We start from the raw sequence: 56725 nt of genomic DNA on the forward strand, positions 1-56725 counted from the left end.
GGCACCGCAGCTCAAGGCCGCTGGCGTCTGCGCCGACTTGCTTCTTGCCCTTGGGCACGCCGAACAACGCACGGCACTCAGGGCCATACAGCGAACCGGAGGAGGGCACCTGTGCCATGTTGGGCGAGGAGTGCGTCATGCGGCCGGTGACTGCGCCGTTCTGATTCACTCGACCGTGGATACGGCCGTCCGCCTTCACTGCCTTGAACCATGCCTGCTTACCTTCGCTGAGCTGACCTAGCCGTTTCTCTACGGTCAGGTATTCGATCAGCAGGGGCACCTCGGGGTACTTCAGGCCCTCCAGCGTGGTCTCATCCATCTTGACCGTGCCGGCGTCAGTGAACTCCGTGGGCTTCCAGCCATAGAGCGCAGTAAGGCGGTCAGCGATGTGCGCGCGTGATCCGGGGTTGAAGGTGACGGTCTTCCACTTCTGGAAGGGGACGCCGACCTCGTAGCCTTTCGTCTTGTTGGCACGCTTCGGGATGATGATGCCGGCCTTGGCCTGCCACGGTGGGAACACCGCACGCAGCTTTTCGACCAGCTCAGCGCGCAAGCCGACGAGCGTCGCCTCCAGCTCCTTGCCCTTCTCTTTGTTGAACAGGAAGCCGTAAGCCTCCTGTCGCCGAAGGATCGGGGCAATGTCGTGTTCCAGGCGGATGCTGTCTTCGCTGAAGCCTTGCGCCATCAGCTTGTCGTACAGCTTGGCGGTGACGCGGATGTCCTGGACGCAGTAGTCGTCCATCTCCTGATTCCACTCCGCCCAAGGGTCGAGGCCATTGGCTTTCATCATGTCGGAGTAGTCGCCCTTCCAGACGCCCATGCGCCAGCCCCACGCTTCGAGCGAGTGCTTGCCCATGAGCTTCTTCGGGTAGATACCAGCAGTTCGCCGGCCCGCTGCAGCGTCCTTCTCGTGCTGCCTGATCCGCTTCACGTCATCGTTGAACAAGTCGGTGAACATGAGTTGGGACATGATGAGCGTGTCCCACACACGGCCCTTCGGCTCGAACCACGGGTAGACCTTCTGGATAGCAGGGATGTCGAAGCCGATGATGTTGTGCCCGCAGATGTCCGGGGCTTCCATCAGGATGCGGAGTGCAGCCTCAATGCTCAGCTTCGATCCGTGATCGTTGGCCCGGTAGGTGATGCCCTTCACGATGTCCCGCATGGCAATGCAGTGAATCGTGTCTAGCTCAGCGAGGAGGCCGTTGGTCTCGCAGTCGAATATGAGCATCGAGTGCTCAGTCGATCAGCGCTTTGACGCGGGCAGCAACGCGCTCGGCGCGGTCGGCTTCGTCGTGCGCGGCGTCGGCCATGTCCAGGAAGTCATGGGCCAGGTCGGTGTGCGACTCGGCAGCGGCGCGGTGATCCAGTGCCAGCTTCTCCAGCTTGGACACGTCCTTGTTGAAGCGGTTGGTGATTGCATCGACGGTGGCCGGCAAGACAGCGGAAACGACAGCAGCGATCAGGTTCTTGAAAAACAGGTTCATGGCAGTTCCTCGACAGTGATGGTCACGCGCACACGTCGGCCGCCCTGCGGGAATCGCAAGGCGGCATCGGTGGCCGTTGGTGGGGTTGCGTAGGGGAAACAGGCGGACGCGGCTGCGCGTAGCGGGGCGTCCTTGGGGATGTAGAAAACGTGCTCGACAACTGCGGACTCAATCAAAAGTCGTTGCTGCCTTCCCCTGGTTCATCAGGGAACATCGGGGCTTCCTCAAGCTCCTGCTCGAGCAGCCGGCCGGTCTCCACGTCGTAGCCGAGGCCGATGGTTTTGCCCGTTGCTTGGCCGGTGAAGCGATCCTTCAAGATGCGGAACGTGGTGTGCTGACGGACAGCGATGTCTTCCGCCTGCTGGTCTCGCTCCAGGCCAAACATGAAGTGACTCCAGAATCCGATGGCGCGGGAGCCTTTGAAGTGACGGATCATCACGCGACCACCTTCCTCGTGTGGCTTGCCCTCGGGCGTAGCCAGATGTGAGATGAGGTAGAAGCAGACGTTGTTGGCCTGAGCGAACGCCGCGATGTCGGCCATGATCTTCTCCAGGGCCTTGCGCTCGTCCTCCTCAGCAGCCGCCAGGGCCGTGAGGTGATCTAGCCAGAAGTGTTTGACGTTCTCTGCAGCGGCCAGGTACTTCATCTTCGCGAGCACGGTGGCCCATTCGGTACTGCCGAATGAGTCGTACATGAAGACGTTGCCGCTGGCTTCGATCTGCTCGAACGCGTCATTCAGTTCTTGTTGTTCCCACGAGCCGTCAGGCACATGGAACCGCTTGCCTGCCAGCTTGCCTGCCACACGCTTGCCGGTCTCGACAGGCGGCTGCTCCAGATAGAACAGGCCGCACTTCTCGTTGAGGGTCACAGCGGTATGGACGATCTCTTGAGTGAACAGGTCGGTCTTACCGACGCCTGTGCCGGCACCGAACGCATAGACCTCACCGTAGCGACGGCCATACGTGGCGTCAGTGAGGGTCGGCAGGAACCACGGCAGTCCACGGGTGATCGCGGCGAGCGCACGCTCCTTGATGTCCCCGAAGGTCACGATGCCATCGGGGCGAAACACCTTGGCGTTCCAGATGGCCGTGATGATCTCGCGGGCCTTGCCCGCCAGCAGCATCTCGTTCGGGTCTTTCATTGAGAGGTGGGCGATCTTGCACTTGCCTGGTGTGAACAGCAGCGCGCACTCCTGTGCGGCGGCCTGGCCCACTTCGTCCATGTCGAACAGCAGCACCACTTCCTCGAACTTCTCCAGCCATTCGAGTTCGCTGGCGATTGCCTTCCTTGCACCCTGCGCGCCGTTCGGGACGGACACGACAGGCCACTTGTTCTCTTGCACCTGGCTGACGCTCAGGCAGTCGATCTCGCCTTCAGTGACGACGATCTTGCGGCCCGGACTCCATAGGTGTTGACCGTACAGGCCAGCGCCCTTGAGTGAGCCACGCACGTTGAACTCTTTGCCGGTGTACCGGACTTTTTGCGCAACCACTTCGCCATCGCGCATGTAGTTGGCGATCTGTACTGGCTTCCCGTGGTGCTCTCCGACTGTGTAGCCGAACTTGGCACAGGTATCCTCTGACAGCCCACGCTTCGTTAGAGCCTGGGACTGTCCGTGTAGAAACTCATCGGACATGCGCTTGCTCCGTTTGGGTGTGTGGGTGCTGTCGCCTTGGCGGGTCTTGCCGCAGGAGAAGCAGTGCGTATGCCCATCGGAATAGAGGGCACACGCATCAGAGGAACCGCAGTCGTCGCAAGAGCCTTTCGAGACCAGCTCGGACTCAGCGGTTTCCACGCTGGATTGACCACATGGTCTTGCGGGTCACCAGGCCGCACTTGCGGCGCAGCGCGGACGTGACCAGAAGACGGTTGATTCGATTCGCGAGGGGTGCAGCAGCGGCCTTCTCAAATGCGATACGCATTGCGGTTGCAGCAGGGGTCATGCAGATTCCTTCAGGCGGTTGATGAGTTTTTCCACAGCGCAGCGGCAGTAGCCGAGTTCGTGCATCGTTTCTTCGATGTGCTCGACGGTCAGACGCAGGCACTTCGCGCGCGGCGGGTGGATGGGGCCGGCGTAACGCTTCTGCGTTGCGCTCAGGGAGTAGCGGATGTAACGCTGACCAGTGGCGTCTCGCGCCTCGGTCTTGATGACCTCGTATCCCGCCGCAACGATCTCGTCGATGCGCGAGGCAAGGCGTCGGATGCGGTACACGCCTTCGGCTTGCCATGAGGTGATGTGTGCTTCGGCACGGAGGTGTGCGAGCACGGTCTTTGATTGCGGCGGGAGGTTCATCAGGGTTCCTTGAGGAGTTCTTTGAGAGAGAGGAGGGGCGGCTCATGGCCGAACACCAACGGCACGCCGTAGACCGAAGCCATGCGCTTCAGTCGATCCATCTGCATCACAGTGAAAATCCCCTTCGTCTCCAGAAACTCGGTCAGTCCGCCGATAAGGCAGACCTGGAGAGAGCTGGAGGCATGGGCGGGCGCAGCAGCACCACGCAAGCTTTCGTCACGTCCTTTTTCCACGGTGCCGTCCCGTCGAATGACGTAGTGAACGGCGATCTCGGAGTAACCCTGGCGGCGGTGTGCGCTCGTCAGTTCCACCACGCCGATGTCGGCAGATGGAGCGGTCATAGAACATGTGACGAAGATGCGCTCGATGGTGTCGAGGGCTTTGATCTTCACAACGAATAAATGCTTAGGGAGGTGTAGGCGGCTTCGCCTGGAGTGGCGAATCGCTTGGTCGTGACCAGGTGGACAATCTGATTGTCGTCAGCCCAATAGCCGCCGATCTTCGTGATGATGTCGAGGGCCGCTTTTGCGGTGTTATCGACATCCATGCGGGGGAAGAACAGCTTGGACGTGCGGGCCTTCGTGCAGACGGCCGTGGTCACAACGAGGAGCGGGAGGTTCTTGTCGAGCCAGAGGTTGCCTTGGGGGATGACCTTGATTGCAGCGTCGATCCACTGCTTGTACGGCTTTGCGATGTAGGTGCCCCACTTGGTAACGCGGGGGCGGGATGCGGGTAGAGGTTCGAGTGGGATGACGATGGTGGCGAGATGTCCCGCCACCACTGCTTCCGGCTTCATGCCCGGTGTCAGGAACTTAGAAGTCCCCGCTGCCGCCATTCTCGCCCTCGTCGCTACCCGACTCGTCGGCGTCGAACGAGCCATATGCCGATGCTTCGTTGTCGGCCTCGTAGCCGCCTTCGTCTTCGCCGAAGCCGCAGCCTGCAGCGGTCACGCTGCCGAACGTCACCAGCTCCAGCAGCTTCACGCCGACAAGCTTCGGTGACAGGTAGAACTTCTTGGCGCTCGGCACGCCGCCGCCGCCCAACTCACAGGCAACGCGGAGAACCGAACCGCCACCGATGGTCGGAGGGTTCTTGATTTCCTTGCCCTTGCTGTCGAAGATCGTGGGCTTGCGCGTCCACGGCTTGTTGGTCTTCTTGCTAACGCCGCTCGCCTTCATCTTGAAGTTGATCGTGATGCGGCCGGTTTCTTCGCCTTCCTTGTCCAGCTCCTCGGTGAACACCGGGGCAACCTCGAACTTCTTGTGAGCCGGCTTCTCAGCCTTGAACTCCTCGAACAGTTCGTCGCGGACTTTCTCCAGCGTGGTGATGAGTTTCTGCACTTCGGGCAGGTTCGGATCGAACGCCAGTCGTGCGGTGTACTCGCCTTCGGGCTTGAACTTCGTGTCCGGGGCGTTGAGGTTCGGCCATACGGCCACGCCCTTTGGGGTGTTGAGAATCGGGTATTTCTTCTGTGCCATTCAGTCTTCCGGGTAGGGGTTTGAGATTGCAGTCAGCACGGCGGTGTCGATGCCGGCCGTGTGGAGATTGCGCAGGGTCGTTCGGGACAGGGAGTCGGTTTCATCCAGCTCCCGATAGGCGTCCCGTAGGAGTTCGGTGGGGGTCATCACGGATATTTCTTCTTGATCTCGCCTTCGACGTAGAGCGCCACGGCAGAGAAGTAGTCCTGGTTGTTGAAGCGGGCATCCGCCTCCATTCGCCCGACCACGCTGAGGAGTTCGCGAGGGTCGATGTCGAGGACTTCGGCTGTCACTTTCAGCGCGGCGGCCAGTGCGAGAACCTGGCGGGCCGGATGGAGGTCTTGCAGAGCACTCACGACCTCAAAGGCCCCCTGAGCCGCAGCTTCAGGGGACGACGAGAGAACGCGGTCGCGAACGGTTGACGCGATGCTCAAGAAAAGCGCGCCATCAGGCCGAGGTTCGTATCGATGCGGCCATAGTTGATGCCGGACATCGGACGAGGCCACGAGTGGCGCAGCAGGTGCTTGTACGCGCGCCACTTGATTGCGCGCTTGATCTCGCCGGTGACGGTGAGGATCAGTTGCAGATCGTTGGTGCGCGTGGCGGCTACTGCCATGCGCTGCATACGCTTCGAGTAGAACGGAGAGAGGGTGCGAGCCTTAGCCATGTTTGCGGTTCCAGAGGTTGCGAAAGGAGTTGCCGATGCGGCGGAATGCGCTGTAGATCAGTGAGCCAATCCACAGGCCGGCGAGAGCGCCGAGCGACAGAACGAGGAGGGAGAGGCCGATGACATCTCCAGGAGTCCAGACCAGCACCGGCTCAGCCCTCAACCAGATCGCGGCAGGCCGCGCGGAAGTCCGCGAGGGTTCCGTGGGTTGCTGGGTTGTAGATGGCGAGCACCACGCCGTAGCGGTCGGTAGCCGTGTGGGTCTGCAACATCGCGTTGTATTGAATGCTCATGCGAATCCTCAATGGTTGATTTGTGTCAAGTGTCTAGGCAAAGAAATAGAGGGACTGCTCCACCAGGGAGAGGTCCAAGTTGCCGTTAGGCGGAAGCTCGGGAAGTTCTATGGCTACCTCAGCGGGAAGCTGAGCGGCCAGCTCGTTGCGGAAGTCGGTGAGGACTTCACGGGAATACTGCTCGTTGAATGCAGCTCTCAGCGAGGCCGCCAGCACGTCGGTGTCCGCCGCGTGGGTACCGTATGAATCGTGGATCATGGCGAAGTCCGCAATGCCATTCTCAAGGGCGGTGCAGACGGTGAGCATCAGGTGAGCCGCGTCACAGGAGTGGATGAAGTTCGGCGAGATGCCGAGCGCCTGTCTGCGTGAATCGAGTTTTGTTCCTTCTACGCTGGTTGTTATACGTACCGACCGACCGCCGATGTGAGTCTCCACGCGGGTTCCAAGTGATTCTCGGTACTCTTGAAGGACCGGGAATCCGGCTGGCGTCGTCCAGCTCACAGGCATGTCGCCTTTCGCTGCAACCTTCGCCGACGACTTCAGCCAGTCCATCGCCACGCGTGCAGCGATCACGACCTGACCGATGGCATCCCACAGGACGCCAGCGAGATATGAAGCTTCTTCGTGAGCGCCCTTGTCGCGGGCGTTGCCCATCTTCTCCATGAGCTGCCCACGCATACCGGCTTTGGTTACGCCATACGGCAGAGTCATCACCGGGCGCTTCACGATGTCTCTCGTGAGCAGGTCGTCCCATCTAGCCGCCATCGGGTCGCCGGCTTCGGCTTCCTTCTTAATGCGCTCGGCGGCCACCTTCATTACCTGCGTATAGATGTCAGCGGGTTTCTCCTGCGGGATCAGGTTGGTTGCCTTGCCGCCCACGGGATCGCGCAACATGGCGCTGAAGTTCTGCAGGCCATTGCATGACCCGTCGAGGGCGATGGGGAGGTGCGACACGAACTCTGTGCCAGTCATTACATAGCCGGCCCACTCGAAGCAGGCGGCCAGCGCCGACCACGGGGAATCGGCTTCAGTCCAGAAGCGTTGCCCGTCGAGCGGCTGGAGAGCGGAGTCGAGAATCTGCTCCTGGTGATCATTCACCCACTGGATGCGCTCAGCGAACGGCACCTTGTCCACCCCGAACAGGTTGGCTACGTGAATCGCCAGCCAGCGGGCACCACTGGAGCCAAGGGGTTTCCCCTTGGCGAACGTCAGCAGAGCCTTTGCCTGGTCATCGCCCTGGGGATTCAGGGTGCCTGGTACAGGATAGACGCGGCCCCGGAAGTCCAGGGAGTGAGGGAAATAGATAGCCTCCTCGGGTGCGAAGCGGGCGGCGAGGGCGATCTTCTGCGCTGCCGAGACGCGCTGTGACGTAGAGCGGGCGTTCTCCTCATATATGTCAGCGCGCTTGCGCTTCCAAGCCTTGAACTCCTCGGGTTGCTCTACCTTATATGTGTCCATGTCGAACGACGGGAGACCCGGCAGCTCGATAAGGTCACGGCAGGGCAGGCCAGCGATACCGCCGCCAGCGTCCCACGCGTCTCGCATGACAGTGAGAACGGACGTGTTCACCTTCCAAGCTGTTGACTGGATCGCGTTGATCGACTGATACACGGCCGGCATGTCCACGTTGCCCAGTTCGCGCAGGTAGGACTTGTTCCGTGTGCGAACCAGCGACACCAGGCCGCCAGCGTCAGTCAGGTAGCCGCCACCCTTGGAGGAAACCCAGGGGTTCGGGGGCACCAGCATGGGCATGCGGATGGGGCTGAAGTGGGCCGCCGCATCGTGAGCGTTCTCAAGCCAGTCGAGAACCTGTTGGGTGCCGCGTAGGAGGATGCGCTCCCGCTCGCGGCCGTGGGATGAATCATTGAACAGGACGGCAAAGCCGGTGGACTCAATGAACAGCTCGACCATCTTCATGCCGAAGTGGATGCCGTCATTGCCGGAGAATCCGAACTGTTCCAGCTCGACTCTGCGGGTTGCCGCTTCCATTACGTTGCGGGAGTGGCGCTGTGACGTGCTCTTTTTGAGGACGCCTTGGAGGTGCTTGTATAGACCAGGGGAGACCTCGCGGAATCGCGAGTAGTTGATGGAGTCCTCAATCGTCGCGGCAATGGTTTCGGCTACCGCCTGCACACGGGTGTCTCTGTTCGAGATCGCGTTTAGGCAGTGTCGGACTGTGATGTAGGCCAGCTCAGCGGATGGGAACTTCTCAGCCCAGCGCACAGAGGTGTGCTTTTTACCGGGCTTACCGTTTCGAGCCTCAGCCACGAAGGTGTCGATGGCTTCAGCGAGCGGGGGGATGCTGTCGTTAATCAGGCGACGACCGGGGCCGGTGTCTGCCTCGTCTTGGCGACCGTGCTCTTTCTGATAGCGGTCGATGCCAAGGGTCAGGGATTCTTCTTCGAGGGCAAGCTGTCTGTCGCGGAGGGACGTGGTGTGCTGCACGGTATCCATGCGGGTCTCCTAGAAACGAAAAAAGGCCCCGGTTAGGGGGCCTTGAGGTGGTCGATGAGTTGTTGGTGGCTTAGGCGGCGAGGAGCGCCTGTCGGCGTAGCCGATCGATTAGCAGCAGCCCCTTGCCGGTGACGTGCGGCCAGCGGTGGACGTTGCCGTTAGCGATCACATGAGACTTAGTGGTGAATTGCCCGTCGTCGATGTAACGCTGGTAGGGCATGACGGACTTGCCCTGACGGAATAGGACCTTCTTCTCGATGAGGAACTTCATCAGACGCTGATCGCTGAAGCCGAACTGCTTGCCGGCTTCCCGGATACAGATGGTGCGTTCGTCAGCCATTGTTGCGTCGGCGTAAGCGACCAACGGACGCTCTGCCTCAATCTGCTTCTCCAGTACCTCGTTTCGCTCGGCCACTTGAAGGGCCATGCGGAACATCTGGACGTAGTTGACCTCAGATGGGACGACCATCTGGCCGCCCACAGAGGTTGTTTGCCGGGATGCCTTGAAGCCACGGTAGACTTCCAGCTTGAATGCGGGGCTGATCCAGGCTGCGTAGTCCATCACTATGTCCTCGTGAACATAGGTACCACCGTAGCGGCCCTTGCTCATCTCGATGGGCTTAATCCTCACATCTGAGGATTTAGAAATCTCGGTGGAGAGTGCTGCTGTTGTTTCTAGCCGCAGGTAGTTGGCTGGCTGGTGCCGCCTGTCTTCCCCCGCAGCTTTGTGAAGGTCGTTCAGGCAGTACCGCCCCTCCATATCTTTGCGGATCGGAGTGGCGAGGATCATCATGGCAACGGTTCTGCTGGCAGCGGTGGCGTGGGTGGTGATCTGGTTCATGGTCGTCTCCTTGGGCACATAAAGAAGCCCCGGAACCGTGAGGCGCCGAGGCTGGAATTGAAGGCGGGGAAGGGACACACTGGTGCCCTAGAAGTGCTCATAAAGAGTCTTTAGGTTCTCTCTCTTGGATCGTCTCCCCTAGGCTGGTTGTTTTACCCCTGTGGTACCTGGCGATGGCACCTTGAAAGGCGCCGAAGACAGCCAATTGGCAGCGAAATCGTCACCTGATAAGCTAAGTGGCTGATCTGTGTCTCGGTGCATCGCTTTTAGGTTCTGGCGACTAATAATCGTGGGGGTTCGAGTCCCCCCTTTCGCACCAAGCCAGATGATTTTCTTTTTTTGCCGGCGGCAATGGCTGCCATGGTGCCTGTTGCAGGCCCATAACATCAGGTTGTACCAGGAGACGTCATGCAGGTTTCGGTTGAAAACATCGGCACGCTCGAGCGCAAGCTCACGGTGAAATTTCCCGCAGAGCGGTTCGAGACGCAGGTGACTGCACGTATCGCGGAAATGGGTCGCACGGTTCGCCTCAAGGGCTTTCGTCCGGGCAAGGTGCCTACCACGGTCATCAAGCAGCGCTTCGGCGCGCAGGTGCGTGGAGAGGTTCTTTCCGACCTGATCGGCAGCACGTTGCGTGAAGCCGTGGAGCAGGAAAAGCTGCAGCCGATCGCCAATCCCTCGATCAATACGACCGGTCAGCCGGAGAACGGCGAAATCGCCTATACCGCCACCTTCGAGGTCATGCCCGAGTTTCCGGCTATCGACGTGTCCGGGCTGGAGATCAATCGTCCCGTCGCCGAGGTGACCGACGCCGATATCGACAAGATGCTGGAAACCCTGCGCCAGCAGCGTCGTAGCTTCGATGAAGTCGAGCGCGCATCGGCCGAGGGTGATTTCGTGATGTTCGAGTATTCCGCGCAGGCTGGCGACTATCGTTTCCCGGCGGAAGGCATGGAGCGTGCCGGCAGCGTGTTGGGCTCGGGCAACCTGTTCAAGGCACTGGACGACGCCTTGCTTACTCGCACGGCCGATGACAGCTTCGACACCGAAATCGCCTTCCCGGATGATTTCCGCAATGAAGAACTGGCTGGCAAGACAGCAAAAGTCAGCTTCAAGATCATCAAGGTGCAGGAGCCGAAGCTGCCCGAGATCGATAGCGAATTCGCCCGGTTGTTCGGCATCGAGGACGGTGATCTGGAAGTCTTCCGCAAGGAGGTGCGCGCGAATCTCGAGCGTGAGCTGAAGGCCGCACTGATGGCGCGTTTGAAGTCCGAAGTGGCGGAAAAGCTCGCCAACACGCACGGCGAGCTGGATGTGCCCAAGCTGATGGTGCAGTCTGAGGCGCAGAACATGGCCGCCGGGAACGTTCCGCGTGGTCAGCAGCCGCCGCCGCAGTTGATCGAAGCTGCCATGCCAATCGCGCACAAGCGCGTGATCGCGGGCCTGCTGATGGGTGAAATCGCTCGCAAGCAGTCGCTGGTGATCGACCGCAAGCGCATTGCCGAGCAGCTGGCCGCGATTGCCTCCACCTACGAAGAGCCCGAGAAAGTCATTGAACTCTACAACGGCGACCCCCAATTGATGTCTGGGCTGCAGAATCGAGTGATGGAAGACCAAGTCGCGGAGTGGGTGGCAGAACATGCTAAAACTACGCAGCAGGATCTGAGTTTCGATGACGTGATGCGTCCGGCTAACGCCTGAGCCATACTAGGTCCATTCAACGGAGAGCTGCAAGCATGGCTATGGACCAGATCCAGAATCTCAATTTGATACCGATGGTCGTCGAGCAGACGGCACGCGGCGAGCGCTCCTACGACATTTACTCGCGCCTGTTGAAGGAGCGAGTGATTTTCCTGGTCGGCGAAGTCAACGACCAGGTGGCCAACCTGCTGGTCGCGCAAATGTTGTTTCTTGAGTCGGAAAACCCGGACAAGGACATCCAGTTCTATATCAACAGCCCGGGTGGTGCGGTTACCGCGGGTCTGGCGATCTATGACACGATGCAATTCATCAAGCCGAACGTCAGCACGATGTGCATCGGTCAGGCGTGCAGCATGGGTTCGTTCCTGCTGATGGCGGGTGCCAAGGGCAAGCGCTACGCGTTGCCGAATTCACGCATCATGATTCACCAGCCGTCGGGTGGCGCGCAAGGTCAGGCGACTGACATCGAGATTCAGGCACGCGAGATTCTTTACATCCGCGAGCGTTTGAATCGGCTGTATGTCGAGCATACCGGCCAGCCGATCGAGAAGATCGAATTGGACATGGAGCGCGATCGGTTCATGAACGCCGTCGATGCCAAGACTTACGGTCTGATCGATGAAGTGCTCGGCAAGCGCGCCGGCGAGACGGTCAAATCGGCCTGATTTCCACGCTGTACCTAGGTGTCTTTATTAGCGTTTCGTATCTGAATGCAGATGCGAAACGCTGTGTTATTCTCAAGACGCATCCAGATTTACCAGCGGGATCGAAAGTATGAGTGACGATCGGCAGGGCCGTTCCAGCGATAGTGGCAAGATTCTCTATTGCTCCTTCTGTGGCAAAAGTCAGCACGAAGTGCGCAAGCTGATCGCGGGTCCATCCGTGTTCATCTGCGACGAGTGCGTGGAGCTTTGCAACGACATCATCCGCGAGGAACTGGAAGAAAAGGCTGCATCCGGCCGTACCCAGTTGCCCAAGCCGCGCGAAATTCGCGAGTCACTGGATCAGTACGTGGTTGGTCAGACGCGTGCAAAGAAAGCGCTCGCTGTCGCGGTCTACAATCATTACAAGCGAATCGAGTCGCGTCAGAAGAGCGACGACATCGAGCTCGGTAAATCCAATATTCTGTTGATCGGTCCGACCGGTTCGGGCAAGACGCTGCTGGCTGAAACGCTTGCGCGCCTGCTCAATGTGCCGTTCACAATCGCCGATGCCACCACGCTCACCGAGGCGGGTTATGTTGGCGAGGATGTCGAGAACATCATCCAGAAGTTGTTGCAAAAGTGCGATTACGATGTCGAGAAGGCGCAGTCGGGCATTGTGTATATCGACGAAATCGACAAGATCTCGCGCAAGAGCGAAAACCCGTCGATCACCCGGGATGTTTCCGGCGAAGGTGTGCAGCAGGCATTGCTGAAGCTGATCGAGGGCACACTCGCTTCGGTGCCACCGCAGGGTGGCCGCAAGCATCCGCAGCAGGAATTCCTGCAGGTCGACACCAAAAATATCCTGTTCATTTGCGGTGGCGCGTTTGCCGGGCTTGAAAAGGTTATTCAGCAACGCTCGGAGAACACGGGTATCGGTTTTTCGGCCGAAGTGCGCAGCAAGGAGCGCACGGAGAATCTGGGCAAGACGTTGTCCGACGTGGAACCCGCCGATCTGGTGCGTTTCGGCCTGATCCCGGAGTTTGTCGGTCGTTTGCCGGTGGTGGCGACGCTTGACGAACTGGATGAGCCTGCGCTGGTGAAGATTCTCACCGAGCCGAAGAATGCCGTCACCAAACAGTTCAAGAAGCTGTTCGAGATGGAAGAGGTGGAACTGGAGTTCCGGCCGGAAGCGCTGCAGGCGATCGCCCGCAAGGCGCTCAAGCGCAAGACCGGTGCCCGCGGCCTGCGCACCATTCTCGAGCAGGTGCTCCTGGATACCATGTATGAGCTGCCATCGCTCGAGCATGTGAGCAAGGTCGTTGTGGATGATGCTGTGATCAATGGTCAGGCCGAGCCGTACCTGATCTATCGTGGCAACCTGCAGCAACGCGTGGCGGGAGAGGGCAGCGACGCTGCCTGATTCATTCAGCCATACACTGCGCGCAGGCGGGCACTAAAAACGGCTCCGGTGAATCACCGGAGCCGTTTTGTTTTACGCAACAGTGACACCTTGAGTGGAAGCCGGTTGGCCTCCATTTGAATAACAGATGCACCCGGCGCAGTGTCGGGGCGAACCTAGATTCGACTTTCTGAGGGAACCCTCTTCGATGGCCAAGAACACCTTACCCTCCGTGCTGATGGATGCGCTGCCGGTACTGCCATTGCGAGATGTCGTGGTTTATCCGCACATGGTCATTCCATTGTTTGTTGGGCGCGACAAATCCATGCGTGCGCTGGAGCGTGCGATGGAAGGCGAGCGGCAGATTTTGCTGGTGGCGCAGAAGAGTCCGGATATCGATGATCCGGAGATATCTGACCTGCATCAGATCGGGACGCTGGCCGGCGTGTTGCAGCTACTCAAACTGCCCGATGGCACCGTCAAGGTGCTGGTCGAAGGCCAGTCACGCGTCGCGGTCGAGGATTTTCGCGAGGACGGCGGCATGCTTACCGCCCGTTCCCGTGTCATCGAGCCGGTTTACAACGCCAAGGAGCGCGAGCTCGATGTGGTTTCACGCACATTGATCTCGCTGTTTGAGCAGCTGGTCAAACAAAGCCGCAAGTTGCCGCCTGAAGTGCTCGCCAGCCTGTCGGGAATTGACGATCCGTCGCGTGTTGCCGATTCCATTGCGGCACATCTTTCCGTGCGCATGGCTGACAAGCAGAAGGTGCTGGAAACCACCGACGTTGGCGAACGCCTGGAATTGCTGATTGGGCTGGTCGATGGCGAGATGGACCTGCAGCAGGTCGAGAAACGCATCCGCGGTCGGGTCAAGTCGCAGATGGAAAAGAGCCAGCGCGAGTATTACCTCAACGAACAGATGAAGGCGATCCAGAAAGAGCTCGGCGACAGCGAGGACGGTACCAACGAAGTCGAGGAGCTTCAGAAGAAAATTGATGCTGCCGGCATGCCCAAGGCTGTGCTGTCCAAGGCCAAACAGGAATTCAACAAGCTCAAGCAGATGTCGCCGATGTCGGCTGAAGCCACCGTGGTGCGCAATTATCTGGACTGGCTGGTTGGCGTGCCGTGGAAAAAACGCAGCAAGGTTCGAAAAGATCTGCAAATGGCGCAAGAGGTGCTGGACGCCGATCACTTCGGGCTCGAAAAGGTCAAGGATCGCATCCTTGAATACCTTGCCGTGCAGCAACGTGTAACGGTGATGAAGGGGCCGATCCTCTGTTTGGTCGGTCCGCCGGGTGTGGGTAAAACATCACTCGGACAGTCGATCGCCAAGGCGACCAACCGCAAATTTGTCCGCATGAGCTTGGGTGGCGTACGCGATGAGGCCGAAATTCGCGGGCATCGTCGTACCTACATCGGTTCGATGCCGGGCCGTATTGTGCAGAACATCAATAAAGTGGGTGCCAAGAATCCGCTGTTCGTGCTGGATGAGATCGACAAGATGTCGATGGACTTCCGTGGCGATCCGTCATCGGCCCTGCTTGAAGTGCTCGATCCGGAACAGAACCATGCGTTCAACGATCATTACCTTGAGGTCGATCTCGATCTTTCCGAAGTGATGTGGATCGCCACGGCCAATTCGCTGAACATTCCCGGCCCATTGCTCGATCGCATGGAAGTGATCCGCATTCCGGGATATACCGAGGACGAGAAGCTGGGCATCGCGCTGAAATACCTGCTGCCAAAACAGCTCAAGGCCAACGGTCTGAAGCCAGAGGAACTCAGTGTCAACGGAGAAGCGTTGCGCGACATCGTGCGCTACTACACGCGCGAGTCGGGTGTACGTAATCTTGAGCGAGAGATATCCAAGATCTGCCGCAAGGTGGTCAAGGAGTTGACGCTGGGCGAGGTCAAGAGATCGAAGGTCAAGGAACTGGCCACTCAAGGTCAGATCAAGAAGGCAGTTGCTAACTCTAAGAAAGCCAAGGCTCCTGGAAAGGTCAAGGTCGATTCAGGCAATCTTGAGCATTACCTTGGCGTGCGCCGCTTTGACTTTGGCCGGAAGGAATTGCAGAACGAAGTCGGCCTCGTCACCGGGCTTGCATGGACACAGGTCGGCGGCGAGCTGCTGAGCATCGAAGCATCGGTTGTCCCCGGCAAAGGTCGGCTTGTCCATACCGGTCAGCTGGGCGATGTCATGAAGGAATCGATTCAAGCGGCCTTGTCCGTTGTGCGGGCGCGCGCCGATCAGCTTGGTATCGACCCGGAGTTCCATCAGAAGCTCGATGTACATATCCACGTGCCGGAGGGCGCGACGCCGAAAGATGGTCCGAGTGCGGGTATTGCCATGTGCACGGCACTCGTCTCGGTGCTGACCAAGGTGCCGGTGCGTTCGGAAGTGGCGATGACGGGTGAAATCACTCTGCGTGGCCGCGTGCTGCCCATTGGTGGCCTCAAGGAGAAGCTGCTTGCGGCTCATCGTGGCGGCATCACGACGGTCATCATTCCGGAGGACAACAAGAAAGATCTGGCGGACATGCCGGCCAACATCACTTCCTCGCTGGAGATTCATCCGGTACGCTGGATTGACGAGGTGTTGGATATTGCGCTGGAACGTCCGCTTCAACCGAATCAGGCCAAGGAGGAGGCGCCTGCTGCGGCTGTCGGTGAGCCACCCGAGGTGCATTCACGTACGCACTGATTCCCCCGTGTTGATGGCTGCGATGGGATCAGACTGATTTGAAGAAATGCTCCGCATTCGTGGAGCATTTTTTTGTAGATATCGGTTATTCCTGAGCAAAGTTTGGACTTGGCTCCTCGGCGTTTGTTTCGCAACCGATTTTGTCAAGTGTGTACAGGCCAAAAACGTTGGTGCAGCTTGTGTTGCGGAGTCTGGCAACGCACTGGTATAAAGGCGTTACCGCAATCCCGGCGTGACCTGTGAGCGCAGTGATGCGGGATTGCGTAACGGCGCCTAGCAAGAGTAAAGAGTTAACCATCCGTGCCGGCACCATTTCTTACCACAACTAATTTACGCCGGCCGTAAACCGAATCAAGGGAGTTTCTCAATGAATAAAACTGATCTGATCAATGCCATCGCCGAAACCGCCGAGTTGACCAAGGCCGACGCCGGCCGCGCACTCGAGGCTTTCTTTGCGACCGTGCAGAAGTCGTTGAAGAAGGGCGAGGACGTTTCGGTGGTTGGTTTTGGCACCTTCACTGTGCGCAAGCGCGCAGCACGTACTGGCCGCAATCCGCGTACTAACGAAGCGATCAAGATCAAGGCTTCGAAAGTACCCGCTTTCAAGGCTGGCAAGACCCTCAAGGATGCCCTAAACTAAGCGGCTGCTTGGTTTTGGGTGCTTAGCTCAGCGGTAGAGCGTCGCCCTTACAAGGCGGTGGTCGTAGGTTCGATCCCTACAGCACCCACCAGAAAAATGTGGAGCGGTAGTTCAGTTGGTTAGAATGCTGGCCTGTCACGCCGGAGGTCGCGGGTTCGAGTCCCGTCCGCTCCGCCACAGTTCGCAAGGGCGCCCCTGTGGCGCCTTTGTTTTTTTAGCAGTGCGCGTTTGTTGTTGGGGTGCAGTAATCAGTAGCGGTCGCTTGCGGCGGTTTTTGCGCTACTCGTGAGTCACCCGTTTTACGCGCCATCAATCACGTTGCGGGAAGATTCCAATGCTGCAGGCAATACGTAACAAGATGCATGGGTGGCCATCGGTCATTCTTCTGGGTATTTGCGTTTTGGCGATGTCGCTGTTCGGTATGGAAAGTTATTTCACCTCACACAACGACACGTTTGTCGCCAAGGTCGGCAAGCATGAAATCTCCCAGAATGATTTCCAGACGCGCGTAAATCAGCTGCGTCAGCAGGCCAGCGAGGAGCAGGGCGACCATTTCGACTCCAGCGTTTTCGAAAAGCCGGAAGCCAAGCAGCAGATTCTCGACGCCATGGTTGACCAGCAGCTTCTGCTGCAGGCCAACGACGACTGGGGCATGCGGGTATCCGATCAGGCCGTGCGCGATTACATCGCGACAGTTCCGGCTTTCCAGCTCAATAATGAGTTTGATCCGACCACCTACCGCACTTACCTTGAAAGCCAGCGCAAGACGCCGGATAGTTTCGAGAGCGACATCCGTTCGTCGCTGGCCAGTCAGCTGATTCCCGATGCGATCAACGACAGCACGATCATTACCGACACCACTACGGACCGGTTCCTGAGCTTGATCAGCCAACGTCGCGACCTGCGTTACTTCGTCTTGCCGCGGCCCCAGTTGGCCGACGATCAGGTCACCGACGCGCAGATCGACACTTATTACAAGGCGCATCAAGCCGATTACATGAATCCCGAGCAGGTCTCGGTGAAGTATCTCGAAGTCAACGGTGCCGACCTCAAGCTGGATGCAGCGCCCAGCGACGATGACCTCAAGAAACGTTATGAAGATGAAAAGCAGCGTTTCGTGCAGCCGGAACAGCGCCTCGTTTCGCACATCCTGATCAACGTGCCGGCCAATGCCACGCCGGATCAGCAGAAGGCTGCACTGGCCAAGGCCGAGAAAATCGCGGCCCAGGCAACCCCTGACAACTTCGCCAGCCTGGCCAAGCAGGATTCCGAAGATCTGGGCTCCAAAATCCAGGGCGGCGACCTGGGTTGGTTGCAGAAGGGTGTGACCAATGCACCGTTCGAAGCGGCGATGTTTGCCCTGCAGAAAAACCAGATATCCAAGCCGGTGCTGTCGCCCGATGGTTATCACATCATCTTTTTGCGGGATCTTCGCAGCGGCGAGTCCAAACCATTCAACGAAGTGCGCGATCAGCTGGTCAAGGAACTGTCGGCCGGCGGCAAGGATCGCAAGTACAACGAGGTCGCTGGCAAGCTCTCCGACAATACCTATCAGAATCCATCTTCACTTGAGCCGGCGGCAGCTGCGCTGAGTCTTCCGATCAAGACGACGGCCTTGTTTTCGCGCCAGGGTGGCAGCGATGCGCTGACAGCAAATCCCAAGTTTGTCGCTGCGGCGTTTGGCGACGATGTGCTTGTTCAGGGCAATAACTCTGGCCTGATCGATCTTGGCAACGACCATTCGGTGGTGCTGCATGTCGACAAACACGTGCCTGCCGCACTGCGTCCGCTGGCTGAGGTACGCGCTGACATACGGAAAAAAATTCTCGACGAGCGCACGGTAGCTGCCGAAAAGAAGCAGGCAGACGACATGGTCTCAAGTCTGAACAAGGGTGATGCGATGCAGACGGTTGCCACGTCGGTCCACGCCACGATCAAGACCGTGGCTGAAGCAGTTCGGACTCAGTCGCCGCAAGCCCCTGTAACCCCGACGCCAGCGCCCTTGCTCAAGCAGGCTTTCCTGATGCCGCATCCGGCGGCGGGCAAGTCGCAGTACGCTGCAGTGGATATGCAGGACGGAACCTTCGCGCTGCTGGCCGTGGATAAAGTGCAGGACGGTGATTTGTCCAAGATCCCGCCGGAAGAACACGATGCGCTGCGTCAACAGATGGCTCAGGCTTACGGTGCCGAAGCAACGCGTGAACTGATTGATCAGCTGAGAGCGAAAACCAAGATCCAGATCAACAAAGCGCAGATGTAGGTCTTTGACATGCGGCGATGAAGTTGTCATCGCGAAATAAAAAGGGGCAGCTACGGCTGCCCCTTTTTCGTTATTTACGCAGGCTCAATCGGAGCCGCTCACCTTGAGTACCTGTCCCGGCTTGAGCGCTTGCCCATGCAGATGGTTCCACTGCTGCAGCTTCTTGCTGCTTACCGAATAGCGCCGCGCGATTTGCCAAAGGCTTTCGCCACTTTTAACGGTGTGGGTTTTCCCGCGCGCGGCTGATGACGCTGAGGAATTTGTTTGCTTTGGCTGATCGTCGCTGTTGTCCGTGGAATTCAGAGGTTGGCCAGCGGTTGTCGCAGTACTGGGTTGCTGCACCAATGAATCGCGAAATTGCTGGGCATGGTTAGCCGGCAGCATCAGATACGAAACGGCGCCGGCATCCATCGTGTTGCCACGAAACGCCGCGTTGAGGTTTTTCAGCGTACTCACCGGAACACCTGCCTGGCCAGCAGCCTGAGCGATCGGCATGGAGTGGGAGATACTGACCTGCACCAGATGTTGTTCATCGGATATGGTGGGCAGGGTGACATTGAAACGACCCGGCTCACGTACCACGCAAGCCATGGCCAGCATCCGGGTCAAATGTTCTCTCGTCACGTTTTTTACGGGCAAATGCGGTATCACGGGTTCAGCGGGAGGCGTGCCAAATCTCTCCACCAATTTGGCGACGTTGAATTCGCCGGTGTTGTACGCGTAATCGACCACACGCCAGTCGTCGAATTTGTCGTGGTATTGCCTGAGCATTTTCATTACCGCGTTGGCCGATGCATCGACGTCAAGACGTGCGTCGTAGCGGCCGTCGACACGCAATCCCATCCTGTTGGCCGTAAGCGGCATGATCTGCCACATGCCGGCCGGCCGGTTCTTACGCCCCGGCAATGACTGAAAGCCACTCTCGATCCACGGCAGCAGCACGAATTCGCCGGCGACGTCATAGTGCGCGGCCACCTCTCGTACATAGGTCAATTGCGGCATCGCTTCTCGCAATTGATCTTCGAAACGCTCGGGATTTTTGGTATAGCGCTCCGCCCAGGTCAAGATGGAAGGATCGGCATCGCAATCGCTCATCGCGAAGCTGCCCCGCATTTGCTGCCAGAAGTCGACGACCTGAGGAGCGATTACTGGGGGTGACGTAACCGGCTGCGCAGTCGCCTGGGGGATCTTGATAGCCGGCTTCTGAATGGCTGGCTGGCGTAGACTTGGGGAGGGCACGCCGACACATGCGGTCAGCAGCATCGATAGCGCTGGCAATAGCGGTCGCAGCGATCTGTTTGTTACCGTCACCGGAACGCGTCCTTGGCGCCACGCAATGCTGCGAAGCGGGCAATACGATCACCGCCGACACCTCGCTGGTCACACCAGTTTGTCACTGCCTCGCTATCAACACGCAGAAACGGGTTGGTGGCTCGTTCCATAGCAAGCGAAATCGGCAATGTCGGTTTACCCTCGACACGCAGCACTGCAACTTCCTGCAGGCGTTTGTGCAACTCGGGATTCTGCGGTTCGATGGTGACGGCAAACCGCCCGTTGGTCTCGGTATATTCATGTCCGCCACAGACCTCGGTTTCACCAGGCAATGCCGACAGGCGATCCAATGAATCGAGCATCTGTTTGGGCGTGCCTTCGAACATCCGGCCGCAGCCCATACTGAACAAAGTGTCGCCGCAGAGCAGCAGGCCAGCCCCGAAGTACGCCACGTGGCTGAGCGTGTGGCCAGGGATGGCGATCACCTCAAAATGCAGTTGCGGTGATGAAAGCTCGATGCGATCACCGTCTTCGACTTGTTCGGTCGTTTCGATGATGCGTTCATCAACAGGCGCGTAGACCGGAACGTCATGTTGCCGACGCAATTCGGCGACACCGCCTATATGGTCGGGATGGTGATGCGTCAGCAGGATGGCCCGCAGCTTGAGCTGCCGGGTCGCCAGGGCATGTTCGACAACCGAGGCTTCACCGGGATCAACAACGATGGCCATTCCGTCGTCATCATGGATCAGCCAGATGTAGTTATCGGCGAGTGCCGGCAAAGGTATCAGGTGCACCACGATCTCCGGACTATTGATCGACTGCGTGACGACTCGGCGATTGAAGCGGGTCGGTTACGATGAGCGGTTATCAAATTTGTTGGCGTTATGCCTTATGTGTCATGCGGCACCGTCAGATCTCTAACTACTGGCCTCACCGCGGTATCTGTGGTGTTTTCAAAGTCCCCTTTCGGTTGGATACGCTGATTGGGCAGGTGTCAGCCGAGCGACTATAAACAGCCAGAGCCATTGACTCGTTATCCTGGTGTTAATCGGACAGCGGGTTGTTCAGCTACGCGACCGGCTTCCCACGTTAGTGATTCCACTTCAGGCGGCATCGGATTGTCATGAGCCGTTACACTCCCTCGACAGTTTGAAAACCGGATCGGCAGCATGCCTCAACGCGATCAAAGCATCTATGCCAGTGCGCCAGTGCGCCGATTGCTGGATGATCAGACCCGTGCAATGACGCCCGACTTGCAGCGTTGTGTCGGCGACTATGCCTTGCTGGTTGGCACATCGGCCGAAGACGCGTCACCACCTGCATTGCCGATGCTCGGCTGCTGGATACGGATGCAGGTAGAAGGCAATCGTTATCAAGGTGATCTGCTGGCGGCGAGCGATGAAGGCTTGCCTTTTATTGACGACGCGTTCGAGTTGGTACTTCTGCAACACGCGCTCGAGGCAACGGTGATGCCTGCTTCGCTACTGGAAGAAGCTGTTCGCGTGTTGGCGCCAGGGGGGGTGCTGGCGATAACTGGCGTGCATCCGATGAGCGCGTGGGCGCCTTGGTTTCGCTGGCGCGCTCGTGGCAAGCGTCTGACGCTGAACATGCCGCTGCGGCTCATGCATGCCTTGCAGCAGGCTGGATTTGAGATTGAGCAGGCGCGGCGTGTGGGTTGCGTTCTGCCGGCTGGCGTGAGTGCTTACACGATCAGCACGAAACTATTGGGTGGCGGCTACGTGGTCATCGCTCGCAAGCGACGGCGCGTGGTCACGCCTCTAAAAATCCGGCCGACACCGCTGAAGGTGCCGGCAAGCGGGCGGCTGTCGCCGAGTACGCGACGTAGTGCCGTAATTTGACCATGAAGAGATAAGCAGGCAACGATGAACGAAGTGGAAGCATTTACCGATGGCGCCTGTCTGGGCAATCCGGGACCGGGCGGTTGGGCTGCTCTTTTGCGCGCCAAGGGCGGTGAACGTGTCATTTCAGGCGGAGACCCTGCCACTACCAACAACCGAATGGAGCTGATGGCGGCCATCGGCGCACTGGAAGCGTTGAAGCGGCCTTGCCAGGTGCAGCTCACCACCGACTCGCGTTATGTGATGCAGGGTATCGAGGAGTGGGTGCCAAAGTGGCGCGCCAATGGTTGGCGCACCGCTGACAAGAAGCCGGTAAAGAATCAGGATTTGTGGCAGCGTTTGTCCGAAGCGGTTAGCACGCATCAGGTGCGCTGGCAGTGGGTAAAAGGCCATAACGGGCATGCCGAAAACGAACGTGTTGACCAGGCTGCGCGCGAGCAGGCCGAGTTGATGAAGGCTGATTCGATGAAGCCTGATCTGATGAAGAGCTCGGCATGAGACAGATCATTCTCGATACCGAAACCACCGGCCTTGAAGTTCGCCAAGGCCACCGCCTGATTGAAATTGCCTGCGTCGAGATGGTCGAACGCCGGCTAACCGGCCGGCACTATCAGACCTATCTCAACCCGGAGCGTCGCATTGACGAGGGCGCGCGGCAGGTCACCGGTATTGAAGACGATTTTTTGCTCGACAAGCCGCGGTTTGTCGAAGTAGTCGATGAGTTTCTTGCCTTTATCGATGGTGCCGAGCTGGTTATCCACAACGCCAGCTTTGACGTCGGGTTTCTTGACGCTGAACTCGCTGCGCTGGCAAACGGTTCGGGTTCTATCGGTGATCGCTGCAACGTGCTCGATACGCTCAAGATGGCACGCGAGCGCTACCCGGGCCAGCGCAACAGCCTCGATGCGCTGTGCAAGCGTCTGGGCGTGGATAACTCACGACGCGATCTGCACGGTGGCTTGATCGATGCCCAGTTGTTGGCCGATGTTTATCTGGCGATGACTTCGGGACAGGTGGCTTTTGATCTTGGTTTTGAAGCGGCTAGCGAACAGAAGCACACTGTTGCCTTGGCGCCCATCACGCTGCGCGCGCGACCACGCATCCTGCGCGCGGCAGGCGACGAGTTATTGCTGCACGAGCAGCGTCTGGATGCGCTGGATAAGAGTGTGGGTGGCAAGAGCATGTGGCGCCAACTGAATTGATCGCTGAATCGATCCACTCAGGAGTAGCGCACGATGACCGCCGTGATGTTGTCGTCGCCACCGCCATCCAGCGCATTCAGCAATAGCTGATCGACGCATTCCTGCGATGCGAGATCCGTACGTGCGACGATGCCGGCTATCGATGCATCGTCGATGCTCTCGGTCAGGCCGTCGCTGCACAGTACAAATCCGGTGCCCGCTTCCAGCCGACCGCGAGACATGCCGATATGCAGCTGTTCGGTGGCTGTTACGCCCAGTGCCTGGGTCAGCACGTTGCGCTGTGGGTGCTTTGACGTCTGTGAGGCATCCAGCTGGCCGGATTCGACCAATGCTTGTACCAGTGAGTGATCGTGACTGATCTGCCGCAGCTCTTGTTTCCACATATAGATGCGACTGTCGCCAACCCAGGCAACCTCGTAGCTGTCTGCGGTCACCCGCAGTGCGGCGATGGTCGTACCCATGGGCAATACCTCGAAACTGCCTCGGGTATGCGTAAGTAGCCGCTCGCCGGCACCTTGCACGGCCTCAACCAGGCTATGTCCACGGGTGATCAAGTCGACGACAGCATCCCGCACCATGGCTGATGCCACCTCGCCGTGCTGGTGACCACCCATGCCGTCGGCAACCAAAAACAGGCCTAGTGAGGCGTCCGCGTAGTAGGTGTCCTCGTTACGCAGGCGGCGCAGGCCAACGTGCGTTCCGTGTCCGAATTCGATCATGATCTGTCTTGTGCGGCGAATGGACGGAGCATGCCGGATGCCATGGTTGTTGTCACGATAGACGTGTCCGCGTATCATCCGCGGTTCGCATAAACCAGCATGCAAAACCTTTGGAGAGGTGGCAGAGTGGTCGAATGTACCTGACTCGAAATCAGGCGTGCGTGAAAGCGCACCGAGGGTTCGAATCCCTCCCTCTCCGCCAGAAAGTATAAAGAAGGGCCGCTTGCGCGGCCCTTCTTTAATTTGCAACTTATCGTTTCTTACTTGAACGCATAGGTGCCGGTCAGGCTGACCACGTCGCCGTGATCCTTGAACTTGCCGACCATCGTGCCGGCGCCCAATGCAACCGGATTGGTCAGGTTAACCGGCACGTCGCTGACGAACTGATGCTGGTAGCCGAGATCGATCGAGATACGCTGGGTTGCCTGATAGCCGACACCCAGGCCCACGATGCGGCGGGCGCCGTCGGGGATACGTGGATCGCGGCTGACGATGTTGGTTGGGGTTTCGTCGTAACCGAGGCCAGCACGCAGGGTCCACACATCGTTCAACTTGTAGTCGCCGCCGATCGAGTATGTCCACGTGTCTTTATATTTCTGTGGCAGCGCGACCAGGGTTTGGCCCTGCGAGGTCAATGCCAGGCTCTGGAAATTCGACCAATCGGTCCAGCCGACAGTGGCCGCAAGGCTGAACTGATCGTTGAACTTGTGCAGCCAGTCGGCGCTCGCAAACGCTGGTGTGTCGAGTACTGCATTGGCTGACGCGCCAGCGGGGTTCAATGTCGGAAGGCCAGCGTTCGGGAACACGACAGGGGCCAACGTGAGCAGTTGCAAGCTGGCGGCAGAGCCATACAGCTTGTAGGTGCCGCTCAACGTCTGCTGGACGCGCGAGTGGTAGCTGATGTCGACGCTGTCCTGCTGCGTGGGCTTCCATTCGAAGCCACCGAAATAGCCGAATGCAAAGCGCTTCTTGACGTTGACGTTCAACTGCACATCGCCGCTCTGCGGAGCGCCGAGGATGGGTGCGCCGAACAGGGCGGCCGCCGAACCGTATGGATCAAGCACAGTGTTGAGCTGCGCCTTGGTGCGCTGACCCTCAATACCTGCGCCGACCGAGAATTCGTCATTGACCTTGAAGCCGGCCGACATACTGACTGCGATCGACTCCAGGCTGGTTTTGGTACCGAAATAACGACCTTCCCAGGTCGGGTTGTAATTGCTGGCCAGTCCGTAGGGAACGGTGACACTGCCGCCAATAGTCAGGCGGTCATTTACCGGGAGGGCCCAGGCGATATCGGGGAACGGAATGAACTTGCCAAAGCCGTTGGGATTGCTGCCGGTGGTCGAATTGCCCTGCTGATCGCGGAACTGGCCCTGAAATTCAGCGCTGGGGCGAATGCCTGTGCCGGTGACCTGAATCAGTGGAGCATCGAAAAATGCCATTGCCGCAGGATTGTTGTAGGCCGCCGTGGGATCATCCGGGAATAGCGAACCACCTGCACCAGCGCGGGCCCAGCCGGCGGCGTTTGTGGTGGGAAGCTGGAAGGAGCCAGCCTGCACGCAGAGCGGCAGCGACAGCGCGGAAACGACAGCGAGGGCGAGACTTGCCTTGGTGCCGAAGCGGGTGAAGCCTTGCAAGGTTTGACGGTTCACGGTGGTTCTCCTGTGACGACAGCCTGAGGTGATGCCTCAGAGTGAATAGTCGTGTTGTGGGACTGTAACGATTGGGGAGTAGGCGATTTGGTCGATTTAAGAACCGGATCGCTACAAGCGTTGTCGAACTATTGTTTTTATTTAGAGGGCCAGCCTCCCTTCCTTGAGCCATTCCAGGACACCTGGTGCAGCATGAAGCTCACCGGTGGGTTCAGCGACAGCGTCTCTGCTGGCGACGGCGGTCGCATTGTCCAGTTCCAGCACCTGTTCAATTACCCGAATCTGCTCGGGACTGCCGAATGGCGCGGTGAGTATTGGCGAAATGAGTGAGATCAATCGGGCGAGTAACTCGCCGTCATTTATCGTCTCGCCCATGCTGAGGTCATCAATCAGCTTCTGCATGTCTTCGCCCGCGAGAATGCCCGACAGCGCCTTGAGCCCAAAGTGCAGGCGCAGGCCAAGTTCGTTGCGTGGCAGCTGGGGCAGGGTGCGCGAAAACGCTTCGAAAAAGCGACCGAAGATTGGCCGGTAATGTTCTTGCAGATAGCTGAGGATGAACGGTGATCGATCGCTGTAAACGCGTCCCAGCAGGCGCATGAACGACTTGCCCCCCACGCTTTCATGACTGATCCGAAAAGCGGGTATGAACAGCATGCCGAATACGGCCGCTGGACCCAGCCCGTCTGGCCACTGTTTCTCGCAATTGCTCAGCAGCTGCAGCCGTTCCAGATTGAGCCGATCCAGGCGCTGCGATAGCAGTTCTTGCATCAGCGCTTCTTTACTGCCGAAGTGATAATTGACCGCGGCGAGATTGGCATGCGCTTTCGCGGTGATCTGTCGCAGCGACATCGCCTCGTAACCGCATTCGATGAACAGCGATTCGGCCGCTTCCAGCAAGCGCTTACGCGTATCCCCGGCACCGTTGCGAAGAGTCGCAGTCAAGCGAGGTGGCCCGAAACTGGGTTGAGCGTGAGTGAAGACATCTGCTTCAAATCCAGGATTCAAACATGTGTGTGAACGTTAAATCCCCGGCTGTTTCGCAGCAAGCTGCACTGCACTAACGCAGTGAACAGGTAGTGCTAAAGCCTTATTCAGATTAGGGAATAGCAGGAGTTTGTGGCTGTGCAAGGGATGGCGCCGATACAACGCCGTGAACGCTTGCGCCTTGGTATTCAAGGGAGCGAGGTGTTCCTCGCTCTCTTGTTGCAGTGCAGCGAAAAGTCTGTTCAGTTACAGCAGAATCTTGCGCTTAGCCAGCCTTCTTTTTCGCCAGTCGCAGCCAAGTATCCACGACGGTATCTGGATTCAGCGACACCGACTCGATGCCCTGATCCATAAGCCATTCGGCGAGATCCGGGTGATCTGACGGCCCCTGACCGCAGATGCCGATGTACTTGCCTTTGGCCTTCGCGGTCTTGATTGCCATGGACAGCAATTTCTTGACCGCGGGGTCGCGTTCGTCGAACAGGCCGGCCACGATGCTGGAGTCGCGATCGAGACCGAGCGTGAGCTGGGTCAGGTCGTTGGAGCCGATCGAGAAGCCGTCGAAAATGTCGAGGAATTCATCCGCCAGCAGCGCGTTGGACGGCACTTCGCACATCATGATGATCTTCAGATCATGCTCGCCCTGTACCAGACCGTTTTTCCTCAGGACCTCGATGACCTTCGCGCCTTCACCGAGCGTGCGCACGAAGGGGATCATCACCCAGACATTGTCCAGCCCCATCACCTCGCGTACGTGCTTGACCGCTTTGCACTCCAAGCCAAAAGCATCAGCAAAACTGGGATCGACATAGCGGCTGGCGCCGCGGAAACCGATCATCGGGTTTTCTTCATCCGGTTCGTAGCGCGAACCGCCGAGCAGGTTCGCATATTCGTTCGACTTGAAGTCGGACATGCGCACGATCACCGTTTTCGGATACACCGATGCGGCAATCGTGGCGATGCCTTCGGCCAGACGATCGACATAGAAGCTCACCGGGTCGGCGTAGCCGGCGATGCGCTCGTCGATCTTGGCCTTGGTGGCGGCGTCCTGCTTGGCGTATTCCAGCAGCGCCTTCGGATGCACGCCGATATGGCTGGCGATAATCATCTCGAGCCGGGCCAGGCCGATACCTGCATTCGGCAGCATGCCGAAATCGAACGCGCGTTCCGGGTTGGCCACGTTCATCATGATTTTCAGCGGCGCCTCGGGCATGTCGCCCAGATCCGCGGTGACACGTTCGAATTTCAGGATGCCTTCGTAGATCGTGCCGGTGTCGCCCTCCGCGCAGGATACGGTGACGTCGACGCCATCGGGAATCTTGTCCAGCGCATTGCCGGTACCGACTACGGCTGGTACGCCCAGCTCGCGCGCGATGATCGCCGCGTGGCAGGTGCGGCCGCCACGGTTGGTGACGATTGCTGCGGCGCGCTTCATCACCGGCTCCCAGTCGGGATCGGTCATGTCGGCGATCAGCACGTCGCCGGGTAGCACCTTGCTCATGTCGGCCAGCGTGCGGATCACGCGCGCCTTCCCGGCACCGATCTTCTGACCGATCGAGCGGCCCTCGGCGAGGACCTTGCCGCGTTCGCCGAGGTGGAAACGTTCCAGTTGGGTGGCGTGTGCGCGCGACTTCACCGTCTCGGGGCGGGCCTGCACGATGTACAGCTTACCGGTATTGCCGTCCTTCGCCCACTCGATATCCATCGGTCGGGCGTAGTGCTTTTCGATGATCAGCGACTGGCGGGCGAGCTCCTGCACGTCGTCGTCATCGATGCAGAACTTGTTACGCAGCTCCGCTGGCGTGTCTTCAGTACGGACACGCTCGCCGGCGGTGTTGGAATACACCATGCGTAGCTGTTTGGCACCGAGGTTGCGGCGGAGCACGGCGGGCCTGCCTGCATTCAAGGTCGGCTTGAATACGTAGAACTCATCGGGATTCACCGCACCCTGCACGACCATTTCGCCAAGACCGTACGAGCCGGTGATGAACACGACGTCGCGAAAGCCAGACTCGGTGTCCAGTGTGAACAGCACGCCCGAGGCGCCCACGTCCGAGCGCACCATCAACTGCACGCCGGCAGAGAGGAATACGTCATCGTGCTTGAAGCCCTGGTGTACGCGATAGGAGATCGCGCGATCGTTATAGAGCGAGGCAAAAACTTCTTTCACCTTGTGCAGCACGTCATCGATGCCGACCACATTGAGAAAAGTTTCCTGCTGGCCGGCGAACGAAGCATCCGGTAAATCTTCGGCCGTGGCGGACGAACGCACCGCGACGGCGATATCTTCGGCACCAGCGTCCTTGCACAACTTGATGTAGGCGTCGCGAATCGCCTGCTCGAGTTCGGCGGGCAGGGCGGTATCGACGATCCAGCCGCGGATCTCCTTGCCTGCAGCAACGAGTGTGTCGACATGATCCACGTCAAGATCAGCAAGGCGTTCCTGGATGCGCTTCGCCAGACCGCTTTTTTCCAGATACTGCTGAAAGGCATCGGCCGTGGTGGCGAAGCCGCCGGGTACCGAGACGCCCAGCTTGGCGAGATTGCCGATCATTTCGCCGAGCGACGCGTTCTTGCCGCCGACCTTGCCGAGGTCGGTCATACGCAGTTGGTCAAGCCATAGCACCAGATCGTTCAAGGGTATCTCCTCAAGAGCGCGGTAAAAAAGTGGGATTGGTGCGGGATGCAGTGTCGCAGCGGTCTGCAAAGGACTGGTATTGTCCGCTGTCGATGATGCACAGCACAAGAAGACCATTGCGAAACGTCGCCACTCCAACTGCATACCAGTCAGGCGGCAGTCAATCGGCGACAGCGTTTGACGCTTGCGTTATGGTGCGAACAAGTCCATCGAAGTGATCAGGCGACGGTATGCAGCGAACGGTTTTCTTCATCTCCGACTCCACTGGTATTACGGCGGAGACCATTGGCAACAGCATCCTGGCGCAATTCGAGGGCGTGCAGTTCGACAAGCATCGTCTGGCGTTCATCGACGACACCAAGAAAGCGGAAGCTGCCGCCCTGCGCATCAAGACCCACTATGCGCAGACCGGCGAGCGTCCGATCGTGGTCAACACCATGGCCGAGCGCGCGTTGTGCGATATCGTCGCCGACAGCGGTGCACTGATGCTGGATGTCTTTGCACCGTTCATCGGTCCGCTGGAAGATGAGTTGGGCGTCAAGCGTTCGGGCGCAGTCAACCGATCTCACGGTATCGTGGATTTCGCGAAGTACGAAGCGCGGATGAATGCGACCAACTACGCGCTCACCCACGATGACGGTCTGGATGTCGACTACGGCAAGGCGGACCTGATCCTGGTTGGCGTATCGCGTTCGGGCAAAACGCCCACCTGTCTGTATATGGCCTTGCATTATGGTGTCAGCGCCGCCAACTATCCGTTGACCGATGATGACCTCGACAAGCTGGAGCTGCCGAAAAGGCTGGTTCCCCACAAGAACAAGTTATTTGGCCTGACGATCGATCCGCAGCGACTGGCGCAGATCCGTGAGCAGCGGCGTGCCGGCAGTCAATATGCCACGCTGAAGCAGTGTCGCTGGGAACTGGAGCAGGCCGACAGGCTGATGCGCCACGCCGGCATCTCCAGCCTCAACACCACCCACACGTCGATTGAAGAAATTTCCAGCAAGATTTTCTCCCGCTTTGGTATCGAGCGGACTATGTTCTGAGTGCCGGCCCGCCAGGAGTTTTTGCTACCGATGATCGCTACGCCCCACCGCCGACCCAATTTGCTGCCCGGGCGCTTCGAGTTCCTGATGGGGCTGTATGCGGAAAATTATCATCGGTTGGCGCGGCTGTTCGCGCCGCAGGATCTGAGCCCGGGCCATTACGTCTCCAATGTGGATGACCATCTCGATGTGCATCTGCATCTGCAGGAAGTCCATCCGTATACGATGGAGCTCGAACTCACTTATGACTTTGTCGATGCGCACACCGGGCAACGCTCACCGTCGGCGCAGCTGCGCATGTATACCGATGCCCATGTGGCGGAAGCGCTGCATTGCCATCCGGGTCGACACCTTTGGCAGGTGCTCGGCCCCTTTCCGGCGGCGAATACGGTGTTCCAGCATCGCCTGCGGATGAACAGCTTTCTATCGCGCTGGCTGGAATATCTCGGCGAGCAGGGGCATTCCGCCGGTACGCTGGAACGTCAGACGGACGACGGGTGATCATCAAAAACACTCAACAAAAAACCCGCGCAAGGCGGGTTTCCGTTTAGTGGCGGAGTGGACGGGACTCGAACCCGCGACCTCCGGCGTGACAGGCCAGCATTCTAACCAACTGAACTACCACTCCGCATTTTTCCAACCATCTTTCCAGCATTACGAGTCAACTTGGCGTCCCCACGGGGATTCGAACCCCGGTCGCCACCGTGAAAGGGTGATGTCCTAGGCCTCTAGACGATGGGGACAATTCAAGTTGGTGGAGCCAGGCGGGATCGAACCGCCGACCTCCTGCATGCCATGCAGGCGCTCTCCCAGCTGAGCTATGGCCCCGCTGCTGGAAGCCCGAAAGAATAGGTCCGAGTCACATATCCGTCAAGACTTTTTTTCAGATTTCATGCTGGCGCCGTCGATGAGGATCCAGTTGCTATCACGCTGTTGATACAGGCCAGCACATCAGGCGAATACCAAAACGAAGCGCTTCGTTTAAGCTGCGATTGACTTGATGCAATAGCGGACAAGGCATGCACGAAATCGGTTTTATTCGCGATCTTGCCGTGGTGATGCTCGTGGCCGGTGCCACGACGATTCTTTTTCAACGCCTGCGGCAACCCGTGCTGCTGGGCTACATCCTGGCCGGCGTGCTGATCGGACCGCATACGCCCGGCATGCTGGTAGCAGATCCGCAGGCGATTGACGATATTTCCAATCTCGGCGTCGTGCTGCTGATGTTCACGCTCGGTCTCGAGTTCAGCGTGCGCAAATTGCGCGAAGTCGGAATCGGCGTACTGGCGGTGGCAGTGGCCGAAGTCGGTCTGATGATGTGGATCGGTGTCGGCCTCGGCAGTCTGTTCGGCTGGAAAGGCATGGATGCATTGTTTCTCGGCGCGATCATTGCGCTGTCCTCGACCATGGTGGCAACCCGAACGTTGTCCGAGAGCGGCCAGCGGCATCGGCCATTCGCCAAGCTGGTGGTGGGTCTGTTGGTGGCTGAGGACATGCTCACCATTGTGATGCTCACCTTGTTGACGGCCGTGGCGATCGGTGGTTCGGTGAAAGCGGAAACGGCGTTCACGCTGATCGGCCACTTGGGCCTTTTCGTTATTGTCGGGATGATTCTCGGCCTGTTATTGCTGCCGCGACTGGTTGATTACGTGGCCGGTTTTGGTCGCGACGAAACGTTGCTGGTCAGCGTGCTTGGCATCTGTTTTGGCGCGAGCTTGCTCGCCGTCTGGATGGGTTTCAGCGTGGCGCTCGGCGCATTTCTCGCCGGTGCTGTGGTGGCGGAGTCGCAGAGCGTCAATCGAGTGATGCGGCTGATTGAACCGTTGCGCGATATGTTCGCCGCGCTGTTTTTCGTGGCGATTGGACTGAAGATCGACCCGGTGATGCTGGTGCAATACGCGTTGCCCGCGGTGCTCATCGCCACGGTAGTTATCATCGGCAAAACGATGGCTTGCAGCCTGGGTATCTTTATCGTTGGTCACGATGCACGCACGTCGCTGCGCTCGGGTCTGGGCATGGCGCAGATCGGCGAGTTCTCTTTTGTGATCGCGACGCTGGGGCTGTCACTACATGTGATCAGCGACTTTATTTATCCGATTGCGGTGGCGGTATCCGTCGTTTGCATGGCGGCATCGCCCTATCTGGCGCGCTCCGCCGACAACCTGGCGAACGGATTGCGAGCGGTCACACCACGTCCGGTGCGGCTTTTGGCCACCAGCTACAGTGGCTGGCTGGAGAACCTGAAGCCAGTCAATGAAAACGCCGCGATAGCCGCGATTTTCCGCCGATTGCTGTGGCACATCGTGGTCAACGTACTTTTGGTGGTGGCGCTTTTCATCATCGGTGCCTACATAAATGCGCACAACTGGGACTGGTTCACTCTGTTTGGCATCGGGCGTGATCTGCGTCATACGGTTATCTGGGCGTGTGCGTTATTTCTTTCGTTACCGATGCTGATTGCGGTCTACCGCAAGGCCGAGGCGCTGGGCATGGTGCTGGCCGAACTGGGCATACGTGAGCGGTTTACCGGTTCTTACACGCAGGCAATTCGAAGCGTGCTGGCGCGCGTTATTCCGTTGGCAACCCTGTTTGCACTTGCGTTGCTGGTTGGTGCATTAGGTTCGGCGATCCTGCCGCCGCGCGGTGTAGCGCTCTCGCTGATACTGGTCGGTCTGGTTCTTGCGATCGTGCTATGGCGAGGGATGGTCAAGATGCACGCGCGATTGCAGGCGGCCCTTAAGGAAACCCTGGAAAAGCCCGCACCACCATGAAGTTAATGGACTGATCGGGGCCATCAGGCTGGATGAAGCGCCGAGCAATGAACCTTTATGCTGAATGACGGTCCTTGCATGGCAACGTTGCCAAGATTGGACTAGCGCCTCACAATGTGTGGCCTGCCTCCATTGGGGGGGCCCGGTTGGCAATGCCGGCAAATCAAAACACGAGGGAGTTACGAATGAAGCAATTTCTGCGTCCCACGCTGACAGCGGCCGCGATGGCTGTTGCGCTGGGCATGACTGCGAGCGTGTACGCCCAGGCTGCCAAAACCGGCGCCGCCGCCACGGGCACGGTCGACAAGGCCAAGGCCAGCTATGTGGTCGGTTGGGAGATTGCTTCCCAGGTTCCACCGATCATGCGCGACGAACTGGATGCGGCTGCTGTGGGCCGTGCTGTCCAGGCAGCGCTGTCCGGTCAGAAGCCGACCATGAGTGATGCCGAAGCCAAGGAAGTGCACGATGCTTTCATGGCAAAGATTCAGGCCAAGTATCAGGCTGAGATGGTTCGCGTCGGTGCGAAGAACAAGACCGAGGGCGATGCATTCCTGGCCAAGAACAAGAGCGCTCCTGGTGTGAAGACCACGGCGTCCGGTCTGCAGTATCAGGTGATCAGCCAGGGCACCGGCGTCCGTCCGGGTCCGAATGACACCGTGCAGATCGATTACACCGGCACGTTCGTCAATGGTCAGGTGTTCGACGCTTCGGCCAAGCACAATCCGCCGGGTCCGGCCTCGATTCCGCTGGCTGGCGTGATCCCCGGTTTCCGCGAAGGTCTGCAGCTGATGCAGGTTGGCGGTCACTACAAGCTGTACATCCCGTCGACGCTGGCCTATGGTGCCGAGCCACAGCCGCCGATGCCGCCGAATGCCACGCTGATTTTCGACGTGACCTTGGTCAAGACCGGTCCGACGCCGGCTGGCGCTGCCCCAGGTGGCGCTCCGGGTGCTGCCGGTCCCGGCGGTCAGTAAAATAAGTTCGAGGTCTAATCGACTCGAGACAGCAAAGGGCGCGAAGTGATTCGCGCCCTTTGCTTTTGGTCAGCGGTAACTCGATGCAAAATCCGCAGCCGGTTAGAATGTCTGGCTGATGCTCCAAGGAAATCGTCCCAGCGATGATGAAGATCACAATTTTTGGTACGGGTTATGTGGGACTCGTCACCGGCGCGTGCCTGGCCGAAATGGGTAATCATGTCGTCTGCGTCGACATCGATATCGGCAAGGTCGAACGACTAAAACGCGGTGAAATTCCGATTTACGAGCCTGGTTTGGAAGCCATCGTCAAGCGCAACCATGCCAGTGGCCAACTGAATTTCACCACCGAGGCAGCTGCTGCCATTGCACACGGTGAAATTATTTTCATCGGGGTAGGTACACCACCGGACGAGGACGGTAGTGCTGATCTCAGCTACGTGCTGGAAGTCGCCAAGACCATCGGCAACCACTTGAATCGTTATGCGGTCGTCGTCAATAAATCGACCGTGCCAGTGGGTACCGCCGATCGTGTACGCGCCGCCATCAGCGCCGAGTTGAATCAGCGTAGCGCCCACGTCGAATTTGACGTGGTGTCCAATCCCGAATTTCTGAAAGAGGGCGCGGCTGTCGAGGATTGCCTGCGGCCTGATCGCATCATCGTCGGTGCATCCAGCGAGCGTGCTGTGGCGGTGTTGCGCAAACTCTATGCGCCGTTCAACCGCAATCACGATCGCATGGTAGTGATGGACGAGCGTTCGGCCGAGCTGACCAAGTACGCCGCCAACGCCATGCTGGCAACCAAGATCAGTTTCATGAACGAGATCGCCAATATTGCCGAACGTGTCGGTGCTGACGTGGAACTGGTGCGACAGGGCATTGGTTCGGATCCACGCATCGGCTACCACTTTATTTATCCGGGTGCGGGTTACGGCGGCTCGTGTTTTCCCAAGGACGTTCAGGCGCTCGAGCGCACGGCGCGCAGCTATGGCTATGACGCGCGACTGCTCACTGCGGTCGAAGCGGTAAACCGGCAGCAGAAAGACAAATTGTTCGAACTGATCACGCGCCACTTCAATGGCGAATTGAACGGTCGGACGATCGCGCTATGGGGGCTGGCATTCAAACCGAACACCGATGACATGCGTGAGGCGTCCAGTCGGCATCTGATGGAAGCGCTATGGAAAGCGGGTGCCAAGGTTCGCGCATTCGATCCGCAGGCGAGCGAGGAAACGCACCGACTCTATGGTGAGCGCACGGATCTGGTGCTGTGCAAAAGTGCATACGATGCATTGCAAGGCGCGGATGTGCTGGCGGTCGTGACCGAGTGGAAAGCCTTTCGCAGCCCGGACTTTCAGCGTATTGGCAGCATGCTCGGCGAGCGGGCCATATTCGATGGACGCAACCTTTACGATCCGGCTGCCGTGGAAGAGGCGGGTATTGCCTATTACGGCATCGGCCGCGGTCGCAGCTTGCAGCTGAAGGCATAGAGATGAAGCTATGAGAATTCCTATCGACACGCTCGAGCAACGGCTGACCGAAATGGAAGTCAAGCTGACGTTTATCGATGATACGGTGCAGGCGCTGGCGTCCGCCGATGCCGATCAGTCCGTACGCATTGCATCGCTGGAACGAGCGCTGCGCGATTTGCGGGGCGAACTTTCATCCATGCGGATCGGACAGGCGGATGATCCGCATAGCGAACCGCCACCGCCGCATTATTGACCATCAGAATAATCATCAAATCCTCCGATCACGGATTGCCAGCATGGCCGACTCTCTCCGCGACCTGCTGCTGAAAAGCGGCATCGTCAAACAGCTTCACGACAGCAAACCCAAGCCGCCGCCGCAAAGCAGCAGGCCTGCATACAAAGGTGCCAAGCCAGCGCACTCTGGCGGTAAGCCGCGTCCATCGCAGAATAAAAATACTTCGCGACCGCCGAGCAAGGATCAGAGCGAGATCGATCTGGCCAAGGCTTACGCGATTCGCGCGCAAACGGAAGCCAGCGAACGCAAGCGCGTCGAGCAGGAGGCCGCCGAGCAGGCCCGGTTGCGCCGCGAGCGCAAGCTGAAGATCCAGCAATTGCTCGAAGGCAAGACACTCAACAAGCCAGACGCCGATCAGCCGCGTAATTTTGAATACGGCGGCAAGATCCGACGCGTGCATGTGGATGCAGCGCAGTTAGTAGCGCTCAACGCCGGTGAGCTTGGCGTTGTGCAGCAGGCCGGGCGCTATTTTCTTGTCAGTCGCGAAGTTGCCGAACAGGTGCGGGCAATCGACGCACATCAACTGGCGCTGCTGGCCGAACCGGGCAGTGACGGTATGGCCGACGATGGCGTGCCCGACGATTTGATGTGGTGAATACGAGCGACTGGGCGAAGTTCGTCACTTGACGTTCCATCGATCATGCCCAACAAAAGCCCGGCTCATGGCCGGGCTTTTTCTGACAATGTCGATGGCAACTAAGCCAAATGCACTTCAGGCTTACGCGACACCGAGTGATCCCGCTTGCTGCTCGAGAGTCTGTGGTGCTAACGCCGGATGATCCCAGCCCTGCTTGGGACGAAAACGATCCCCATAGCGCTGCGCCAGTTGCTCCAGCCTCTGCTTGAGTTTGTCAGCGCCTTCGGTCCGAACGTACTGGATCGGGCCACCACGAAATGGCGCAAACCCGGTACCGAAGATCACGCCGGCATCGAGAAGATCGGCATCGTCGACCACGCCATCGGCGAGGCAGGCAATGGCTTCATTGACCATCGGCAGAATCATGCGTTCCTGCAGATCCGGCGGCATGATGTAGTCCTTGTCGACTTCGGGCTTTTGCGGCTTGCCTTCACTCCATGTGTATAAGCCCTGGCCGTCTTTCTTGCCACGTTTGCCGACCTCCATCTTGTCTTCGAGCCCTGGTGGTACTTCCAGTCCGAGGAACGGCGCGAGCTCTTTGCCCACCGATGCACAGACGTCCAAGCCAACCGTATCGGCCAGTTCGATCGGACCCATGGGCATGCCGAATTTTTTCGCTTCGCGGTCGAGCACCGGGCCAGGCACACCTTCGCTGTAAAGCCGCATGGCTTCGAGCAGATAGGGCATCAGGATGCGGTTGACCAAGAAGCCGGGCGTGCCCTTGACCGCGACCGGGAGCTTGCCAATCGCCTTGCAAAAAGCCAGCGCGCGTTTTTCGATCTCTGGATCAAGCTTGTCGTGCCGTACCACCTCGACCAGTGGCATCTGCGCCACCGGGTTGAAGAAGTGCAGGCCGAGGAAGCGCTGTGGTGCGGCCAGTCCCATGCGTAGTTCATCGAGCGGAATACTCGAGGTATTGCTGGCGAGAATCTGATTGCCCTGAAACTGCGGCTCGATTTTTCCGTAAAGTTCACGCTTGGCCTCAGCATCCTCGTAGATCGCCTCGATCGCTAGGTCGGCGCTGGCCACGCCTTTGCCCTCGACATCGGCGCGTAGGCGGCGTGTAGTCTGCTCGACTTTTTCAGGTGTCTTGAGCTTCTTCTCGTACAGCTGACGGGCGCGATCCAGTGCGGGCTGGATGAACTTCATCTCGCGATCCTGCAGGGTTACCTCGAAGCCACGAAAGGCTGCCCAAGCAGCAATGTCGCCGCCCATCACGCCGGCACCAACCACGTGCACATGTTTGATTGCGGCGTCGACGCCGGCACCTTGGCCTTTCAACCGTTCCTGCAGGAAGAAGATACGGATCAGATTTTGCGCCGTCGGCGTCTTCGCCAGCTTGGCTACCGAGCGCGCTTCCAGCTTCAGCCGCTGGGTGACGCTGGAGCCGCCGCGCTTCCACACGTCGATCATGGCGAATGGGGCTGGGTAATGTTCTTTGCGAACTTTGGCGGCAGTCTGCTTGATCATCACTGGCGCAAGAATCTGTCGGGCCAGCCAGGTATTGGTTGCCCACGCTTTGGCGCGGTGAGCGAACGGACGTGTCTGCGGGCGGCGCAGTAGATGGCGCGCTTCGGCCAGCAGTTCCTCGGGTCGGGACAGGCGATCGACCACACCCATGGCGAACGCCCGCTTGGCCGACAGTGCTCGGCCGGTCAGCATGATCGGCAGTGCATCGGGCGCACCGATCAGTCGCGGCAGCCTCGCGGTACCGCCCCAGCCGGGATGGATGCCAAGCATGACTTCGGGTAGGCCGATCTTGGTTTTTTCATCGTCTGCCGCAATGCGCTGGCGGCAGGCCAGTATCAGTTCGGTGCCGCCGCCCATGCAGGCGCCGTGAACGGCCGCGACGGTCGGGCACTGGAGTTTTGCCAGCGCTTCATAAACGCGCTGGCCGTGTTCGATATTTTCGAGCACAGTGTCATTTTTTGCGTATTCGAGAAACGCCTTGATGTCGGCGCCGACGGCGAATCCTGAGGGCTTCGCCGAATGGATGATGACGCCGGCCGGTTTCTCTATCGCCAAGCGTTCGACAATCTGCTCGAGCTCGTTGAGCACAGCGCGCGAAATCGCATTGACGCTGCTGCCCTCTCGGTCGAGACTGAGAGTGACGATGCCATCGTCGCTTTGGCTGGTCTTCCAATGGTTGAATCGCAATCCTTCGAACATAAGCATGCAAACGTCAGTGGGAGAGATTGGAACCATACCGTTCCGACGGCTTGATTGCGAGATGTGACCGGTGTACTTGACCGTAAAGTAAAGCCGGTGTGAAATCTCGAACGGAATAGCGACGGACCTGACCGATCAGCCTCGCTGCGTGAAAACGCAACCGCATTCGGCCTTATTGAAAAAGAAGATGTCGATGCTCGGTGGTTCAGCAGCTCAAAAGCGATACCCCATCCACCGCTTAATGAACGGCCGATTGACCTGGGCGTGTGTGGCTCCGTTACCGCTATCTCGAAGGACGGGGAAACCATGGATTCCGGCATGACCGCCGCTGCACCACAGGCAGCGGAGATTCTCGAGCGCATCATCGGTGCTGCGAGCGGGCTTGTCGTACTTGACAGTCCTGACGCTCTGGCATTGATTAGTCAGTTTCGTGCCGTCGCGCGCAATACCGGCCAGGCCATGTACCTTTGGCAACCCGATACCGGATTGGGCAGTCTTCGCGATGCGCATGTGCGTGTTCCCGATTGTCAACGCCTGGGTAGTGCGCTGCGCTACATGCAGCAAAGCATGCATTTCGGTATCTACTTTTTGGTTGGGCTGGAACTGCCGCTATCGGCGATGGACGCCACGTTGTTGCGCCAGCTCGCACGCATGCCGAAGGAACACTTGCGACGCGTGGTGTTGATCGATGTGCCTGCCGCATTGGCTGAGCACCTTGGCGATTTGACGGTGCGTCTGAACAGCAAAGACAGCTCCTCCAAGCGCCTGCGCCTGCGCGACGGCCGCTGGCTGGTTTGAGACTGATGAGCGCGCATTCCGGTATTTTGGTGGTGGCTACGGAGCGTGAGCTGCGTCGTAACCTGTTCGATGCGCTCGATCAGGCGGGTTATTCGAGCATCCACAGCGCGCGGGATGTGTCGCATGCGGCCATCCTGTTGGAAGGTCGCCCGGCATTGCAATTGATCATCGCCGTATTCTCGGGTGACGGGCAGCAGGCACGCATCACTTGCGAGCAGCTGAAGGATCTGTCCGGTGGCGCCGAGGTACCGCTGATCGCGGTGGTTACCGAGGAGGCGTCGTTTGATCCGATCGAGTTGCCAGTTGGCGTTTCCGACTGGTTGTGTGCCACGCAGATCAGCAGCGAGCTGGCCACCCGCTGGCGGCGCGTGGAAATGACTTTGCCGGTCCGCGCGAAAACGGAGCCAACCGCTGTCGTTACAAGTAGCGAAGGGCAGGGCGATTACCGCTATCTGTTCGACGAGGGCGATAGCGAGTGGCTGATCGTCGATCCGCAATCCCAGTGCCTGTTGGAAGTCAGTCCGACTGTGGCCCGGCACAGCCGCCTGCAAGCCAGCCAGTGGCAAGGGCTGCCATTGTCCGAAGTGCTGCAGTTCGAAGGTGTTGCGATCGAGCAGGTGCTGTTCGACGCTGATCGTCGGTGGTATCCATGCCAACGCAAATCAGCTCAGGGCATGGATACCGGCCAGGCCAGCGCGCGGCGCATCCGTCACGCTGGGCTCGCCGCGCTGGCGCTGATGTTTCGCAGCGATCGTGCTGACTTGCGCGCGGAAGCGGCGCTGTCGTTGCTATCGCGCATGTTTGTGTCTACCAGTGGCGTGGATACGCAAATTGCAGCAGCCCGACTGCTGTTCGACGAACTGGGGCTGGATTACCTCACCATCTGGTCCGCCCGTCTTGACGGCTTCGAGGCGCCGAGTCAGTTGCTGCAGCTGTGGAGCGGCGACGATCTGGAGTGGCCTGCCGTGCAGGTGCAAAGCTCGCTCCAATCAGTGCTGGGTGGCAAGCCCTTTTTCTATCGCACCGATGCCACCCGACTGGCACCGATGGATCCGCTGCTGCTGCAGCTTGATCTGGTGGGTTTTGCCGGCTTGCCACTCTACGATGAGCGCCATACGGTGCTTGGCGCGATGCTCGCCGGCAGCCGTAAGGGCTTTGGCGAGATGTCCATCATCGAACCGGTATTGCGCTGTGCGGCCGCACGTTTTGCGCAGGTGCTTGAGTTGAATCGCACGCGCGCTCAGGGGCGTGCCGAGGGGTTGGTCGATGCGTTGACTGGCCTGCCGAACCGGCTACTGTTCAACGACCGGCTGAATACAATCATCCATGAGGCGACACGCAACGGTGAGTGCTTTGCCGTGCTTTTCGTCGATCTTGATCGCTTCAAGATCATCAACGATACCTACGGGCATGCCGCCGGCGATCAGGTTTTGCGTGTCGTCGCGCAGCGTCTGAGCACTAGCGTTCGTGCTTCCGATACAGTGGCACGTTACGCGGGCGACGAGTTCATCGTGGTACTGCGGCATATCGTCAAGAACGACGATGTGTCGCGGGTAGCTGAAAAAATCATGCAGGTCATGGGTATGCCGCTGAGCCTGGATGGCGGAACCGAGCTGCAGCTCGGTGCATCGATGGGCTTGAGCTTCTTCCCCGATGATGCAACCGATACGGAAACCCTGCTCAGGCATGCTGACGAAGCGATGTATGCGGCCAAGCATCAAGGGCGCAATACGTTCAAAATTTACGAGATGAGTCCCGAGTATGCGCAGCAACACGGTACGGTGTTGCGATCGCGCCTGCGTCATGCCGAAGGCAATGGCGAACTGCGCGTGGTCTACCAGCCTCAGGTTGATACAACGAGCGAGGACATCGTCGGCATGGAGGCGCTGGTGCGCTGGGAGCACCCCGAGCTGGGCATGATCAGCCCGGCGGTGTTCATTCCGCTAGCCGAGGAGACGGGCCTGATTGTGTCGATCGGCGAATGGGTCATGCGCACAGCATGTCTGCAGGCGCAGGAGTGGGAACGACGCTATGGACTCCGGTTGCGGCTGGGTGTGAACCTCTCGGCGGTGCAACTGATCGAGCCGGATCTGGTCGACATGGTGGCCAGGGTACTCGATGAAACCGGGCTCGACCCCAGCTTATTGGAGTTGGAAATCACCGAAAGCATCAGCATCAAGACCGCGCCGAACCTCATCGAAAATCTCAATGCGCTGCATCGATTGGGTTGCCATATCGCTATCGACGATTTCGGCACCGGCGCCGCCTCGCTCGATTACCTGCGCCGGTTACCGGCCGACCGCATCAAGATCGACCAAAGCTTCGTGCGCAATATCGGTGTCGACCCCGACGATGAGGCGATCGTGCGCGCGACCATCGATATGGCGCATCGCTTGAAGCGTGCCGTGGTTGCCGAAGGCGTGGAGACCGAGCAGCACTTCGAATTTCTACGCACCCACCAATGCGATGAACTGCAGGGTTACCTGTTCTGCCGGCCGCAGCCTACGTTAAGCTTCGACAACATGCTGGCCGAGCGGCAGCGCCTGATGGAGGAGCGCAGCACCACGGCGGCTTGAGGCGGGTCGTGGTATCCCCATAACCTCTGCCCTGGGTCGAAGTCGCTACAAGCAAGTGTCCTGGTCTGACAACCTGCCAACAGGCGGTGCGTTATGGTGGCGCGATATTATGTGTACGCTGAACTTGAGCACCCGGTTGCGGTCTGAGCGGCGTGTTCAGTTTTAAACCAGTTCCCGCAGCGGATGACGGCATTGACGATGGATACAGCCCGAATGGGCGAAAACGAGCTGGACCGCGCGCTGGTCGAGCGCGTTCAGAACGGGGACAAACGAGCTTTCGATCTGCTGGTGCGCAAGTATCAGCACAAGGTCATCGGGCTGGTGTCCCGCTATGTGCGCAGTCATGCCGAGTGCGAGGACATCGCACAGGAGTCGTTTATCCGTGCCTGGCGGGCGATTGGTTCGTTCCGCGGTGACAGCGCGTTCTATACGTGGCTTTACAAGATTGCGGTGAACACCGCCAAGAACCATCTGGTTGCGATGGGCCGGCGCCCCCCGACCGACGACGTCGACGCGGAAGACGCGGTTTTCATGGCCGGCGCTGAGCGCATGCACGATAGCGCCACGCCCGAACGCGAAATGATGCGCCAGGAAATTGAACAATCCGTGTTTTCCACTGTCCAAGCATTACCCGAAGAATTGCGCACCGCCATTACGTTACGTGAAGTGGATGGTCTCAGTTATGACGAAATCGCAGAGGCGATGGGTTGCCCGATCGGTACGGTGCGTTCACGTATCTTCCGGGCACGTGAAGCGATCGATGAAAAGCTGCGGCCACTATTGTCGGACCGCGAGGACAAGACATGAATAAGGCAGACATGACTCAGGCGGATGTAAATCAGGGTGGTAACGAACAGCTTTCCGCCGCTATCGACGGCGAGCTATCCAAGGAAGCCATGCGCTTTCTGCTACGTCGGCTTGATCACGATACGACGCTGCAACAGTCGTGGACTCACTACAATCTCGCCCGCGACGGACTACGTCGGCAGCTGCCAATGATGGCCTCCGCCACTTTTGCCTCTCGCGTCATGCTGGCGATCGAGCAGGAAGCGGCGCCCGTTGGTACGAAGCGCAACCACTGGTTACGCTGGTCAGCTGGTGGCGCCATCGCTGCCAGTGTGGCTGCTGCTGCCCTGATGATCGGTCAGCCAACCGGTGATGTTGACCGCACGGCAACATTGGCGGGTCAGCATGCCAACAGTGCAGTTGCCGACGCCGCGCCGATAAGTAAATCGGCTGTTCCTGCCACTGTGCCGGCATGGTTGAGCGGCAATTCGGCGGGTATGTTGAGTCAACAGGCGTCCGCGACGAGTGATGCTGCTTTTCCAGGCGAGAACCCGCCGGTTTACGAGAGCAAGCGCTTGTCGGCCTATCCGCTGATGCACCGCTATCGCACGTTGAACAATAACGACGGCAGCTATCTGTTGTTGCTTGACCCACAGCAGCAGCCGGTGTCGGCGTCAAGGAATCCATCGCGTCAAGCCGCAGCGGCTGTCCACTGAGCCTGGCTAGTCGCTGGTGATTGCATGCAGCTAAGCGTTACATCGACCATCGGCCCTTAACTGGGCCGATGGTTTTTTGTATCTGCCTGCCTCAAGTCGCGATGGCCTAAGGTCGGTAGCTGCTGGGACTGCATTAATTGTCGAATTTTGTCGTGCTTAATTCGTTCCAACCAACCCCAAACAAGGAGGAGTCATGAATCGGTCCATCTTGCGCACTGCGGTGTGCTGCGCGTGGGTAAGCCTTGCTGCTGTTACCGCTGCGCAGGCACAGGCTGCATCTACGCCGACCACAGCAGTTCTGCCTGATTTCACCGGTATTGTCGAGAAAAATGCGTCGGCCGTAGTGCATGTCGAAGCCAAGTACACCGGCAAAAGCCGCAAGCCGTCGCGTACGTCGTCGGATCAGTCCAGCCCAGAGCAGCAAAGTCCTGATCAGGACGGCACGCCCGATGATCCACAGGCGGACATGCTCCGGCGCTTCTTCGGTATGCCGATGATGCCGTCGCCGGAAGATCAGAAACATACGTCGCTCGGTTCAGGCTTCATCATTTCGCGCGATGGCTATGTGCTTACCAATAACCATGTCGTTGATGGTGCTGATGAAGTGACGGTGCGTCTGCAGGATCGGCGTACGCTCACCGCGAAGGTTGTCGGCACCGATCCGAAATACGACATCGCGCTGCTGAAGATCAGCGATGGCAACAACCTGCCGATGGTCAGCATCGGCGATTCGCGTAGCCTCAAGCCTGGCCAGTGGGTGCTGGCGATCGGTTCGCCGTTCGGCTTCGATTACACCGTGACGCAGGGCATCGTCAGCGCGATCGGTCGTAATCTGGGCAGCAGTGATCAGCCGTATACCTCGTTTATCCAGACCGATGTACCGATCAATCAAGGAAATTCCGGTGGCCCGCTGTTCAATCTGCAAGGCCAGGTCGTCGGCGTCAATTCGCAGATCTATTCCAGTACTGGTGGTTATCAGGGTGTGGCGTTCTCGATCCCGATCGATGTAGCGATGAGCGCCGTGGAGCAAATCAAACAGCACGGGTTTGTCACCCGTGGGCAGCTCGGCGTGCATGTCGGCCCGCTCAGCGACGATGTAGTCAAGGCGCTGAAACTGCCTAATGCGAATGGTGCGATCGTCTCCGATGTCGATCCCGGCAGCGCCGCAGCCAAGGCAGGAGTGCAAGCAGGCGACATCGTCGTTGGCTACAACGGGCAATCGATCAATCAGGCCCCTGATTTGCCGCCGCTGGTCGGTTTGACCAAGCCGGGCACCAAGGTGCCGTTGGAGATTATTCGCGATGGAAAGAAGAAAGCCATTGAGGTGATCGTGGGTGCCGCACCGCGTGATGGCCGTGCCGTGTCGACGGCGTCAGGTGCGCAACCGTCGGCTCCGTCAGGCTCGACGGCACTGGGTCTTTCGGTGCAGGACATCGACGCAACCACACGCCAGCAGCTGGCACTGAAGTCGGGTGATGGTGTCGAGATCAGCAGCATCACCGGGCAGGTCGCTTCGAGTGCCGGTCTGCAGCAGGGCGATGTCATTCTGATGGTGAACCAGCAACGTATTGGCAGCGCTATTGCATTCCAGGCCGCAACCAAAGGCCTGAAGCCAGGAGACACCGTGCTTTTGCTGGTTCGCAGGGGTGACCAGAGCCAGTTTATCGGGCTGACGGTGCCTGACGGCAAGTAAAGCACTTGAGAGACTCGTCCATGTCTGGCATCAGCCGGGCATGGACGAGACGTGGTCAATGGCCAGCAAATTCACTACGTGAGACCTGTCCATCAGGTCCTTCTATCGTTTCGGGCCAGTCTGCGGGGTTCCATGCGATAATACGGGGTTAGCATTGCCAGCCGGTGATGCGCTGCCTGCGCGGTGCGTTTGGCGGCAGACCCACGTTCGACAGGCCGCCAGCGCTCCATGGAATTGATCCGCAACTTCTCCATCATTGCCCATATCGACCACGGCAAGTCGACGCTTGCCGACCGCATCATCCAGCTCTGCGGCGGTCTGGCCGATCGTGAGATGGAAGCGCAGGTACTGGACAACAACCCGATCGAGCGCGAGCGCGGCATTACCATCAAGGCGCAGTCGGTGTCGCTGCCTTACACGGCGCGCGACGGCAAGACCTACCAGCTGAATTTTATCGACACGCCTGGTCACGTCGATTTCTCGTACGAAGTCAGCCGTTCGCTGGCCGCCTGCGAAGGCGCGCTGCTGGTGGTGGACGCGGCGCAGGGCGTTGAGGCGCAATCGGTCGCCAACTGCTACACCGCGGTGGAGCAGGGGCTGGAAGTGATACCGATCCTCAACAAGATCGACCTGCCGACGGCCGACATCGAAAAGGTAAAGCTTGAAATCGAGGCGGTCATCGGCATCGATGCGACCGAGGCGGTGGCGATCAGCGCCAAGACCGGCCTCAACGTGATCGAGGTGCTGGAGGCGATCATCGCCCGCATTCCGCCGCCCAAGCCACGTGATACCGACCGGTTGCAGGCGCTGATCATCGATTCCTGGTTCGACAATTATCTGGGCGTCGTGTCGCTCGTGCGCGTAATGCAGGGCGAGATTCGCCCCGGCGACAAGCTACTGGTGATGTCGACCGGCCGCACCCACGAAGTCGGCGACGTCGGCGTGTTCACGCCCAAGCGCAAGAAGCTCGACCATCTGGGCGCGGGCGAAGTGGGCTGGATCAACGCGTCGATCAAGGACGTGCACGGTGCGCCGGTCGGTGACACGCTGACCCACGCAGGCAAACCGGCCGAGAAGGCATTGCCCGGCTTTCAGCATATGCAGCCGCGCGTGTTCGCAGGCCTGTTTCCGGTGTCTTCGGATGACTACCCGGCGATGCGCGAGGCACTGGACAAGCTGCGCCTCAACGACGCTGCGTTGTTCTTTGAGCCGGAGTCGTCCGAGGCCATGGGCTTTGGCTTCCGCTGCGGCTTCCTTGGCATGCTACACATGGAAATCGTGCAGGAGCGGTTGGAGCGTGAATACGATCTCAACCTGATTACCACCGCGCCCACCGTCGTCTACGAGATTCTGAAAACCGACGGCACCACGATGATGCTGGACAACCCGTCCAAGTTGCCGTCGTCGCCGCAGGTACAGGAAATCCGCGAGCCGATCATCGTCGCCAATATCCTCACACCGCCGGACTACATCGGCAACGTGATCACCCTGTGTGAAGAGAAGCGCGGCGTGCAGCGCTCGATCCAGTATCTGGCTACGCAGGTGCAGATCAGTTACGAGATGCCGCTGGCCGAGGTGGTGATGGATTTCTTCGACCGATTGAAGTCGGTATCGCGCGGTTACGCGTCGATGGACTATCACTTCGAGCGTTTCGAGGCCGGCCCGTTTGTGCGAACGGATGTTCTGATCAACGGTGACCGCGTCGATGCGTTGAGCCTGATCATGCATCGCAGTCATGCCGATCGCAAAGGACGCGAACTGGTCGAGCGGATGAAGGATCTGATCCCGCGCCAGCAGTTCGACGTGGCGATCCAGGCCGCCGTCGGTGCGCAGATCATTGCCCGGTCCACCGTGAAAGCCCTGCGCAAGAATGTTCTGGCCAAGTGCTACGGCGGCGATGTCAGCCGCAAGAAGAAGCTTCTGGAAAAGCAGAAGGAAGGCAAAAAGCGCATGAAGCAGGTCGGGCGCGTGGAAATTCCGCAGGAGGCCTTTCTTGCCGTGCTGCGAGTGGATAAATAAGCGCTGTGCCATTGATTTAGGCCATGATCCGCCCGGAATCAAATTTAAACTGGGCTGGACAGGACAACGACGGAGCAACACATGGATTTCGATTTTTCAGCGATTCTGCTTGGCCTCACCGTGCTGTTTGGCGTGGTGTGGGGTCTGGATCGCCTGTTCCTGTACAAGAAACGCAAGGCACGTCTCGATGCGGCCGGTACCGAATATACCGATCCTGTGCCGGTCGACTGGGCGCGTTCGTTGTTTCCGGTGGTGCTGGTGGTGTTGCTGCTGCGCTCGTTCGTGGCCGAGCCGTTCCGCATTCCCTCCGGCTCAATGATGCCGACACTGGACGTGGGCGACTTCATTCTCGTTAACAAGTTTGCCTACGGCCTGCGCCTGCCGGCCTTCAACAACAAATTCCTGAGCCTGGGCGAGCCCAAGCGCGGTGATGTAGTGGTGTTCCGGTTTCCCGGTTACTTATGCAAGAACGAAAGCGGCAAGCTGATCCGCGTGGGCGGCAGTGAGAGCGGCCCGCCGCGGCTGGGCGATGACGATGCCTGCCCAACGCCGCACCTGCCGGTCACCAGCCAGAACTGGATCAAGCGTGTGATTGGTCTGCCTGGCGACACCATCGAAGTGAACGACAGCCAGATCATCATCAACGGCAAGCCGGTCGTTGCCGACGAGATCGGTCCCTTCGTCGGCAACCCGCTGCGTGATGAGGATGGTGAACTATTGAATTTCGGCGCCACCATCTGGAACGAACATCTGGGTAATCGCGATCATCTGATCGCGCGCATGCCGTTGCGTATGTCGACCAATCCCATTCCCAATCCGCTGGTGCCTTCCAAGGTGCCACAGGGCTGTTATCTGGTGATGGGCGACGATCGCGAAAACAGCCTCGATGGTCGGTGGTGGGGCTGCATGCCGGAACAGAATCTGGCTGGCAAGGCTTTCCTGATCTGGATGAGCTGGAAGGGCTTGCACACTGGCGGCGTGGATTTTTCGCGCATCGGTACGCTGATTCACTGAGCGATTGCGTTCGAGCCGGCGCACATTTTTTTGTGCGGCTGCAACACAAGTTCGCTGAGCATGCGAGAATCCGCTTATCTGGGTGCTGTGTCAGCAAAGCCATCTGTCGTTCGGTGTATCAATAAAGCGATACCGATAAGCCTCAGCGAACACTGTCGAGAGGCTGTTCGAGCATTCCGGCAAGGTTTCACATCCAGCGGCACTTCAACAACAGGCGCGCCCTATGGGCGGCATAGTGAGGGGACTATGAAATCGAAGCAGTCAGGCGTCACTCTGATCGGGTTTTTATTCATCATTATCATTGTGGGTTTTTTCGCCTTCATGGCCATGAAACTGTTTCCGTCATATTCAGAAGCCCTGGGCGTAAGCAAGGCGATGAACCAGATTGCCACGGCCGGCACCAATGGCAAGTCGCTGGACGATATCCGCCGTGACCTGATGTTCAAGCTCAATTTTCAGTATGTGGACGATGCCACGATTAAGCCCACAGATATCACGATCAAGCGTGATGCGGGCGGCGCCAGCACGCTCAACGTCGATTACGACAAGAAAATCCCCTTCATGTACAACATCGATTTCCTGCTGCACTTCGACAAGAGCGTAGCGCTGCAGGGCAACGTAGCGCAGTAAATGGTGCAACTGTCCTACCGTTTTCGCGATCGGGCGCTGGCACAGCTGGCACTGACCCATCGCAGCATCGGCAAGCCGAATAACGAGCGACTCGAGTTTCTTGGCGATGCGCTGCTGGGTGCAGTCATTGCCGAGCTGCTGTATGAAGTTCATCCCAAGGCCAGCGAAGGCGAGCTGTCCCGGCTGCGCGCGCAGCTCGTCAACGGTCAGGCGTTGGCTGCGGTGGCGCGCGAGCTGGAGCTGGGCGACGGCCTGAAACTGGGGCCTGGCGAACTGAAGAGCGGTGGCTTCAGGCGTGATTCGATCCTGGCGGATGCGTTCGAAGCGCTGATTGCCGCGGTCTATCTGGATGGCGGTTTCGATGCCTGTCGCGAGGTGCTGCGCGGACTCTTCAGCGAACGTGTCACCGCGTTGCGGCGATCGTCCAAGGATGCCAAGACCCGTCTGCAGGAGTATCTGCAGGCTGGCGGCTGGCCGTTGCCGCAATACGAGCTGCTCGCCAGTCACGGCGAGGATCATGCCAAGACGTTCGACATCCGTTGTGCCATTGGCGAACCGCTGCCGCTAAGTGCCCAGACCCGTGGTGACAGTCGACGCGCGGCGGAACAGGACGCAGCCGAGATCGTGCTGACCCAGCTGCTGGAAAAGCAGCGCAAGACCTCCTGATTCCTTCGTCATCGCCGGTCATTGCGCTGGCCGATACGAGTACCGAAACCTGCCATGTGCCTCGCGCGGGCTGGTCCCTTTCCATGCTGTTTGCGGCGAAGCACTACACTTGCCGTCCGACTTGTCGAGCAACTCACGTCATGAATCACGAACTGGACTTAACCGACGACACCGGCCCCAGCCTGCCGCACGATGATTTTCGCTGCGGCACGGTGGCTTTGGCGGGCCGTCCCAACGTGGGCAAGTCCACGCTGCTGAACGCGCTGATCGGCTTTCGCCTGTCGATCGTTAGCCCGCGGCCGCAGACCACGCGCCACCGCATTCTCGGCATTGCCACCAGCGAAGCCGGACAGATCCTGTACGTCGATACGCCCGGCCTGCATCGTGGCGCCAAGCGCGCGATGAATCGCAGCTTGAACCGTGCGGCGCGTTCGGCGATCAGCGATGTCGATCTGGTCGTGCAGGTGATCGAGGCCGGTCGTTTTACCGACGAGGACGAGGCACTGTACGCCGCCCTGGTCGAGCAATCGTCTCCGCGCATTCTGGTGATCAACAAGGTCGACCTGAGCAAGGACAAGACAGTCATGCTGCCGTTTGTCACCGAGCTGGTAGCCAAGCACAGCTATGACGAAATTCACTACGTCAGCGCGCTCAAAAAACAGGGCCTGAAAGAACTCGAACAGGCCATTCTGAAGCGCCTGCCGGTGCAACCGCCGGTCTATGCCGATGACGAAGTCACCGATCGCAGCGAGCGCTTTCTCGCCGCCGAGATGGTGCGCGAACAGTTGATGTTGCGGCTCGATCAGGAGCTGCCGTACGCCACCACGGTGGAAATCGAGCAGTTCAGCGATCGCCCCGACGGCATTGCGGAGATCCACGCCATCATCTGGGTCGAGCGCGATGGCCAGAAAGCGATCGTGATCGGTAACGGCGGCGCCCAGCTCAAGTCGATCGGCATGGGCGCGCGTCGCAACATGGAGCGCATGTTCGAGCGCAAGGTCTTCCTCAAGCTGTGGGTGAAGGTACGCGAAGGCTGGGTCGACGATGAGAACATGTTGAAGAAATTCGGGTATACGGATTAGGAACGAGAGGCGAGGGCAGAGGGACGAGTAGCAAGCGCACAAGTCCGAACGATCTTGGTTAGCATGAGGGCTTGCAATGCCTTCCATCGAAACGCCCTCGTCCCTCGTCGCTAGACCTTCGCCATGCGCATCGAACAGCAACCCGCTTATGTGCTGCACGCGCGGCCTTATCGCGAGACGTCGCTGTTGCTCGAATGCCTGACTCGGGAACACGGCCGGCTCGGAGTGATCGCGCGTGGCGTGCGCGGCGAAAAGGCTCGGCTACGCCGTGCGCAGCTCGAACCCTTTCAGTCCGTGGCGATGGATCTGCTGCTTCGCGGCGAACTGGCAACGTTGACAGCGGTGGAGCCGGTCGGCGTTCCACTGCGCATGATCGGCGACGCTGCACTGGCCAGCCTTTATCTGAATGAGCTGGTAGTGCGTCTGACCGAGCGCCAGGATCCGTTCCCTGGTTTGTTCGATGTTTACGCGAAGACGCTGGTGCAACTGGCCACGGGCGAGCCGCTGGCATGGACGCTGCGCCGCTTCGAGCGCGACCTGCTGGAAGCGATCGGCTACGGCCTGCAGCTGGAGTACGACTCCGAAAACGGGGAGCCGCTCGAATCCGACGGACACTATCGATATCTGGTCGATCAGGGCGCCGTGCGCAGCGTGGCCAGCCATGCGCGGGCGATCCGCGGCAGCGATCTGCTCGCGCTGCAGCGGGATCAGATGCCGGATAACACCGGACTGCGTGCGCTGCGTGATCTGATGCGCGAGATCATCCGCTTCCATCTCGGTGGTGGTGAACTGCGCGCCTGGCGTGTACTGGCGATGACCGGTTCGCGCCGCTGATCATTCGCCGCCGAGGGCGGCCGTTGAACCAATGGGATCAACGATCCAGTGCCTGCATGGTCGCCAGCAATGCGTGGCGGAACCGCGTCAGCGACACCGGCGCCACGTCGGCTCGTGCCAGCTGCCGCTGCAGCAAAGCTGTCTGCGTCGACAGTGTAGTGGCGCCACAGAATCCGCATGACGAGCGCAGCCGGTGCAGACGTTCGCCGAAATCGGCGCGGTCCGCGCTGATCTGATCCAGTCCCCGTTCCAGCACGGCCAACTCTTCGCGAAGCAGCAAGCGCAGTGCGCGCATCGTGGTGGCGTCGCCAGTTGTCATCATCGCGGCGCCATCGTCGAGTATCGCCATGCCGCTGCGATCGGATAGTGTCAGCACACGCTGCAGATCAGTCAGTCGACAGGGCTTGAGCAGTATTTCACTGAAGCCGGCGGCGAGCAGCGGCATGCGATCGCCCGGCGCCAGTTCGGCGGTGGTAGCCACGGCTGTGCTGTCAGCGGAGCGGGCGTGCGAGTCTTCACGGAGCTGGGTCAGGATGTCCAGCGCGCCCGCGCCGGGCATCCTGCAATCCAGCAGGAGCAGGTCGAAGCTCTCGGCCTGCGCCCGTTCCAATGCTGTCAGACCATTTGTACAGGCTTCGGTGCGCGCCCCCATGGAGCGCAATCCATCACAGAGAAAGCGGCAGCTGCTGGGATCGTCGTCTGCCACCAGCACCCGTAAATGGGTGGTTTGCCATGAATTGGCTGCACTATCGATGGCAGGAACAGCATGGGTCGGCGAGTCGATCGGGTTGCGCTGCATGACGAAATCCATATCGTTCATCTGAGTTTGGCAGAATGGCGCGGTATGCGTTCGACATCAAGTCATCTTTTTCTGTACTGCATTCTCCTGCTCGGTTTGTCGTGGGTGACGCCGGCGTGGGCGGACATGGCATTGACCGCCAAGGCGATCAGCGTGCCCGGTGTTCGGTTGCAGTCGGTGACGATGCGCATTGGCGACGACGGCAGCGGTGGACTGCACCTGCAACTGCACTCGGCGCAGGCGGATATCCCCGTAATGGGGTGGCATCGGTTGGGCCTGATCCTGGACGGCGGCCTGCACCGCGACGAACACCTGAGCTGGATCTTTGATGGCGGCGTGCAGCTGGTGGGCGCGCCCGGCGGTGCGTTGAGCAAAGCGCATGCGACCATGCTGCTCAGCGAAGAGGCCAATACCCTGCAAGTCGATATCACCCAGAGCAAGGCGCAGGCCAGTGCGGCGCTGCCGCTGGATCAGCTCAGCCACGTGCAGATCAGCCTGAAAAATTTGCCCGTCGGCTGGTTGCAAGGGTTGCTCAGCACGGTCTGGTCGGGGCATCCCACTGGCGGCCGGCTGGATGCCGAGCTGGCGCTGGACATGCGCGACATCGGTTTGCAATCGTCGGGGCAGCTCACTCTCAACGAAGCGGGTTTTGATACGCCGAGCGGAACGCTGGCTGCACAACAACTCAGTGGCAATGGCCAGTTCGATCTCGACACGACCGATGGACCGGCACAGATCGATCTGGAAGCCAGTCTGCACGGCGGTGACTTGCTGCTCGGGCCCATCTTCGCCAAGTTGCCCAGTCATCCCGTATCGCTTGGGTTGCATGCCACTGCGCAGAGCGGCGCGATCGCACTTAGCCATCTGCGACTGGATGACCCCGACGCGCTGCAGCTTGAGGGTGCGCTGACCTTCGATGCCAAGGGTGTGCCGAAAGCACTGAACATGGACCGTTTCCACGCCAGTTTCCCCGCTGCTTACCAGCGTTACGGTGAAGCGTGGCTGGCAACCATGGGTTTGCGCAATCTCACCAGTGCCGGGCAGCTGAGCGGCAGCATGGATATGGGGGTCGATGGTCCGCATGCGTTTGCGTTCAACACCGATAATCTGGATCTGGCCGACGCCAACGGTCGCGTGGCGATCAGAGGTCTGCGCGGCGGACTGGATTGGGCCATGCAGGGCGATCGGCCAGCGACCACGCTGAGCTGGAGCGGCCTGCAGTTTTACCGGATACCCAACGGTGCCGCGCAGTCGCACTGGCAAAGTCGCGACGGTCTGCTGAGCCTGCAAAAGCCGCTGGAAGTGCCGATGCTGAAAGGCCAGCTGCGGGTTGGTCAGTTGGACTGGCGTCCCGCGGCGGCGAAGGGCCAGCGCCTGACCACGTCACTGGTGCTGCTTGGCATTGACATCAGTGCCTTCAGTCACGCGATGGGTTGGCCGGCGTTTCCCGGCACGCTGGCGGGAGCGATTCCCTCGCTTCGTTGGGTCGATGATCGGATCGAATTGCAGGGTGGCCTGTCTGCGAGTCTGTTCGGCGGCTTTGTCGATATCACCCGGCTGTCGCTGCAGCAGCCGTTTGGGCCAAGTCCGGCATTGAGTGGCGATATGAGCCTGCGCCAGCTTGATCTGGGTGCCATGACCAGCGTGTTCGATTTCGGCAGCATCACGGGGCGCATGGATGGCTCGATCAAGAATCTGCAGTTGGTCGACTGGAAACCGGTGGCGTTCAAGGCCAGCCTGTTGGCAGGTAGCGGTGGGCGTATCAGCCAGCGTGCGGTCAACAATCTGACTACGGTCGGTGGTGGCGGTATCGCGGCGGGTCTGCAGGGCGCTGTGCTGAAGTTGTTCAAGACCTTCGGCTACAAGCGCATCGGGCTCAGCTGCACCTTGCAAGCCTCGGTCTGCCAGATGGGCGGGCTGGAGTCCGGTGCCGACAGCTACACTATTCTCGAAGGCAGCGGCCTGCCGCGTTTGCAGGTGATCGGCCATCAGGCCCAGGTCGATTGGCCGACGCTGGTGGACAGACTGCAGGCGGCCATGAACGGTACGGCTCCGCAGGTGCGCTGACCGGTTTCGCACTGACTATTTTGCTATCTCATTGTTGGAGTTCCAAATGCGCAAGCTCGTCCTCGGCTTACTGGTTACGCTCGCCATCGCGCTGGTCGGCTGCGTCACCATCAACGTGTATTTCCCCGAGGCAGCGGCGCAGAAAGCGGCGGACCAATTCATTGGCAACGTGATCGACAACGCCGGCCCGGCGAAGCCTGTGCCGAAGGATCCATCGCAGGCAACGGAAAGCAGCAGCCAGCATCCATCGGCGATGCTGCTTGATCTGTTGATTTCCACCGCTGCGGCTGCCGATGTACCCAATATCCGTATCCAGACGGCGGCCACTGAAGCGATCAGTGGCCGCATGCGCGATCGCTTCCAGGGGGCGCTCGGCGCCTTGCTCGACAGCGGCGCCGTGGGCTTCACCCGCGACGGCATGGTGGCAATGCGTGATGCTGCCAAGGTGCCGCTGAGCCAGCGCGCAGAGGCCACGGCCACGGTTGCCGATGAGAACCGCGACCGCAGCGCGCTGTATCGCGAAGTGGCCAGCGCCAACAATCATCCGGAATGGGAGCCACAGATCCAGGCGACTTTCGCCAAGGGCTGGATCGACCGCGCCAAAGCTGGTTGGTACGTCCAGAATGACGTCGGTGCCTGGCAGCAGAAGTGAGAGCCTGTTTAAGAAGCTGTTTAAAAACCTACTGCGCTCGGTATTTAAACAGCTTCTAGGGTCTGCGATTAACAGCATGCCGGCGCACGGTGGCGCAATCGATCTGTGATAATCGGCGGTTACCGTGTCATCCATCCATCGATACGTCCGATCCACTGCTTAGATTGATTGCCTATGTCCCGATCCAACTCCGTGCCAGCGACGCCGTTTGAAGCCGTGATCACCGACCTAAGCCACGATGGTCGTGGCGTGACACGGGTAGATGGCAAGGCGGTCTTTGTCAGCGGTGCGCTGCTGGACGAACACGTGTTGCTGCGCCTGCGCAAACGCCATCGGCATTTCGATGAGGCCGAAGTGGTCGAGCTGATCACCCGCTCGCCGCACCGGGTGGAGCCGCGCTGCCGGCACTTTGGCGAATGCAGCGGCTGCTCTCTGCAGCACCTGGACGCCGACTCGCAGATCGCGACCAAGCAGCGCGTGCTGACCGAGAATTTCGAGCGCATCGGCAAGGTCACGCCACAAGTGTGGCTGCCGCCGCTGACCGACCAGTCATGGGGCTACCGCCGCAAGGGCCGGCTCTCGGTGCGCAACGTGGTGAAGAAGGGCCGCGTGCTGGTCGGCTTTCGCGAAGAGGAAAACCCGCGCTTCGTCGCTGATATCCAACAATGCGAAGTGATGCATCCGGCGCTTGGCCCGAAGATCGGCCTGCTGGCCGACTTGCTGAACGGTATGGACGCGGCCAGCGATATTCCGCAGATCGAATTCGCTGTCGGCGACGACACCATGGCGCTGGTGTTTCGGCATATGCAGCCGCTCGGTGCTTCGGACCTTGCCGCGCTCACCGCGTTTGGCCAGCAGCATGATCTGGCCATCTATCTTCAACCCGGCGGCAACAGTAGCGTGCATCCGTTGTGGCCGGAAAACCCGCGCTTGGCCTTCCGCATTCCCAGCGGCGATACGCAGATCGATGACGTGGAGCTGGAATTCCAGCCGCTCGATTTCGTCCAGGTCAATGCCGGCATGAACGTGCGGATGATGGCGCGCACGATGGAACTGCTCGATCCGCAGCCGACCGATCGCGTGCTCGACTTGTTCTGTGGCTTGGGTAATTTCACCCTGCCGATTGCCCGTCGCGTGGGGGAAGTGGTCGGCGTGGAAGGCGAGCACGGGCTGGTCGAACGGGCGGCGGAGAACGCCGCGCGCAATGGCATCGGCAACGCGCGCTTCCAAGTGGCCAACCTGTTCGAGGATCAGCGCAGCGCCGACTGGGCGCGTCAGCCCTGGGACAAAATGCTGCTCGATCCGCCACGCGCGGGCGCCGACAAGGTGCTGGAATACCTGCCACACAAGCAGACTCGACGCATCGTCTACGTGTCCTGTCATCCTGCGTCACTGGCGCGAGATGCCGGCATCCTGGTGAACCAGCATGGTTTTACCTTGAAGTCCGCCGGCGTGATGGACATGTTTCCACACACCTCGCACGTCGAATCCATCGCGTTGTTTGAGAGGTAGACGGTGGGAGTTGAGATTGAACGAAAATTCCTCTTGCGCGACGACAGCTGGCGCGCTGGCATCTCGCGCAGCGAGACGATTGCACAGGGTTATCTGATCGGTGCGCAGGCCTTGCGCGACGGTTCGGCGCGTTCCTCCGTACGTGCACGCGTCGCGGGTGACAAGGCCTGGTTGAACATCAAGGCTGCCGTCGCGGGCATCGAGCGGGCGGAGTTCGAGTACGCCATCCCGCTAGCCGATGCGCAGGCGCTGCTGGCCACGCTGTGCGATGGCGTAGTGGAAAAGATCCGGCACCACGTGCACGTCGGCAATGCATTGTTCGAGGTC

General features: G+C 59.3%; 54 protein-coding genes and 6 tRNA genes (2 of these 60 only partly in view). 34 read left to right on the forward strand and 26 right to left on the reverse strand.

Annotated features, from left to right (window positions below):
* The 15 genes from HDE80_RS06815 to HDE80_RS06885 all read right to left on the reverse strand — a co-directional run.
* On the reverse strand, positions 1-1231 hold the 5' portion of the coding sequence (locus tag HDE80_RS06815) for a DNA polymerase (protein WP_184669147.1). 614 nt of this gene lie to the left of the window's left edge; 1231 of the gene's 1845 nt are visible here — the first part of the coding sequence; its start codon is at positions 1229-1231; its stop codon lies beyond the left edge, outside the window.
* Positions 1232-1238: 7 nt separating this feature from the next.
* Entirely contained in the window at positions 1239-1487 is a 249-nt protein-coding gene (locus HDE80_RS06820; protein ID WP_184669149.1) for a hypothetical protein, read from the reverse strand.
* A complete protein-coding gene (locus HDE80_RS06825; RefSeq protein WP_184669151.1) occupies positions 1484-1663 on the reverse strand; it encodes a hypothetical protein in 180 nt (59 codons plus the stop codon). Before HDE80_RS06825 ends, HDE80_RS06820 begins: the two co-directional genes overlap by 4 nt.
* Complete coding sequence (locus tag HDE80_RS06830) at positions 1660-3123, reverse strand: toprim domain-containing protein (protein ID WP_221437461.1); 1464 nt, start codon at positions 3121-3123, stop codon at positions 1660-1662. Before HDE80_RS06830 ends, HDE80_RS06825 begins: the two co-directional genes overlap by 4 nt.
* 145 nt (positions 3124-3268) lie before the next feature.
* A complete protein-coding gene (locus HDE80_RS06835) occupies positions 3269-3430 on the reverse strand; it encodes a hypothetical protein (RefSeq protein WP_184669153.1) in 162 nt (53 codons plus the stop codon).
* Entirely contained in the window at positions 3427-3780 is a 354-nt protein-coding gene (locus tag HDE80_RS06840) for a helix-turn-helix domain-containing protein (protein WP_184669155.1), read from the reverse strand. The genes HDE80_RS06835 and HDE80_RS06840 overlap by 4 nt, the downstream gene beginning before the upstream one ends.
* Entirely contained in the window at positions 3780-4172 is a 393-nt protein-coding gene (locus HDE80_RS06845) for an N-acetylmuramoyl-L-alanine amidase (protein ID WP_184669164.1), read from the reverse strand. The genes HDE80_RS06840 and HDE80_RS06845 overlap by 1 nt, the downstream gene beginning before the upstream one ends.
* The gene (locus HDE80_RS06850; protein ID WP_184669172.1) at positions 4169-4576 is read right to left on the reverse strand and encodes a RusA family crossover junction endodeoxyribonuclease; all 408 of its coding nucleotides are present in this window, start codon (positions 4574-4576) and stop codon (positions 4169-4171) included. Before HDE80_RS06850 ends, HDE80_RS06845 begins: the two co-directional genes overlap by 4 nt.
* Positions 4577-4592: 16 nt before the next feature.
* Complete coding sequence (locus tag HDE80_RS06855; RefSeq protein ID WP_184669174.1) at positions 4593-5258, reverse strand: hypothetical protein; 666 nt, start codon at positions 5256-5258, stop codon at positions 4593-4595.
* Entirely contained in the window at positions 5259-5405 is a 147-nt protein-coding gene (locus tag HDE80_RS06860) for a hypothetical protein (protein WP_184669176.1), read from the reverse strand.
* The gene (locus HDE80_RS06865) at positions 5405-5692 is read right to left on the reverse strand and encodes a hypothetical protein (protein ID WP_221437462.1); all 288 of its coding nucleotides are present in this window, start codon (positions 5690-5692) and stop codon (positions 5405-5407) included. Before HDE80_RS06865 ends, HDE80_RS06860 begins: the two co-directional genes overlap by 1 nt.
* Positions 5689-5925, reverse strand: coding sequence for a hypothetical protein (locus HDE80_RS06870; protein ID WP_184669179.1), 237 nt, complete (start codon positions 5923-5925; stop codon positions 5689-5691). The genes HDE80_RS06865 and HDE80_RS06870 overlap by 4 nt, the downstream gene beginning before the upstream one ends.
* A 152-nt stretch (positions 5926-6077) precedes the next feature.
* Positions 6078-6218, reverse strand: a complete 141-nt coding sequence (locus HDE80_RS06875; RefSeq protein WP_184669181.1) for a hypothetical protein — start codon at positions 6216-6218, stop codon at positions 6078-6080.
* A 33-nt stretch (positions 6219-6251) separates the two neighbouring features.
* Positions 6252-8672, reverse strand: a complete 2421-nt coding sequence (locus HDE80_RS06880; protein WP_184669183.1) for a DNA-directed RNA polymerase — start codon at positions 8670-8672, stop codon at positions 6252-6254.
* A gap of 70 nt (positions 8673-8742) precedes the next feature.
* Positions 8743-9513 (reverse strand): KilA-N domain-containing protein, encoded by a 771-nt coding sequence (locus HDE80_RS06885; protein WP_184669193.1) that lies wholly within the window; start codon positions 9511-9513, stop codon positions 8743-8745.
* Positions 9514-9921: 408 nt separating this feature from the next.
* Between HDE80_RS06885 and tig the strand changes: the two genes are divergently transcribed.
* From tig to HDE80_RS06925, 8 genes are all read left to right on the forward strand, one after another.
* Positions 9922-11214 carry a trigger factor gene (gene tig / locus HDE80_RS06890; protein WP_184669197.1) on the forward strand — a complete coding sequence of 431 codons (1293 nt, stop codon included), beginning with the start codon at positions 9922-9924 and terminating at the stop codon, positions 11212-11214.
* Between the two features lie 41 nt (positions 11215-11255).
* Positions 11256-11879: an ATP-dependent Clp endopeptidase proteolytic subunit ClpP gene (gene clpP / locus HDE80_RS06895; protein ID WP_304625077.1), complete on the forward strand. Its 624-nt coding sequence runs from the start codon at positions 11256-11258 to the stop codon at positions 11877-11879.
* 109 nt (positions 11880-11988) lie between these two features.
* A complete protein-coding gene (gene clpX, locus HDE80_RS06900) occupies positions 11989-13281 on the forward strand; it encodes an ATP-dependent Clp protease ATP-binding subunit ClpX (protein WP_184602445.1) in 1293 nt (430 codons plus the stop codon).
* A gap of 187 nt (positions 13282-13468) precedes the next feature.
* On the forward strand, positions 13469-15961 hold the full coding sequence (gene lon / locus HDE80_RS06905) for an endopeptidase La (RefSeq protein ID WP_184669200.1): 2493 nt from the start codon (positions 13469-13471) through the stop codon (positions 15959-15961).
* Positions 15962-16328: 367 nt separating this feature from the next.
* Positions 16329-16601 carry an HU family DNA-binding protein gene (locus HDE80_RS06910; protein WP_184602443.1) on the forward strand — a complete coding sequence of 91 codons (273 nt, stop codon included), beginning with the start codon at positions 16329-16331 and terminating at the stop codon, positions 16599-16601.
* 16 nt (positions 16602-16617) lie between these two features.
* Positions 16618-16692: transfer RNA gene (locus HDE80_RS06915), tRNA-Val, on the forward strand.
* A gap of 9 nt (positions 16693-16701) precedes the next feature.
* Positions 16702-16778, forward strand: a tRNA-Asp gene (locus tag HDE80_RS06920).
* A 157-nt stretch (positions 16779-16935) separates the two neighbouring features.
* Positions 16936-18861: a SurA N-terminal domain-containing protein gene (locus HDE80_RS06925; RefSeq protein ID WP_184669202.1), complete on the forward strand. Its 1926-nt coding sequence runs from the start codon at positions 16936-16938 to the stop codon at positions 18859-18861.
* 84 nt (positions 18862-18945) lie between these two features.
* Here the strand turns inward: HDE80_RS06925 and HDE80_RS06930 are convergent, their stop codons facing one another.
* Positions 18946-19956 (reverse strand): LysM peptidoglycan-binding domain-containing protein, encoded by a 1011-nt coding sequence (locus tag HDE80_RS06930; RefSeq protein ID WP_184669210.1) that lies wholly within the window; start codon positions 19954-19956, stop codon positions 18946-18948.
* 212 nt (positions 19957-20168) lie between these two features.
* Positions 20169-20930, reverse strand: a complete 762-nt coding sequence (gene gloB, locus HDE80_RS06935) for a hydroxyacylglutathione hydrolase (RefSeq protein WP_184669212.1) — start codon at positions 20928-20930, stop codon at positions 20169-20171.
* 375 nt (positions 20931-21305) lie between these two features.
* Between gloB and HDE80_RS06940 the strand changes: the two genes are divergently transcribed.
* Genes HDE80_RS06940 through dnaQ form a run of 3 tightly spaced genes read left to right on the forward strand, consistent with a single transcriptional unit; the run spans position 21306 to position 23197 of the window.
* Entirely contained in the window at positions 21306-21995 is a 690-nt protein-coding gene (locus HDE80_RS06940) for a methyltransferase domain-containing protein (protein WP_184669214.1), read from the forward strand.
* 24 nt (positions 21996-22019) lie between these two features.
* Positions 22020-22493 carry a ribonuclease HI gene (gene rnhA / locus HDE80_RS06945; RefSeq protein WP_184669222.1) on the forward strand — a complete coding sequence of 158 codons (474 nt, stop codon included), beginning with the start codon at positions 22020-22022 and terminating at the stop codon, positions 22491-22493.
* On the forward strand, positions 22490-23197 hold the full coding sequence (gene dnaQ, locus HDE80_RS06950) for a DNA polymerase III subunit epsilon (RefSeq protein WP_184669224.1): 708 nt from the start codon (positions 22490-22492) through the stop codon (positions 23195-23197). The genes rnhA and dnaQ overlap by 4 nt, the downstream gene beginning before the upstream one ends.
* 17 nt (positions 23198-23214) lie before the next feature.
* On the opposite strand, the gene HDE80_RS06955 is transcribed toward dnaQ, so the two are convergent.
* The gene (locus tag HDE80_RS06955) at positions 23215-23916 is read right to left on the reverse strand and encodes a protein phosphatase 2C domain-containing protein (RefSeq protein ID WP_184669226.1); all 702 of its coding nucleotides are present in this window, start codon (positions 23914-23916) and stop codon (positions 23215-23217) included.
* A 112-nt stretch (positions 23917-24028) separates the two neighbouring features.
* Between HDE80_RS06955 and HDE80_RS06960 the strand changes: the two genes are divergently transcribed.
* Positions 24029-24118, forward strand: a tRNA-Ser gene (locus HDE80_RS06960).
* 58 nt (positions 24119-24176) lie between these two features.
* On the opposite strand, the gene HDE80_RS06965 is transcribed toward HDE80_RS06960, so the two are convergent.
* The 3 genes from HDE80_RS06965 to ppsA form a co-directional block, all read right to left on the reverse strand.
* The gene (locus tag HDE80_RS06965) at positions 24177-25568 is read right to left on the reverse strand and encodes an outer membrane protein transport protein (RefSeq protein WP_184669229.1); all 1392 of its coding nucleotides are present in this window, start codon (positions 25566-25568) and stop codon (positions 24177-24179) included.
* Positions 25569-25709: 141 nt separating this feature from the next.
* Positions 25710-26510 (reverse strand): TetR/AcrR family transcriptional regulator, encoded by an 801-nt coding sequence (locus HDE80_RS06970; protein WP_255483620.1) that lies wholly within the window; start codon positions 26508-26510, stop codon positions 25710-25712.
* A 307-nt stretch (positions 26511-26817) separates the two neighbouring features.
* Entirely contained in the window at positions 26818-29190 is a 2373-nt protein-coding gene (ppsA, locus tag HDE80_RS06975) for a phosphoenolpyruvate synthase (protein WP_184669231.1), read from the reverse strand.
* A 230-nt stretch (positions 29191-29420) separates the two neighbouring features.
* Here ppsA and HDE80_RS06980 point away from each other — a divergent pair, with 230 nt between their 5' ends.
* Complete coding sequence (locus HDE80_RS06980; RefSeq protein ID WP_184669233.1) at positions 29421-30236, forward strand: pyruvate, water dikinase regulatory protein; 816 nt, start codon at positions 29421-29423, stop codon at positions 30234-30236.
* 30 nt (positions 30237-30266) lie between these two features.
* Positions 30267-30737: a DUF1249 domain-containing protein gene (locus tag HDE80_RS06985; protein ID WP_184669235.1), complete on the forward strand. Its 471-nt coding sequence runs from the start codon at positions 30267-30269 to the stop codon at positions 30735-30737.
* Positions 30738-30787: 50 nt separating this feature from the next.
* Here the strand turns inward: HDE80_RS06985 and HDE80_RS06990 are convergent.
* From HDE80_RS06990 to HDE80_RS07000, 3 genes are all read right to left on the reverse strand, one after another.
* Positions 30788-30864: transfer RNA gene (locus tag HDE80_RS06990), tRNA-Asp, on the reverse strand.
* A 39-nt stretch (positions 30865-30903) separates the two neighbouring features.
* Positions 30904-30979 (reverse strand) — tRNA-Glu (locus tag HDE80_RS06995).
* A 9-nt stretch (positions 30980-30988) separates the two neighbouring features.
* Positions 30989-31064: transfer RNA gene (locus HDE80_RS07000), tRNA-Ala, on the reverse strand.
* Between the two features lie 191 nt (positions 31065-31255).
* Here HDE80_RS07000 and HDE80_RS07005 point away from each other — a divergent pair.
* The 5 genes from HDE80_RS07005 (at position 31256) to HDE80_RS07025 (ending at position 36343) form a co-directional block, all read left to right on the forward strand.
* Positions 31256-33007, forward strand: a complete 1752-nt coding sequence (locus tag HDE80_RS07005) for a cation:proton antiporter (protein ID WP_184669237.1) — start codon at positions 31256-31258, stop codon at positions 33005-33007.
* A gap of 185 nt (positions 33008-33192) precedes the next feature.
* Complete coding sequence (locus tag HDE80_RS07010) at positions 33193-33981, forward strand: FKBP-type peptidyl-prolyl cis-trans isomerase (protein WP_184669239.1); 789 nt, start codon at positions 33193-33195, stop codon at positions 33979-33981.
* Between the two features lie 146 nt (positions 33982-34127).
* Entirely contained in the window at positions 34128-35471 is a 1344-nt protein-coding gene (locus tag HDE80_RS07015) for a UDP-glucose/GDP-mannose dehydrogenase family protein (protein WP_184669910.1), read from the forward strand.
* Between the two features lie 10 nt (positions 35472-35481).
* Positions 35482-35706 (forward strand): SlyX family protein, encoded by a 225-nt coding sequence (locus HDE80_RS07020; protein WP_184669241.1) that lies wholly within the window; start codon positions 35482-35484, stop codon positions 35704-35706.
* A 43-nt stretch (positions 35707-35749) separates the two neighbouring features.
* Positions 35750-36343: a DUF2058 family protein gene (locus tag HDE80_RS07025; protein WP_184669243.1), complete on the forward strand. Its 594-nt coding sequence runs from the start codon at positions 35750-35752 to the stop codon at positions 36341-36343.
* A gap of 123 nt (positions 36344-36466) precedes the next feature.
* Here HDE80_RS07025 and HDE80_RS07030 read toward each other — a convergent pair whose 3' ends face one another.
* The gene (locus tag HDE80_RS07030; protein ID WP_184669245.1) at positions 36467-38560 is read right to left on the reverse strand and encodes a 3-hydroxyacyl-CoA dehydrogenase NAD-binding domain-containing protein; all 2094 of its coding nucleotides are present in this window, start codon (positions 38558-38560) and stop codon (positions 36467-36469) included.
* A gap of 300 nt (positions 38561-38860) precedes the next feature.
* On the opposite strand from HDE80_RS07030, the gene HDE80_RS07035 reads away from it, so the two are divergent.
* The 11 genes from HDE80_RS07035 to recO all read left to right on the forward strand — a co-directional run bounded on the left by HDE80_RS07035 (position 38861) and on the right by recO (position 51368).
* Entirely contained in the window at positions 38861-39352 is a 492-nt protein-coding gene (locus HDE80_RS07035; RefSeq protein ID WP_184669247.1) for a hypothetical protein, read from the forward strand.
* Between the two features lie 5 nt (positions 39353-39357).
* On the forward strand, positions 39358-41928 hold the full coding sequence (locus HDE80_RS07040) for an EAL domain-containing protein (RefSeq protein WP_184669249.1): 2571 nt from the start codon (positions 39358-39360) through the stop codon (positions 41926-41928).
* 213 nt (positions 41929-42141) lie between these two features.
* Positions 42142-42735: an RNA polymerase sigma factor RpoE gene (gene rpoE / locus HDE80_RS07045; protein WP_184602556.1), complete on the forward strand. Its 594-nt coding sequence runs from the start codon at positions 42142-42144 to the stop codon at positions 42733-42735.
* The gene (locus HDE80_RS07050; protein ID WP_255483621.1) at positions 42732-43430 is read left to right on the forward strand and encodes a sigma-E factor negative regulatory protein; all 699 of its coding nucleotides are present in this window, start codon (positions 42732-42734) and stop codon (positions 43428-43430) included. The genes rpoE and HDE80_RS07050 overlap by 4 nt, the downstream gene beginning before the upstream one ends.
* Before the next feature lie 193 nt (positions 43431-43623).
* Positions 43624-45123 (forward strand): DegQ family serine endoprotease, encoded by a 1500-nt coding sequence (locus tag HDE80_RS07055; protein WP_184669251.1) that lies wholly within the window; start codon positions 43624-43626, stop codon positions 45121-45123.
* 228 nt (positions 45124-45351) lie between these two features.
* A complete protein-coding gene (lepA, locus tag HDE80_RS07060) occupies positions 45352-47142 on the forward strand; it encodes a translation elongation factor 4 (protein WP_184669253.1) in 1791 nt (596 codons plus the stop codon).
* Between the two features lie 81 nt (positions 47143-47223).
* Positions 47224-48156, forward strand: coding sequence for a signal peptidase I (lepB, locus tag HDE80_RS07065; protein WP_184669255.1), 933 nt, complete (start codon positions 47224-47226; stop codon positions 48154-48156).
* 246 nt (positions 48157-48402) lie between these two features.
* Positions 48403-48786 (forward strand): DUF4845 domain-containing protein, encoded by a 384-nt coding sequence (locus HDE80_RS07070; protein ID WP_184669257.1) that lies wholly within the window; start codon positions 48403-48405, stop codon positions 48784-48786.
* 3 nt (positions 48787-48789) lie between these two features.
* The gene (gene rnc / locus HDE80_RS07075) at positions 48790-49452 is read left to right on the forward strand and encodes a ribonuclease III (RefSeq protein WP_184669259.1); all 663 of its coding nucleotides are present in this window, start codon (positions 48790-48792) and stop codon (positions 49450-49452) included.
* 140 nt (positions 49453-49592) lie between these two features.
* The gene (gene era, locus HDE80_RS07080) at positions 49593-50534 is read left to right on the forward strand and encodes a GTPase Era (protein ID WP_184669261.1); all 942 of its coding nucleotides are present in this window, start codon (positions 49593-49595) and stop codon (positions 50532-50534) included.
* Positions 50535-50657: 123 nt separating this feature from the next.
* On the forward strand, positions 50658-51368 hold the full coding sequence (recO, locus tag HDE80_RS07085; RefSeq protein ID WP_184669263.1) for a DNA repair protein RecO: 711 nt from the start codon (positions 50658-50660) through the stop codon (positions 51366-51368).
* 37 nt (positions 51369-51405) lie between these two features.
* On the opposite strand, the gene HDE80_RS07090 is transcribed toward recO, so the two are convergent.
* Positions 51406-52167, reverse strand: coding sequence for a response regulator (locus HDE80_RS07090; RefSeq protein ID WP_184669265.1), 762 nt, complete (start codon positions 52165-52167; stop codon positions 51406-51408).
* Positions 52168-52212: 45 nt separating this feature from the next.
* On the opposite strand from HDE80_RS07090, the gene HDE80_RS07095 reads away from it, so the two are divergent.
* The 4 genes from HDE80_RS07095 to HDE80_RS07110 form a co-directional block, all read left to right on the forward strand.
* Positions 52213-54234: a hypothetical protein gene (locus HDE80_RS07095; RefSeq protein WP_184669266.1), complete on the forward strand. Its 2022-nt coding sequence runs from the start codon at positions 52213-52215 to the stop codon at positions 54232-54234.
* Between the two features lie 46 nt (positions 54235-54280).
* Positions 54281-54886: a YdbL family protein gene (locus HDE80_RS07100; RefSeq protein WP_184669267.1), complete on the forward strand. Its 606-nt coding sequence runs from the start codon at positions 54281-54283 to the stop codon at positions 54884-54886.
* A 174-nt stretch (positions 54887-55060) separates the two neighbouring features.
* Positions 55061-56398, forward strand: coding sequence for a 23S rRNA (uracil(1939)-C(5))-methyltransferase RlmD (gene rlmD / locus HDE80_RS07105; RefSeq protein ID WP_184669271.1), 1338 nt, complete (start codon positions 55061-55063; stop codon positions 56396-56398).
* A gap of 3 nt (positions 56399-56401) precedes the next feature.
* Positions 56402-56725: the 5' portion of a CYTH domain-containing protein gene (locus HDE80_RS07110; RefSeq protein WP_184669274.1), read on the forward strand. The gene runs 198 nt beyond the window's last position; the window shows 324 of its 522 coding nt (coding positions 1-324); it begins with the start codon at positions 56402-56404; its stop codon lies off the right edge, out of view.

This window comes from Rhodanobacter sp. A1T4 (assembly GCF_014207185.1).
In the GTDB taxonomy this organism is placed as follows: Bacteria; Pseudomonadota; Gammaproteobacteria; order Xanthomonadales; family Rhodanobacteraceae; genus Rhodanobacter.

Bases quoted from the DNA above. Each gene is read 5' to 3' on its own strand.
- HDE80_RS07090 (WP_184669265.1), bottom strand. From the start codon at position 52,167: ATGCAGCGCAACCCGATCGACTCGCCGACCCATGCTGTTCCTGCCATC.
- HDE80_RS06840 (WP_184669155.1), bottom strand. From the start codon at position 3,780: ATGAACCTCCCGCCGCAATCAAAGACCGTGCTCGCACACCTCCGTGCC.
- HDE80_RS06980 (WP_184669233.1), top strand. From the start codon at position 29,421: ATGCAGCGAACGGTTTTCTTCATCTCCGACTCCACTGGTATTACGGCG.
- rpoE (WP_184602556.1), top strand. From the start codon at position 42,142: ATGGGCGAAAACGAGCTGGACCGCGCGCTGGTCGAGCGCGTTCAGAAC.
- dnaQ (WP_184669224.1), top strand. From the start codon at position 22,490: ATGAGACAGATCATTCTCGATACCGAAACCACCGGCCTTGAAGTTCGC.
- HDE80_RS06925 (WP_184669202.1), top strand. From the start codon at position 16,936: ATGCTGCAGGCAATACGTAACAAGATGCATGGGTGGCCATCGGTCATT.
- rlmD (WP_184669271.1), top strand. From the start codon at position 55,061: ATGTCCCGATCCAACTCCGTGCCAGCGACGCCGTTTGAAGCCGTGATC.
- HDE80_RS06875 (WP_184669181.1), bottom strand. From the start codon at position 6,218: ATGAGCATTCAATACAACGCGATGTTGCAGACCCACACGGCTACCGAC.
- HDE80_RS06910 (WP_184602443.1), top strand. From the start codon at position 16,329: ATGAATAAAACTGATCTGATCAATGCCATCGCCGAAACCGCCGAGTTG.
- HDE80_RS06930 (WP_184669210.1), bottom strand. From the start codon at position 19,956: ATGAGCGATTGCGATGCCGATCCTTCCATCTTGACCTGGGCGGAGCGC.
- HDE80_RS06870 (WP_184669179.1), bottom strand. From the start codon at position 5,925: ATGGCTAAGGCTCGCACCCTCTCTCCGTTCTACTCGAAGCGTATGCAG.
- clpP (WP_304625077.1), top strand. From the start codon at position 11,256: ATGGACCAGATCCAGAATCTCAATTTGATACCGATGGTCGTCGAGCAG.
- HDE80_RS07055 (WP_184669251.1), top strand. From the start codon at position 43,624: ATGAATCGGTCCATCTTGCGCACTGCGGTGTGCTGCGCGTGGGTAAGC.
- HDE80_RS07005 (WP_184669237.1), top strand. From the start codon at position 31,256: ATGCACGAAATCGGTTTTATTCGCGATCTTGCCGTGGTGATGCTCGTG.
- HDE80_RS06955 (WP_184669226.1), bottom strand. From the start codon at position 23,916: ATGATCGAATTCGGACACGGAACGCACGTTGGCCTGCGCCGCCTGCGT.
- HDE80_RS06855 (WP_184669174.1), bottom strand. From the start codon at position 5,258: ATGGCACAGAAGAAATACCCGATTCTCAACACCCCAAAGGGCGTGGCC.
- HDE80_RS06885 (WP_184669193.1), bottom strand. From the start codon at position 9,513: ATGAACCAGATCACCACCCACGCCACCGCTGCCAGCAGAACCGTTGCC.
- HDE80_RS06880 (WP_184669183.1), bottom strand. From the start codon at position 8,672: ATGGATACCGTGCAGCACACCACGTCCCTCCGCGACAGACAGCTTGCC.
- HDE80_RS07095 (WP_184669266.1), top strand. From the start codon at position 52,213: ATGCGTTCGACATCAAGTCATCTTTTTCTGTACTGCATTCTCCTGCTC.
- HDE80_RS06940 (WP_184669214.1), top strand. From the start codon at position 21,306: ATGCCTCAACGCGATCAAAGCATCTATGCCAGTGCGCCAGTGCGCCGA.
- HDE80_RS07035 (WP_184669247.1), top strand. From the start codon at position 38,861: ATGGATTCCGGCATGACCGCCGCTGCACCACAGGCAGCGGAGATTCTC.
- HDE80_RS06860 (WP_184669176.1), bottom strand. From the start codon at position 5,405: ATGACCCCCACCGAACTCCTACGGGACGCCTATCGGGAGCTGGATGAA.
- HDE80_RS07020 (WP_184669241.1), top strand. From the start codon at position 35,482: ATGAGAATTCCTATCGACACGCTCGAGCAACGGCTGACCGAAATGGAA.
- HDE80_RS06820 (WP_184669149.1), bottom strand. From the start codon at position 1,487: ATGAACCTGTTTTTCAAGAACCTGATCGCTGCTGTCGTTTCCGCTGTC.
- lepA (WP_184669253.1), top strand. From the start codon at position 45,352: ATGGAATTGATCCGCAACTTCTCCATCATTGCCCATATCGACCACGGC.
- HDE80_RS06850 (WP_184669172.1), bottom strand. From the start codon at position 4,576: ATGAAGCCGGAAGCAGTGGTGGCGGGACATCTCGCCACCATCGTCATC.
- HDE80_RS06835 (WP_184669153.1), bottom strand. From the start codon at position 3,430: ATGACCCCTGCTGCAACCGCAATGCGTATCGCATTTGAGAAGGCCGCT.
- recO (WP_184669263.1), top strand. From the start codon at position 50,658: ATGCGCATCGAACAGCAACCCGCTTATGTGCTGCACGCGCGGCCTTAT.
- HDE80_RS07070 (WP_184669257.1), top strand. From the start codon at position 48,403: ATGAAATCGAAGCAGTCAGGCGTCACTCTGATCGGGTTTTTATTCATC.
- HDE80_RS07050 (WP_255483621.1), top strand. From the start codon at position 42,732: ATGAATAAGGCAGACATGACTCAGGCGGATGTAAATCAGGGTGGTAAC.
- tig (WP_184669197.1), top strand. From the start codon at position 9,922: ATGCAGGTTTCGGTTGAAAACATCGGCACGCTCGAGCGCAAGCTCACG.
- HDE80_RS07025 (WP_184669243.1), top strand. From the start codon at position 35,750: ATGGCCGACTCTCTCCGCGACCTGCTGCTGAAAAGCGGCATCGTCAAA.
- HDE80_RS06985 (WP_184669235.1), top strand. From the start codon at position 30,267: ATGATCGCTACGCCCCACCGCCGACCCAATTTGCTGCCCGGGCGCTTC.
- HDE80_RS07010 (WP_184669239.1), top strand. From the start codon at position 33,193: ATGAAGCAATTTCTGCGTCCCACGCTGACAGCGGCCGCGATGGCTGTT.
- clpX (WP_184602445.1), top strand. From the start codon at position 11,989: ATGAGTGACGATCGGCAGGGCCGTTCCAGCGATAGTGGCAAGATTCTC.
- era (WP_184669261.1), top strand. From the start codon at position 49,593: ATGAATCACGAACTGGACTTAACCGACGACACCGGCCCCAGCCTGCCG.
- HDE80_RS07100 (WP_184669267.1), top strand. From the start codon at position 54,281: ATGCGCAAGCTCGTCCTCGGCTTACTGGTTACGCTCGCCATCGCGCTG.
- HDE80_RS07040 (WP_184669249.1), top strand. From the start codon at position 39,358: ATGAGCGCGCATTCCGGTATTTTGGTGGTGGCTACGGAGCGTGAGCTG.
- lon (WP_184669200.1), top strand. From the start codon at position 13,469: ATGGCCAAGAACACCTTACCCTCCGTGCTGATGGATGCGCTGCCGGTA.
- lepB (WP_184669255.1), top strand. From the start codon at position 47,224: ATGGATTTCGATTTTTCAGCGATTCTGCTTGGCCTCACCGTGCTGTTT.
- HDE80_RS07015 (WP_184669910.1), top strand. From the start codon at position 34,128: ATGAAGATCACAATTTTTGGTACGGGTTATGTGGGACTCGTCACCGGC.
- HDE80_RS07030 (WP_184669245.1), bottom strand. From the start codon at position 38,560: ATGCTTATGTTCGAAGGATTGCGATTCAACCATTGGAAGACCAGCCAA.
- rnhA (WP_184669222.1), top strand. From the start codon at position 22,020: ATGAACGAAGTGGAAGCATTTACCGATGGCGCCTGTCTGGGCAATCCG.
- HDE80_RS06830 (WP_221437461.1), bottom strand. From the start codon at position 3,123: ATGTCCGATGAGTTTCTACACGGACAGTCCCAGGCTCTAACGAAGCGT.